The 57,671-nt window shown below is 58.2% G+C and carries 52 protein-coding genes (2 of these 52 cut by a window edge); 18 read left to right on the forward strand and 34 right to left on the reverse strand.

Annotation, left to right across the window (positions count from 1 at the left end):
• From AC13EY_RS13555 to AC13EY_RS13570, 4 genes are all read left to right on the forward strand, one after another.
• Positions 1-39, forward strand: the 3' portion of a protein-coding gene (locus AC13EY_RS13555) for an EAL domain-containing protein (protein WP_474121259.1). It extends 732 nt beyond the left edge of the window; only the last 39 of its 771 coding nucleotides appear in the window; its start codon lies off the left edge, out of view; its stop codon occupies positions 37-39.
• Positions 32-1,483: a polyphosphate:AMP phosphotransferase gene (gene pap / locus AC13EY_RS13560; RefSeq protein WP_482877401.1), complete on the forward strand. Its 1,452-nt coding sequence runs from the start codon at positions 32-34 to the stop codon at positions 1,481-1,483. The genes AC13EY_RS13555 and pap overlap by 8 nt, the downstream gene beginning before the upstream one ends.
• A gap of 68 nt (positions 1,484-1,551) precedes the next feature.
• On the forward strand, positions 1,552-1,962 hold the full coding sequence (gene mscL / locus AC13EY_RS13565; RefSeq protein WP_482877402.1) for a large-conductance mechanosensitive channel protein MscL: 411 nt from the start codon (positions 1,552-1,554) through the stop codon (positions 1,960-1,962).
• Between the two features lie 79 nt (positions 1,963-2,041).
• On the forward strand, positions 2,042-3,166 hold the full coding sequence (locus AC13EY_RS13570) for a methyltransferase (RefSeq protein WP_482877404.1): 1,125 nt from the start codon (positions 2,042-2,044) through the stop codon (positions 3,164-3,166).
• 6 nt (positions 3,167-3,172) lie between these two features.
• Here AC13EY_RS13570 and AC13EY_RS13575 read toward each other — a convergent pair whose 3' ends face one another.
• The 8 genes from AC13EY_RS13575 to AC13EY_RS13610 all read right to left on the reverse strand — a co-directional run bounded on the left by AC13EY_RS13575 (position 3,173) and on the right by AC13EY_RS13610 (position 12,983).
• Complete coding sequence (locus tag AC13EY_RS13575; RefSeq protein ID WP_088277840.1) at positions 3,173-3,307, reverse strand: DUF2256 domain-containing protein; 135 nt, start codon at positions 3,305-3,307, stop codon at positions 3,173-3,175.
• Complete coding sequence (locus AC13EY_RS13580) at positions 3,307-4,845, reverse strand: cryptochrome/photolyase family protein (RefSeq protein ID WP_482877406.1); 1,539 nt, start codon at positions 4,843-4,845, stop codon at positions 3,307-3,309. The genes AC13EY_RS13575 and AC13EY_RS13580 overlap by 1 nt, the downstream gene beginning before the upstream one ends.
• 9 nt (positions 4,846-4,854) lie before the next feature.
• A complete protein-coding gene (locus AC13EY_RS13585) occupies positions 4,855-5,169 on the reverse strand; it encodes a DUF6482 family protein (RefSeq protein ID WP_269687909.1) in 315 nt (104 codons plus the stop codon).
• A gap of 69 nt (positions 5,170-5,238) precedes the next feature.
• On the reverse strand, positions 5,239-5,739 hold the full coding sequence (locus tag AC13EY_RS13590; RefSeq protein ID WP_233049105.1) for a TIGR00645 family protein: 501 nt from the start codon (positions 5,737-5,739) through the stop codon (positions 5,239-5,241).
• 387 nt (positions 5,740-6,126) lie between these two features.
• Complete coding sequence (locus tag AC13EY_RS13595) at positions 6,127-8,550, reverse strand: Lon protease family protein (protein WP_482877408.1); 2,424 nt, start codon at positions 8,548-8,550, stop codon at positions 6,127-6,129.
• A gap of 156 nt (positions 8,551-8,706) precedes the next feature.
• On the reverse strand, positions 8,707-9,543 hold the full coding sequence (locus AC13EY_RS13600; protein ID WP_482877410.1) for a uroporphyrinogen-III synthase: 837 nt from the start codon (positions 9,541-9,543) through the stop codon (positions 8,707-8,709).
• Between the two features lie 316 nt (positions 9,544-9,859).
• Positions 9,860-11,317 (reverse strand): DUF3336 domain-containing protein, encoded by a 1,458-nt coding sequence (locus tag AC13EY_RS13605; RefSeq protein WP_482877412.1) that lies wholly within the window; start codon positions 11,315-11,317, stop codon positions 9,860-9,862.
• Positions 11,318-11,369: 52 nt separating this feature from the next.
• A complete protein-coding gene (locus tag AC13EY_RS13610) occupies positions 11,370-12,983 on the reverse strand; it encodes a wax ester/triacylglycerol synthase family O-acyltransferase (protein WP_482877414.1) in 1,614 nt (537 codons plus the stop codon).
• Between the two features lie 434 nt (positions 12,984-13,417).
• On the opposite strand from AC13EY_RS13610, the gene AC13EY_RS13615 reads away from it, so the two are divergent.
• Entirely contained in the window at positions 13,418-14,557 is a 1,140-nt protein-coding gene (locus tag AC13EY_RS13615; RefSeq protein WP_482877416.1) for a DUF2855 family protein, read from the forward strand.
• 242 nt (positions 14,558-14,799) lie between these two features.
• On the opposite strand, the gene AC13EY_RS13620 is transcribed toward AC13EY_RS13615, so the two are convergent.
• Positions 14,800-16,050, reverse strand: a complete 1,251-nt coding sequence (locus AC13EY_RS13620) for an RNA-guided endonuclease InsQ/TnpB family protein (protein ID WP_228245826.1) — start codon at positions 16,048-16,050, stop codon at positions 14,800-14,802.
• A gap of 84 nt (positions 16,051-16,134) precedes the next feature.
• Between AC13EY_RS13620 and AC13EY_RS13625 the strand changes: the two genes are divergently transcribed.
• Positions 16,135-16,740, forward strand: a complete 606-nt coding sequence (locus AC13EY_RS13625; protein WP_482877418.1) for a class II glutamine amidotransferase — start codon at positions 16,135-16,137, stop codon at positions 16,738-16,740.
• A 209-nt stretch (positions 16,741-16,949) separates the two neighbouring features.
• Here the strand turns inward: AC13EY_RS13625 and AC13EY_RS13630 are convergent, their stop codons facing one another.
• The 3 genes from AC13EY_RS13630 to AC13EY_RS13640 form a co-directional block, all read right to left on the reverse strand.
• Complete coding sequence (locus AC13EY_RS13630; protein ID WP_482877420.1) at positions 16,950-18,500, reverse strand: O-antigen ligase family protein; 1,551 nt, start codon at positions 18,498-18,500, stop codon at positions 16,950-16,952.
• On the reverse strand, positions 18,490-20,331 hold the full coding sequence (locus AC13EY_RS13635; RefSeq protein ID WP_482877422.1) for a sulfatase-like hydrolase/transferase: 1,842 nt from the start codon (positions 20,329-20,331) through the stop codon (positions 18,490-18,492). Before AC13EY_RS13635 ends, AC13EY_RS13630 begins: the two co-directional genes overlap by 11 nt.
• A 74-nt stretch (positions 20,332-20,405) precedes the next feature.
• Entirely contained in the window at positions 20,406-20,801 is a 396-nt protein-coding gene (locus tag AC13EY_RS13640) for a pilin (protein ID WP_482877424.1), read from the reverse strand.
• A 294-nt stretch (positions 20,802-21,095) separates the two neighbouring features.
• On the opposite strand from AC13EY_RS13640, the gene pilB reads away from it, so the two are divergent.
• The 6 genes from pilB to AC13EY_RS13670 are packed head-to-tail and all read left to right on the forward strand — an operon-like array spanning position 21,096 to position 26,708.
• Positions 21,096-22,796, forward strand: a complete 1,701-nt coding sequence (pilB, locus tag AC13EY_RS13645; RefSeq protein ID WP_482877426.1) for a type IV-A pilus assembly ATPase PilB — start codon at positions 21,096-21,098, stop codon at positions 22,794-22,796.
• 3 nt (positions 22,797-22,799) lie between these two features.
• Positions 22,800-24,056: a type II secretion system F family protein gene (locus AC13EY_RS13650; protein WP_482877427.1), complete on the forward strand. Its 1,257-nt coding sequence runs from the start codon at positions 22,800-22,802 to the stop codon at positions 24,054-24,056.
• Positions 24,057-24,059: 3 nt separating this feature from the next.
• Positions 24,060-24,932: a prepilin peptidase gene (locus AC13EY_RS13655; protein WP_482877429.1), complete on the forward strand. Its 873-nt coding sequence runs from the start codon at positions 24,060-24,062 to the stop codon at positions 24,930-24,932.
• Between the two features lie 35 nt (positions 24,933-24,967).
• Complete coding sequence (coaE, locus tag AC13EY_RS13660) at positions 24,968-25,570, forward strand: dephospho-CoA kinase (RefSeq protein ID WP_482877431.1); 603 nt, start codon at positions 24,968-24,970, stop codon at positions 25,568-25,570.
• The gene (yacG, locus tag AC13EY_RS13665) at positions 25,567-25,758 is read left to right on the forward strand and encodes a DNA gyrase inhibitor YacG (protein WP_088277640.1); all 192 of its coding nucleotides are present in this window, start codon (positions 25,567-25,569) and stop codon (positions 25,756-25,758) included. Before coaE ends, yacG begins: the two co-directional genes overlap by 4 nt.
• 2 nt (positions 25,759-25,760) lie before the next feature.
• Positions 25,761-26,708: a Nudix family hydrolase gene (locus tag AC13EY_RS13670; protein ID WP_482877433.1), complete on the forward strand. Its 948-nt coding sequence runs from the start codon at positions 25,761-25,763 to the stop codon at positions 26,706-26,708.
• Between the two features lie 346 nt (positions 26,709-27,054).
• Here AC13EY_RS13670 and ispH read toward each other — a convergent pair whose 3' ends face one another.
• From ispH to murJ, 6 genes are all read right to left on the reverse strand, one after another.
• Positions 27,055-27,999 (reverse strand): 4-hydroxy-3-methylbut-2-enyl diphosphate reductase, encoded by a 945-nt coding sequence (gene ispH, locus AC13EY_RS13675; protein ID WP_269687935.1) that lies wholly within the window; start codon positions 27,997-27,999, stop codon positions 27,055-27,057.
• 48 nt (positions 28,000-28,047) lie between these two features.
• On the reverse strand, positions 28,048-28,479 hold the full coding sequence (gene fkpB, locus AC13EY_RS13680) for an FKBP-type peptidyl-prolyl cis-trans isomerase (RefSeq protein WP_482877435.1): 432 nt from the start codon (positions 28,477-28,479) through the stop codon (positions 28,048-28,050).
• Between the two features lie 45 nt (positions 28,480-28,524).
• Positions 28,525-29,022: a signal peptidase II gene (gene lspA / locus AC13EY_RS13685; RefSeq protein WP_228245808.1), complete on the reverse strand. Its 498-nt coding sequence runs from the start codon at positions 29,020-29,022 to the stop codon at positions 28,525-28,527.
• Entirely contained in the window at positions 29,015-31,840 is a 2,826-nt protein-coding gene (ileS, locus tag AC13EY_RS13690; protein WP_482877438.1) for an isoleucine--tRNA ligase, read from the reverse strand. Before ileS ends, lspA begins: the two co-directional genes overlap by 8 nt.
• 23 nt (positions 31,841-31,863) lie before the next feature.
• Positions 31,864-32,790 (reverse strand): bifunctional riboflavin kinase/FAD synthetase, encoded by a 927-nt coding sequence (gene ribF, locus AC13EY_RS13695; RefSeq protein WP_233049082.1) that lies wholly within the window; start codon positions 32,788-32,790, stop codon positions 31,864-31,866.
• A gap of 70 nt (positions 32,791-32,860) precedes the next feature.
• Entirely contained in the window at positions 32,861-34,438 is a 1,578-nt protein-coding gene (murJ, locus tag AC13EY_RS13700) for a murein biosynthesis integral membrane protein MurJ (RefSeq protein ID WP_482877440.1), read from the reverse strand.
• Positions 34,439-34,655: 217 nt separating this feature from the next.
• Here murJ and rpsT point away from each other — a divergent pair, with 217 nt between their 5' ends.
• Positions 34,656-34,928 carry a 30S ribosomal protein S20 gene (gene rpsT, locus AC13EY_RS13705; protein ID WP_083725310.1) on the forward strand — a complete coding sequence of 91 codons (273 nt, stop codon included), beginning with the start codon at positions 34,656-34,658 and terminating at the stop codon, positions 34,926-34,928.
• 808 nt (positions 34,929-35,736) lie between these two features.
• Here rpsT and proB read toward each other — a convergent pair.
• From proB to rplU, 4 genes are all read right to left on the reverse strand, one after another.
• On the reverse strand, positions 35,737-36,855 hold the full coding sequence (gene proB, locus AC13EY_RS13710; protein ID WP_088274922.1) for a glutamate 5-kinase: 1,119 nt from the start codon (positions 36,853-36,855) through the stop codon (positions 35,737-35,739).
• Positions 36,856-36,941: 86 nt separating this feature from the next.
• A complete protein-coding gene (cgtA, locus tag AC13EY_RS13715) occupies positions 36,942-38,144 on the reverse strand; it encodes an Obg family GTPase CgtA (RefSeq protein WP_482877441.1) in 1,203 nt (400 codons plus the stop codon).
• 98 nt (positions 38,145-38,242) lie between these two features.
• The gene (gene rpmA, locus AC13EY_RS13720) at positions 38,243-38,500 is read right to left on the reverse strand and encodes a 50S ribosomal protein L27 (RefSeq protein ID WP_088274866.1); all 258 of its coding nucleotides are present in this window, start codon (positions 38,498-38,500) and stop codon (positions 38,243-38,245) included.
• 24 nt (positions 38,501-38,524) lie between these two features.
• Entirely contained in the window at positions 38,525-38,836 is a 312-nt protein-coding gene (gene rplU, locus AC13EY_RS13725) for a 50S ribosomal protein L21 (RefSeq protein ID WP_088274864.1), read from the reverse strand.
• A 254-nt stretch (positions 38,837-39,090) separates the two neighbouring features.
• Here rplU and ispB point away from each other — a divergent pair, with 254 nt between their 5' ends.
• On the forward strand, positions 39,091-40,059 hold the full coding sequence (gene ispB, locus AC13EY_RS13730) for an octaprenyl diphosphate synthase (RefSeq protein WP_482877444.1): 969 nt from the start codon (positions 39,091-39,093) through the stop codon (positions 40,057-40,059).
• Positions 40,060-40,335: 276 nt separating this feature from the next.
• On the opposite strand, the gene bamJ is transcribed toward ispB, so the two are convergent.
• The gene (bamJ, locus tag AC13EY_RS13735; RefSeq protein ID WP_482877446.1) at positions 40,336-40,953 is read right to left on the reverse strand and encodes a BamJ family beta-barrel-assembly machinery protein; all 618 of its coding nucleotides are present in this window, start codon (positions 40,951-40,953) and stop codon (positions 40,336-40,338) included.
• A gap of 120 nt (positions 40,954-41,073) precedes the next feature.
• Between bamJ and AC13EY_RS13740 the strand changes: the two genes are divergently transcribed.
• Both AC13EY_RS13740 and trmA read left to right on the forward strand, forming a co-directional pair.
• Positions 41,074-42,366, forward strand: a complete 1,293-nt coding sequence (locus AC13EY_RS13740; RefSeq protein ID WP_228245801.1) for an NCS2 family permease — start codon at positions 41,074-41,076, stop codon at positions 42,364-42,366.
• Positions 42,366-43,460, forward strand: a complete 1,095-nt coding sequence (gene trmA / locus AC13EY_RS13745; RefSeq protein WP_474121228.1) for a tRNA (uridine(54)-C5)-methyltransferase TrmA — start codon at positions 42,366-42,368, stop codon at positions 43,458-43,460. Before AC13EY_RS13740 ends, trmA begins: the two co-directional genes overlap by 1 nt.
• Positions 43,461-43,470: 10 nt before the next feature.
• Here the strand turns inward: trmA and AC13EY_RS13750 are convergent, their stop codons facing one another.
• From AC13EY_RS13750 to AC13EY_RS13775, 6 genes are read right to left on the reverse strand one after another with little or no spacing between them, the layout of a single operon-like run.
• Positions 43,471-43,875 carry a type IV pilin protein gene (locus AC13EY_RS13750; RefSeq protein ID WP_474121227.1) on the reverse strand — a complete coding sequence of 135 codons (405 nt, stop codon included), beginning with the start codon at positions 43,873-43,875 and terminating at the stop codon, positions 43,471-43,473.
• Entirely contained in the window at positions 43,872-47,114 is a 3,243-nt protein-coding gene (locus AC13EY_RS13755; protein WP_482877448.1) for a PilC/PilY family type IV pilus protein, read from the reverse strand. Before AC13EY_RS13755 ends, AC13EY_RS13750 begins: the two co-directional genes overlap by 4 nt.
• Positions 47,115-47,129: 15 nt before the next feature.
• Positions 47,130-47,651: a pilus assembly PilX family protein gene (locus AC13EY_RS13760; RefSeq protein ID WP_474121225.1), complete on the reverse strand. Its 522-nt coding sequence runs from the start codon at positions 47,649-47,651 to the stop codon at positions 47,130-47,132.
• Between the two features lies 1 nt (position 47,652).
• The gene (locus AC13EY_RS13765) at positions 47,653-48,447 is read right to left on the reverse strand and encodes a PilW family protein (protein WP_474121224.1); all 795 of its coding nucleotides are present in this window, start codon (positions 48,445-48,447) and stop codon (positions 47,653-47,655) included.
• Positions 48,444-48,950 carry a type IV pilus modification protein PilV gene (gene pilV / locus AC13EY_RS13770; RefSeq protein WP_228245795.1) on the reverse strand — a complete coding sequence of 169 codons (507 nt, stop codon included), beginning with the start codon at positions 48,948-48,950 and terminating at the stop codon, positions 48,444-48,446. Before pilV ends, AC13EY_RS13765 begins: the two co-directional genes overlap by 4 nt.
• Positions 48,947-49,411: a GspH/FimT family pseudopilin gene (locus AC13EY_RS13775; RefSeq protein ID WP_474121222.1), complete on the reverse strand. Its 465-nt coding sequence runs from the start codon at positions 49,409-49,411 to the stop codon at positions 48,947-48,949. Before AC13EY_RS13775 ends, pilV begins: the two co-directional genes overlap by 4 nt.
• A gap of 96 nt (positions 49,412-49,507) precedes the next feature.
• Between AC13EY_RS13775 and AC13EY_RS13780 the strand changes: the two genes are divergently transcribed.
• Positions 49,508-50,071, forward strand: a complete 564-nt coding sequence (locus tag AC13EY_RS13780; protein ID WP_474121221.1) for a GspH/FimT family pseudopilin — start codon at positions 49,508-49,510, stop codon at positions 50,069-50,071.
• A 1-nt stretch (position 50,072) separates the two neighbouring features.
• Here AC13EY_RS13780 and argJ read toward each other — a convergent pair whose 3' ends face one another.
• The 3 genes from argJ to AC13EY_RS13795 form a co-directional block, all read right to left on the reverse strand.
• Positions 50,073-51,290 carry a bifunctional glutamate N-acetyltransferase/amino-acid acetyltransferase ArgJ gene (gene argJ / locus AC13EY_RS13785; RefSeq protein WP_482877452.1) on the reverse strand — a complete coding sequence of 406 codons (1,218 nt, stop codon included), beginning with the start codon at positions 51,288-51,290 and terminating at the stop codon, positions 50,073-50,075.
• A gap of 226 nt (positions 51,291-51,516) precedes the next feature.
• Positions 51,517-54,258 carry a preprotein translocase subunit SecA gene (secA, locus tag AC13EY_RS13790; protein ID WP_482877454.1) on the reverse strand — a complete coding sequence of 914 codons (2,742 nt, stop codon included), beginning with the start codon at positions 54,256-54,258 and terminating at the stop codon, positions 51,517-51,519.
• Positions 54,259-54,427: 169 nt separating this feature from the next.
• A complete protein-coding gene (locus tag AC13EY_RS13795) occupies positions 54,428-55,393 on the reverse strand; it encodes a M23 family metallopeptidase (RefSeq protein ID WP_088274841.1) in 966 nt (321 codons plus the stop codon).
• Positions 55,394-55,468: 75 nt separating this feature from the next.
• Here AC13EY_RS13795 and AC13EY_RS13800 point away from each other — a divergent pair, with 75 nt between their 5' ends.
• A complete protein-coding gene (locus AC13EY_RS13800) occupies positions 55,469-55,930 on the forward strand; it encodes a DUF721 domain-containing protein (protein ID WP_088274839.1) in 462 nt (153 codons plus the stop codon).
• Between the two features lie 361 nt (positions 55,931-56,291).
• Here the strand turns inward: AC13EY_RS13800 and lpxC are convergent, their stop codons facing one another.
• Together lpxC and ftsZ are read right to left on the reverse strand one after the other, a co-directional pair.
• The gene (gene lpxC / locus AC13EY_RS13805; protein WP_088274837.1) at positions 56,292-57,203 is read right to left on the reverse strand and encodes a UDP-3-O-acyl-N-acetylglucosamine deacetylase; all 912 of its coding nucleotides are present in this window, start codon (positions 57,201-57,203) and stop codon (positions 56,292-56,294) included.
• Positions 57,204-57,314: 111 nt separating this feature from the next.
• Positions 57,315-57,671, reverse strand: partial view of a cell division protein FtsZ gene (ftsZ, locus tag AC13EY_RS13810; protein ID WP_228245790.1) — the final stretch only. The gene runs 819 nt beyond the window's last position; 357 of the gene's 1,176 nt are visible here — the last part of the coding sequence; its start codon lies beyond the right edge, outside the window; it ends in the stop codon at positions 57,315-57,317.

Below are 57,671 nucleotides of genomic sequence, written 5' to 3' on the forward strand. Positions count from 1 at the left end.
GTACCGGACATCAATTGGTCTGCCGTCGCGCATGGGTAACAGCAAGGACGACAGCAAGCAGCGCAAGGCCGAACGCGAAGCGCTGCGCGAGGAACTGCTGGAGACCCAGTTCGAACTGCGCTCGCTGGAACACGGCTCGGTCCTGGTTCTGATCAGCGGCAACGACTTCGCGGGCAAGGCGGAGGTCATCCACAGCTTCTACGAGTGGCTGGACAATCGCTACCTCAATACCCGCGCTTTCGGGATGCCCAAAGGGGTCGACAAGCGCATGCCCCGCATGTGGCGCTATTGGCGCACCCTGCCACCGGCCGGCGAACTGGGGTTTTATCTGGGCTCCTGGTACCACCAGCCGCTGATGAAGTTGAGTCGGGGGCAAATCAGCATCAACCGCTTTACCGCACAAATGCAGGACATCCTGCATTTCGAACGCCTGCTCAATGATGAAGGCATTATCCTGGTAAAGATCTGGCTGCACCTGACCGACGATGAACGCGGGACGCGCCAGCGGGTGGAGCCCAGCCTGCTGAAACAGACCGTAGCCATGCGCGAATGGGGTGACTTCAGCGCCGCCGACTACGAGAAGGTGCGCGAGGGCGCGCGCCTGATGACCGAGCTGACCTCCACCAACGAGTCCCCCTGGATTCGGGTGCCGGCAACAGACCCTCACCTGCGCGACCAGCGCATCGGCCAGATCGTGCTGGAAGCCATGCGCCAGCGTATCAACACACCGCCGGTGCCGCGCCCGGTCTACGGCTGGCAACCCGCCCAGCGCGACTACCTCGCCCAGCTGGATTACAGCCAGAAGCTGCCAAAGGACGAGTACCAACAACAGCTGCTGCATTGGCAGAACAGACTGCGCGACCTGATGCAGCATCCGCGCTTCGCCCGTCGCAGCCTGATGCTGGTGTTCGAGGGCAGTGATGCCGCCGGCAAGGGCGGTACCATCCGCCGCATCACCCAATGCCTCGATCCGCGTATCCTGCGGGTTCACGGCACCCGCGCGCCGAGTGACGAGGAGCGCCGGATGCCCTATCTGTGGCGTTTCTGGCGACGCATACCAGCCCCGGGCAATGTCGTGGTCTTCGACCGCAGTTACTACGGCCGCGTGCTGGTCGAGCGGGTTGAAGGCTTCTGCGCCGAATCCGAATGGCAACGCGCCTATGCCGAGATCAATGATTTTGAGCAACAGCTGACCGAGAACGGTACGTTGCTGATCAAGTTCTGGCTGGCGATTACCGAGCAGGAGCAGCTCAAGCGCTTCAAGGAACGGGAAGCATCACCAGTCAAACGCTACAAGCTGACCGAGGAAGACTGGCGTAACCGCAAGCGCTGGCCCGACTACGTTGAGGCGCTCAATGACATGGTTGAGCACACGTCGACCCGCTCAGCACCGTGGCACCTGATTCCCGCTGAAGACAAGCGTCATGCCCGCATCCAGACGTTGCGCATCCTCTGCGAGGCACTTGAGGAAGCACTTGAGTAGTTGGTAAAACGTGCTTGCTTGGCTATGATCAGCTCTCGCCAAGTCGGCGCTTCTCAAGGAAATAGGCAATGAAACTACTGGATGAATTCAAGGCTTTTGCCATGCGCGGCAACGTTGTCGACATGGCCGTGGGTATTATCATCGGCGCCGCGTTTGGCAAGGTCGTTTCCTCGTTCGTCAACAACGTCGTCATGCCGCCGCTGGGTGTACTGATCGGCGGCGTCAACTTCACCGATCTGGCCATTGTTCTGAAACAGGCAGAAGGTGACGCAGCCGAGGTGGCCATCGGCTATGGAATGTTTATCCAGAGCGTCGTGGACTTCCTGATCATCGCCGCCGCGGTCTTCACTGCGGTCAAGGTAATGAACAGCCTCAAGAAAAAGGAAGAGACAGCACCCGCTGCGCCGCCGGCACCGTCGAAGGAAGAGGTACTGCTTGGCGAGATCCGCGATCTGCTGAAAGAGCAGAAACAGGGATAAGCCCCCAGCGGTGCCCGGTACCGATCCGGGCACCGCGTAATGCTATACTGCGCGGCACGCCCCACTGCCCTGGCTGACCATGCAATCCTGCGATACCCCCTACGGCTCGCTGCAGCTGCAGCGCTATCCCACCTCCCGGGAAGACACACTTCAGGCCTTCGACAACGCCGATCTCTACCTGCTGCAGCGCCTGCAGGAGGAACCCGCCGACGGCGGCCCGATTCTGGTCGTCAACGACAGCTTCGGCGCACTCGCCTGTGCACTGGCAACGGCAGGTCTGGAGACACACAGCTGGGGCGATTCATGGATGAGCTGGCGCGCCCTGCAGGGCAACCTCGCAGCCAACAATCTTGATTCGGCCAGGGTTCAATTCTTCAATAGCACCCAGACACCGGACGGCTGTTATCGCCAGGTGCTGCTGCGCATCCCCAAGAGCCTGAGCCTGTTGCAGGATCAGTTACAGCGCCTGCGCCCGCACCTCACCGGCAACGCCCTGCTGCTGGCCGGCAGCATGATCAAGCACCTGCCGCCGAGTGCCGGCGACCTTCTGGCAGCCCATATTGGTCCCTATCAGGCTTCGCTTGGCTGGAAGAAGGCCCGGCTGCTGCAGTGCAGGCACGATCCGGTATTGCAGCCTCGCGCCAGCAATCTGAGCACCCACTACCCGCTGGATGGCACCCCGCTGCTGCTAAACAATCGCCCCGGCGTGTTCTCGCGCGAGAAGCTGGATATCGGCACCCGCGTGCTGCTGCCCTGCATTCCGTCAAACCTGGGCAGCGCGCGGATAGTGGACCTGGGCTGCGGCAATGGCGCCCTCGGCCTGATGGCAGCCTGCCGCAACCCCGAGGCACAGCTCACGTTTATCGACGAGTCCTGGGCAGCGGTGGCATCAGCGCAGGACAACTTCGCAGCAGCCTTCCCCGGCCGCAGCGCCCGGTTCATCGTCAGCGACGGGCTGAGTGAAGCCGAGCCAGGGTCCGCCGATCTTGTTCTGTGCAACCCGCCGTTCCACCAGCAGCAGGTGGTGGGTGATCAAATCGCCCGCCGACTGTTTGACCAAAGCCGCAAGGCGCTCGCACATGGCGGCGAGCTGTTGGTGGTCGGCAATCGCCACCTGGGCTACCACCAGACCCTCAGGCGCTACTTCACCAAGGTCGAACAGCGCGCCGCTGCACCCAAGTTCGTAGTGCTGGCAGCCAGCTGACGGCCTTCAGCCGCTGCGGGCACGGCGGCAACGCTCGGAGCAGTAGCGCACCTCATCCCAGCAGCGCGCCCACTTCCGGCGCCAGGCAAAGGGTCTGCCGCACACCGCGCAGGTTTTCTGCGGCAAATCACCCTTGCGAATCACAGCATCTCACCGGCATCCAGCCGCTCCAGCAGATGCTCGCCCCACTGCCACAGGGCCTGCTGTTTGGCTTCCGGCATGCGCTGCAGGTTGCGGTACACCATCGCCATGCGCGGGTTTGAGCCGAGCTGCTCGCGGTGGCGCATGACGAAATGCCAATACAGCGCGTTGAACGGGCATGCCCTGGCGCCGGTCTGCTCGCTGACCTTGTAGCTGCAGCCGCTGCAGTAATCCGACATCCGCTTGATGTACTGCCCGCTGCTGCAGTAGGGCTTGGAGCCGAGATACCCCCCATCGGCATGCATTACCATGCCCAGGGTATTGGGCAGCTCCACCCAGTCAAAGGCATCCATGTACACGGCCAGATACCAGTTGCAAATCTGCTTGGGTTCAATCCCCGCCAGCAGGGCAAAATTGCCGGTGACCATCAGACGCTGAATATGGTGTGCATAGGCATGTTCCAGCGTTTGGCCAATTGCCTGCTGCATGCAGCGCATCCGCGTCTTGCCGGTCCAGTAGAACGCGGGCAGATCGCGCTGATTGCCGAAGGCGTTGCGCTCGGCGTACTCCGGCATCAATAGCCAGTAGATACCGCGAACATACTCGCGCCAACCGAGAATCTGGCGAATAAAGCCCTCGGCCGCGTTCAACGGAATCAGGCCAGCCTGCCAGTCGGCCTGCACGTCCAGACACACCCGGCGCGGATCGAGCAGCCCGATATTCAGCGCCGCGGCTATGCGCGCATGAAACAGCCAGCGCTGATTCACCGCCATGGCATCCTGGTAGTCACCGAACCGGGCCAGCGCCTTCTGGCGAAAACGCTGCCACAACGCCTCGGCATCCGCGTGGGTGACCGGGTAATCAAAACCCTCAAGCTGACCGTAATGATCAGCAAACCGGGCAGCGACCAGGGCGGCTACCTCGCAGGTGATGGCGTCCATCGGAAAATGCGGCTGCTCCGGTACAGGGTGCCCTGCAGGCAGCGCCTTGCGATTATCCTGATCAAAGTTCCAGCTGCCGCCTTCCGGCTGGCCTTCCGACGTCATCAGCAGGCCGCTGCGGCGACGCATCTCGCGATAGAAGAACTCCATCCGCAACTGCTTGCGCCCGGCGGCCCAGTTGGCGAACCACTCCGCGCTGCAGAAAAACCGCTCATCCGGCAGCAAGGTCAATTCGGGCCAGTCAGCCTGACGCTGACGAAACCGATCCAGCAGTCGCCATTCCCCGGGCTCGGTCAGCAGAATGCGTTCAGGCTGCAGCCTGCTACGGGCACGCGCCAGTTCGCCATACAGCGAGCCGCTGTTGGCCGGGTCGTCCAGCTTGATGTAATCAACGTTGAAGCCACGGCCACGCAACCCCTCGGCAAAATGCCGCATGGCAGAGAGGATAAACAGAATCTTCTGCGGGTGATGGGGAACGTAACGTCCCTCCTCCTCGGCTTCCACCATGAGGATACGGTCCTGCGCGGGATCGGCGCCAGCCAGGCTGCTGATGGCCGGATCAAGCTGGTCACCCAGCAGCACAATCAGATTACGCATGTCAGCCACTCAGGGGTGCAGCGGCAGAGGCAGTCGCATCGCCGCCTGTGGACCACCCGTAACCAGGGCGTCAGGCCCCATCTCGTCACAGACATTGAGATGAACCAGATTGATGGTCTGAAAGGGCAGCTCCACCAGCGCATTGCGCGCGTCATGCAGGGAGCGGAATACCCAGGGCCGAGTATCCCCCTCGTGCTGCTTGAGCAGATGGCGCGATCCGTCGATCAGCGCCTCGACCAGATACACCGCGCCCTCGTGTGACAGCAGATCCAGGTCCTGCAAGGCCCCTCTGTCCGCTGCCTGCATCAATTGTTCCAGCGTCATGGCATCGACTCCTGCAAAGTTGTACAGGAACGATACCCTTACACAAAAACCTTTACCAGAAGTACAACATTAAATCGCCTTACCGTCGCGCCCCATGCGATCCAGCAGGCCCATGCCAAAGGAGGACACCACAAAGGTGAGGTGGATGATCACGTACCACATCAGCTTGTCATTGGGGATATTCTGCGCATTCATGAACACCTTGAGCAGGTGAATCGATGAAATCGCGACAATCGATGCCGCAACCTTCATCTTCAGCGAGCCGGAGTCCATCTTGCCAAGCCAGCTGAGCTTCTCCTTGCCGTCGTCGATGTCCAGCTGGGAGACGAAATTCTCGTAGCCGGAAATCATCACCATGACCAGCAGGCCACCCACCAGTGCCATATCCACCAGCGAGAGCACAACCAGAATGAGATCGGCTTCGGCGGTTTCGAGCAGGTGAGGCAACAGATGAAACAGTTCCTGAAAGAACTTGACCGCCAACGCCGCAAGCGCCAGAGACAGGCCCAGATAGATAGGCGCAAGAATCCAGCGCGCCGAGTACATCAGGTTTTCCAGAAGGCGTTCCATTGACTGCATTAACCTCGATTTCAGTGTGTTCGATTTTGGGGCGCGATGGTTGTTCACAGTATCTGTGGATAACTCTGTGAGCAGCGAACTGATAACTCACTGCGACCCTGTCAGTACGGGCGCTGGCGCGACTCGCACACATTTTGTTCAGTTGCAGCATCCTTGACGCAATGATCCGTTGATGTGCTGAAAAGCAGGCAGTGCGCACCTTTCAGCGGCATCAGAGCGCCGGCAGGGAGCAGATTGCCTTGCCGGCGTCAAGACCTCATTCAGGTATCCGTTGGCAATCAGTGACAACCTGTCGCAGCAAAGCCTGTGGATAACCCTGTAGACAGAACCCGTTGCGGCCCACCGCTCAAGCTCGCGGGCACGGCGAATAAAAACCGGTTACTTGTCGCCGTCACCCTCCTCCGGGTCTGACTCTTCCTCTTCACGGTCGCGCTCGGCAATCTCGGCCAAGCGGGCAACCACCCTGGCATTGATACTGCCCTCGGCGAAATCCCCTTGCTCGTTCAATTCGCCCGCCGGCTCTCCGGCCAGCAGTGCCAGCGCCTCGTCCACACAGGACACGCCGTAAACCGAGAACTGGCCGTTACGCACAGCCTGCAGGACTTCTTCATCCAGCATCAGGTTGGGTACGTTCGAGCGCGGAATGATAACGCCCTGCTCACCGGTCAGGCCACGGGCCTGACACAGGCGGAAAAAGCCTTCTATCTTCTCGTTCAACCCGCCGACCGCCTGCACCTCGCCAAACTGGTTGATCGAGCCGGTAATGGCAAAGCACTGCTTCAGAGGCGTGCGCGAGAGCGCCGAGATCAGGGTGCAGACCTCACCGAGCGACGCGCTGTCGCCATCGACATAGCCATAGGACTGCTCCAACGCGATGCTCGCGGAGATTTCCAGCGGATGCTTCTGGGCATAACGGCTGCCAAGAAAACCGGTCAGAATCATCACCCCCTTGGAGTGAATCGGCTGCCCGAGGTTCACCTCACGCTCGATATCGACAATTCCGCTGCCGCCCGGGTAGACCGTGGCACTGATACGCGCGGGCAAACCGAATACCGAATCACCCACCTCAAGTACGGTCAGCCCGTTGCACTTGCCGACCGCAGCGCCGTCGGTGTCGATCAGAATGACGCCCGACAGCATGTCTTCGTGAATGCGCGCGCTGACCCGTCCGGTGCGGGTTTCCTTGGCTCGCAGGGCACGTTCGATGTGCGCGGTATCGGTGATCGGGTCACCCGCCAGCTGGCGGGTAAAGTCGGCCTCGGCCACCAGCTGAAAAATATCGCTGATACGCGCCGAGAGCCGCTTCTGGTGCTCAGCCAGCCGGGTGCTGTAGGTCAGCACCCGGGCAACCGCCGCCGCGGTAAGCGGGGCCAGCCCCTCCTCCGAGGTACGGGTTTTCAGCAACTGGGCCATGCCTTCGATACTGTCCGGCGTGCGCGGCAGATCCTCATCGAAATCCACCAGCACGCGAAACATTTCCTGAAAGTCCGGATCCAGATCCTGCAGCGCGTAATACACCTGGCGCGAGCCGATGATCACCACCTTCACATCCAGCGGGATCACCTGGGGGGTCAGGGTTACCGTCGCCAGTCGGCCCATATCGGCCCAGGGCGACTCCATCTTCAGCTCGCGCGAATGCAGGGCACGCTTGAGGGCGTCCCAGACAAAGGGCTCGCCCAGCAGCTTCTCGGCTTCCAGCAGCAGAAAACCGCCGTTTGCCCGATGCAATGCGCCGGAGCGGATATGCCGATAACTGGTTACCAGCGCGCCCTGCTCGGGTGAGTACTCAATGCGCCCGAACAGGTTGTCGTAGGACGGATGCGGCTCGTGCACGACCGGCGCGCCGCCACTGGTGTGATGACCAACGATCAGGCTGGGGCTGTACTGTTCGACCAGCATCTGCCGCTTGTACGCGTCTGGCCGTGCCTCCAGCGCCCGCTCCTCGACCAGTTGATCAATCACCGTCTTGAGCAGGTTCTGGCGCATCGCCTGCAGGTAATCACAGACCGCCTGATTGCCGCTGTAGCGCTCCAGCAGTGGCTCAAGCAGGGGCTGCAGGGCTTCGGTGATGGTCTGCTCGTTGAGCTCGCGCAGCTGATTGCTCGACTCGCGCTTCCACTGCGGCAGGCTGGCGAGCTCTTCGTTCAGCACTTCCTCAAGCTCGGAAATATCGCTGTGGAAGCGCTCGCGCTCCTCCTCCGGCAACTGGGCAAAGTCGGCCTCGTCCAGCGCCTTGCCCTCCTTCATCGGCGTAAAGGCAATATTCTGCGAGTCACGGTACAGCGCGATGTTTTTCTCCAGCGCGCGGCGCTCTACCGAATCAATCGCCCGGTCGTAGCGCTGGTTGAAGGCACGATCAATGGCGCTTTTCTTCTGCTGATAGGCCGGGTGCTCAAACACCGCGGGGAAGGTTGCCAGCAGATTGTCGATAAAACGGTCGATCGCCTCGATCAGCTCGCCGGCAGAACCGGGTGCCAGGCTGATCACCCAGGGTTCACGGGGCTCATCGAAGTTGTTGACGTAGACACAGTCCTGCGGGGTGACCTGGCGCTTGGCCTCCGCGCGCAGATAGCGCTGCACATAGGAAAAACGGCCGGTTCCCGGGTCACCCATGACAAACACGTTGTAGCCCGGCCGGTGCATGGCCACACCGAACTGCAGGGCCTCGACTGCCCGCTCCTGGCCGAGAATGCCACGGAAAGGTTCCAGATCGTCGGTGGTCGTGAAGCCGAGGCTGTCCAGGTCGATGGGGGCGGTAAGTTGGTCCGGGGAAAGTCGTAGCGCGGTGGATTCGTTGGTCATCCAGCTTCCTTGGGCTCGCGGGGTTCAGACAAGCCTGCATTGTTGCCGCGCGGGCACCGGCTGACAAGTGCCAGCAGCCCGTTCAGCGCGGCGCATCCTGCAAAGGGAAGCCAATCAATGGCGGATGCTGCAGCCACCAGCCGGGCCCTGAAGCGGTCAGCCCAACACCTTCACCAGCTCGCGCACCAGCGGCTTCATAAAAAAGCTGCTCTCTGGCATCAGGTCCACATTGATGCCCCGCTCTCGCAGCTCATCGGCAACCACCGGCCCCACCGCCGCCACCTTGATCCGTTCCAGTGCCGACAGCAGCATTGCCTCGCCGTCATCACGACGTTTGGCAATTTGCAGCAGTCGACGCACCTGGGTTGCACTGGTGAAGGCGATGGCGTCCACTTCGATAGCCAGCAGCGCGTCGATCAGTCGATCAACCTGCGCGTCTTCAACGTCGTCGGCATAGATATAGGGCGCAACGGTTTTAACCTGGGCGCCCGCGCCGGTCAGAAAATCGACCAGGCGCGTATTGGGGTCCGTGCCGTACAACTGCACACCGATACGCACGCCCTGCAGGTTTTCGCCCTTGAGCGTCTCGATAACGCCCTCGGTGGTCGGCGCCACCGCAACGCGATCCGGCCTGAGCCCCACCTTGCGCAACGCCGCACCCGGCTTCGGCCCACGGGTGAGCTTGGGGATCGGCCCAAGCGCTGCAACAAAGGCGTCACGCAACCCGTCGCTCTGACGCTCAGCCAGCGCCAGCATGCGCCGCAAGCCCTCACCGGTCAGCAGAATCACCTGATCAAAGGGCTGCTCAATCAGCTCACGCATCCAGGCCAGCACCGGCTGCGGGTCAGGCGCATCGTGGATCGATACCAGCGGACAACGCAGCACATCAGCGCCGCGCTTGATCAGCATGTCAGCGAACAGGTCGAGCTCCCTGCTCTCGGGTACAGCAATACGGCGGCCGGCCAGCGGCTTGTCTTCGATAGTCATGGGCATTTCGGATTCCGAACGGTGCAAGGCCCACATTGTGCGCAGCCAGCCAGCGAATGAAAAGCGGTCGGCTCACACCAAAATCCCACCGGCATGTGGTCGAAGCATGTTGCAGCTCCGACGCAAGGCAAAGGCAGTTAAACCGGCGCACAGGGCAATCGCCCGTGAGCAACGCCAAGTACGGGCACCACGGCGGAGACGCTGCGCTTACTCCGCCCTACGGGCTGACGCTGTAATGTAGGGCGGAGTAAGCCAACGGCGTCTCCGCCAAGGCGGCTCAAGCCAACACCAGCCGCCCCCTCAGCCACAGCGCGATGTAACCCTATTTTTCCCAACCGCGTGTGTGCAGGATGGTATCCAGCGTCCGGCTGACGGCGGTGCAGTTGCGGACCATTTCGATTTTCTCCCAGGTGGAACGCTCGCCTTCATGGATCAGGCGATGCATCGCTTCGCGGCTTGGTGGTGCCAGCAGCCGCAGCGGGTGATCCCAGCGGTTGCGCAGGAAGATATTGATATCTGCCGTATATTCCTGTGCCAGCACGCCGTAGGTCAGATGCTGCATCAGACTGAGCACCGGCGACTTGATTCGGACGTTATCGCGGCTGAAGCGCATGGCTTCGGCGGCACCGATTTTCAGGAAGCGCGCCTGAAAATGAGCCAGATTGCGCAGCCGGTTGCGCGGCGCATCCGGGTCGGGCGTGATGGCAAGCGCCGCCGGGTTGGTCATGCTGGAGATGAAGTGATTGACGCCGTAAAGGCGTGCTAGACGCTTGGCGGGCAGATCATCGGCAAAGGAGCCGTCGATCCATTTCATACCCGGCAGGTAGGGAACCGTCTCGCCCGCTGCGTTGCGGCACATCAGCGTTACCGGCGGGTAGATGCCGTAGATCGCACATGAGGCTGTAACCGCAGAGCGAATCAGCACGTTGGGCGAGGTAATGGCGTTAAGCAGACGCGGGGCCTGCTGGGTCGACAACCCGGTAACAGTGATATTGAGCTTGCGACCGGTCAGCTCAAACGCTTCCTGAAAGGTCAGGTCCGGGATGATCTTGGCCAGGTAGTCGCGCAGGTTGTCGGCATCCATCGCCCGACCGCCACCAAATAGGCTGAGAGACGGCCGAATCGCGCTGGTTTGCTCTACTTCATGATGCAGGTTGTCGAGGCTCAGCCGCTCGCGCAGCTCCTCATCAACGTGGGTACAGGCGGTGGCGGCAAGGATGGAACCGGCGCTGCTGCCGGAGATGATTTCGGGCAGCAGCCCCTGATCGAACAGCGCCTTGAGCACACCGGCGTGGAAGAAGCCAAGTACGGCGCCGCCACTCAGCATCAGCGCGGTCCGCCCGTTACAGTGACTAGCACGCAGGAAGAAATCCTGCTTTTCTGCCAACGAGATGATCTTGTCATCCACCTCGTTCAGGTCGTTAAGCGCGCCGCACAGTTCGTCGATGTAGCGGGTAATGAGATTCTTGGTCCCAAGCCGGGCCTTGTTATACAGCGACGGCTTGCCCATACCACCGAGGTTGCCATGAACGCCCTCGTTAAGCACAAACAGCAATTGGTGGTAATCCTTGCGAAAACGCAGATCGCGAAGAACATCCAGGCGCTGACGAATCGAACGGTAGTCATAGCTCTCGCACGCGTCATCCTGCTTCCAGTCGTCCAGTCCCTCCTCGTGATCCCAGGCAGCAGCCAGCTCACTCCATTGCTCATAGCTTTCTGCCTTTTCCATCGACTGCAACAGCGCCTTGCCCGTGCCACGCTGAAAGAGATTGACCACCATATTCCACTCCCATGGCGCCCGCAGGCGCCTCACCAATAGTTACCTTGCAGCGTCAGGCCGCGCCTGCCGACTTGGCGCCCTTCGTTTCGGAGACCGTCGACTCGGACGCCCTGGCAGCAGCCTTCGCCCGGCCTGCCGCAGCCAGCTTGGGTTTTTTCTCCGCATCCGGCTCGGCCTCCTCCTGTTCATTGGTTGCCGGTTTCGGCGCTTCGACCCGCGCGGGCATGGAGGCCGCTGTGGTTTTTTCCAGCTCGGCCAGCAACGCGCGGTATTCCTCTGTCGACGCCTGGATGCAGCTCATGTAGAAATCCATATCCGAGACGATATTGCGGTCTGCCAGAACCCCGACATTAAGATCATCGTAGATACCGGTCAGGCAGTGGCTGATGCCCATTCCGTCGCTGACCGGTGCCAGCGGAAACACGTTGACGATGCGCGCACCGGCAAAATAGCGCGGCACCAGACCGGGAATCCCGGGCACGTTGGTGATCAGGGTATTGACCAGCGGCACCGTGCTTGCCAGCCGCGACTTGTTCTGCAGCCAGGCACCCAGGGCGCGCACATAGGGCGGCATCATGTCGCCGACGGCGTTATTGAGGTCGCACAGCACATCGCGCGCCAGCGGCACCCCGCGCGCCGTGCGACGGCGCACCGCAGACAAACGCTCAAGGGGCTCGCCAATGTCGGTTCCGATGCCGATAAACATCGCCGAAATCAGATTGCCGCAATCCTTCATCGCCTCAGTTGGCCGGACCGAAACCGGACACATGGCCACCAGCGATTCGCTGGCGGGCAACTGGTTGTGATGCGAGAGATAACGGCGCATGCCCCCGGCGATGATGGAGATAACCACATCATTCAGCGTGGCGCCCGGGCACAACTGCCGCATGCGTTTAAGCTCGGGAATATTCCAGGTCAGCGCACCATAGGAGCGGTGGGGTGATATCTGTACGTTGAAGATGGTACGCGGAACCCGACGCTGTTCCGGCTTGGCCTCGGAGCGCAAGCGGCGGGCCAGCTCGATACTCTTGCGTCCGGCGGTCAGCCCGGCGCGCATGCTGCGCCACGCCTGCCCCATCATCCGCGGCGTCGTGCGCGACCACATTTCCAGCCGGGTCGGCGCCCGCTCGGCCACTTCAACCCGGTCACGCCGGCCATACTCGTGATCTGCGGTTTCTTCCATCATTGCGGTTGTCAGTTCAAGGCTGGCCTTGCCATCCACATAGGCGTGATGGAACCGAATCAGCACCGCAAAGCTGTTCGGCGGAACGCCCTCCACGTTGTTGACCCCTTCAATGATGTAGATCTCCCAGGGCGCACGCTCCATATCTACGCTGCGCGACATGGTCCGCGCGGTGAAGATGCAGAGTTGCCGCCAGTCACCCGGCTGCGGCAGGCCAACATGGCGCACGTGATACTCCAGATCGAAATTCTCGTCATCCAGCCAATACGGGTCATCAAGCTGAAAGGGCGCCTTCTCAAGTCGGCGACGAAAGTACGAAGTCGTGTTCAAACGATCGGAAACGTACTGCAGGATGTCCTTGTGACGCACCAGGCCACCAGGGGCAGTGCTCTGATCGCACAGCCACAGGCTCCCAATCATCATGGGTTGGTTGGGCGCCTCAAAATAGAAAAAGTGGGAGTCCATCGGGGTCAGCTGCTTCATGGTAGAGATCCTCATACCGATTGGGTGTATGCGCCACGTACTACACAGATCAGGCTTTGAACACGGATACCAACAAAACGAATCAAAATTGAAAAACGCACCACCTTTATAAACAAACAGCGAACGCTTTTAGTTGATCCAAAACAGGATAATGCAATTTTGTGACCAATAAGTCACAGAAAAATACGACCGTTTATAGGACGCTAAACACCCTTATTCTTGTGACCCTCATGCCAGACGCATTCCGTTGAAAAGCGAAAAAATCAGAATGGATATCGAGTCAAAACGTAAAAGTGATCATTGCAGTGCAGGACATCGATGAGCACCCCAATCGTGCCCTCTTATCAGGCGGCATTTGAACGATGATTGAACGCTGACCGTGCAGCGCTATCGCGGCAAGCTAGGGTCTGACATCACAGCCCACGGACCAGACCATGACCACCACTTGCACCCGCCTGCTGGTTAACAAAGGCAACATCCACGAGTGCACCCTGCAGGAGGTGCCCAGACTGCAAGAGCAAGACCTGCAGGACGGCGAGGTGCTGCTGGACATTGACCACTTCGCCTTCACAGCAAACAACATCACCTACGCAACGCTGGGCGACCGATTCGGCTACTGGGACTTCTTCCCGGCCGAAGCCCCCTGGGGCCAGGTGCCGGTGTGGGGGTTTGCCGATGTCAGCGCCAGCCGCCACCCGGACATTGCAGTTGGCACGCGGGTCTATGGATACCTGCCGATGGCCGGACAGCTGCGCGTGCGCCCAGGCAACCTCACCGCCAGCAGCTTCACCGACACAGCAGACCACCGCAGTCACCTGGCGCTGGCCTATAACCAGTACCAGATCACCGCCACCGATCCGGCCTATCGCCCGGAGCTGGAAGCGCTGCAGATGCTGCTGCGCCCGTTGCTGCTGACCTCATTCCTGCTGGATGATTTTCTGCAGGAAAATGACTGCTTCGGCGCTGAGCAAATCATCCTGACCAGCGCCTCCAGCAAGACCGCGCTGGGTCTGGCATTCATGCTTCAGCACCAGCGCGCCAGCAGAGGCGGCAAGCCCCAACGCATCGTCGCCCTGACCTCCGCCGGCAACGTCAGCTTTGTCGCCGGGCTCGGCTACTACGATCAGACCATCGCCTACGACCAGCTCGACCAGCTCGACCAGCTCGATGTATCGATCCCGAGCGTACTTGTCGACTTCGCCGGCAACGGGGGACTGTTGGCAGATGTCCACACCCACCTGGGTGACAACCTGACCTTCAGCTCGCTGGTTGGAGCCGCGCACTGGGATCAGCGCAAAACGGAAAAGAACCTGCCCGGCGCCAAGCCCGAAGTCTTCTTTGCCCCCGGTTACTGGGCACAGCGCAGCAAGGCACTGGGCCCGGCCGAGCTAATGCAGCGGTTTGCCAGTCTGTGGATGCCGCTGACCCGATCGGTTGGCAGCTGGATGGAAATCAGAACAGCGGCAGGTGGGGAGGCTATCCGACAAGGCTATCTCGATACCCTTAATGGGCTGATCAGGCCGGAAACAGGAATGATAATGAAAATCGGGGGCGAGCATGACGATAGCCGATAACGCTGAGCAACGACCTCGAAAATAGCGCGCACCAGAAGGCTGACAGGCTTCTGCCAATACTCCTTAAAGCGGCCACAGGGCGCCTTCTATGAGGGCAAGGGTCTGCGCTGCTTTCACGACGCCAACCCTTGCCACAGCTCCGCCATCGCCAGTCTGATCGAGCAATACCCGTTGACATCCTCCCCCACCTCACCTTGTTAGGCGCCGGTTTTCGCCGGAAAGGAAGGGGATTCCCTACTGCGTCAGTCGACGTGAGTCGGCTGCTCGCTTCGATGGGTTCCTGCTGCTGGCGGCATTACCACACCACTCACTTCACAGGCGATCCGGCCAATTGTCCTGACCTTTGGGCTATTCAATCCACGCCCTCGGATATTCTTCGAAGCCACCAAATCCGCATTCTCGGTATGGCCGCAGGCTACGCAGATGAACACGCTCTGGGACTTTCTGTTTTCTGCGCTAATGTGGCCACAGGCCGGGCACTCGCGACTGGTATTGGCCGGTGGCACCGCCACCAGCCAGCCGCCTTTCCAGTCGGTTTTGTAGTCGAGCTGGCGACCAAATTCGCCCCAGCCCTGATCCAGGATCGACTTGTTCAGACCAGACTTGGCTCTGACGTTACGACCTGGCTCAGCCGGACTCCCGCTGGCCGAGCGACTCATGTTTTTGACCTGCAGATCCTCGATAACGATCATCGCGTGGCTTTTGCTGATGGCGTTCGAGGTCTTGTGCAGGAAGTCGTTGCGGGTATTGGCAATCTGGGCATGAATCCGCTGGACACGAGCCTTGGCGCGCTTCCAGTTGTTGCTGAATTTGGTTTTGCGGCACATCTGGCGCTGAGCCTTGGCCAGGCGAACTTCGTGTCGCTTGAAGCTCGACAGCGGCCAGATAACCGTTTCTTTCTGGCCGTCCCACAGGGTTGCGAAACGAACTACACCCAGGTCGATCCCAACCACTGTCGCGGCAGGGTGGCAGGGCTCTGCCACCTTGCGCTCAGTCTGGATTGAAACGTACCAGTGGCCAGATTTTTGGCTGACAGTGACGCTTTTGACCAGGCCCTGAACCTTTCGGCTTCGGCGGTAATCCAGCCAGCCCAACTTCGGAAGAAAGATCTTCTCCTGTTGCTGATCCAGCTTGATTTGCTTGCCGTCAGGGAATCTAAAGCTGTCGCTGCGCCCGCGTTTCTTGAAGGTCGGGAATGAAGCCCTCTTCTCGAAAAAATTCTTGTAGGCGCGGTCGAGGTGCTTGAGCGCGTGCTGCAATGGATGAACAGGGGCATCTTTCAGCCACGGGGTTTCATCTCCGTTGCGCCAGGCGGTCAAAAGCTTGGCCATCGGCACGTACTGAATGTACTTCCCGCCAGCCTCATGATTCTCCTTTTGGATTGCCAAAGCTTTGTTAAAAACGAAGCGCGTCATGCCGGCGAATTGCTGCAGCTTGCGCCGCTGCTCGCCGGTTGGCTCGATTCGGAACTTGTACGCCTGGCGTCTGATCATGATTTAACTGTATATACAACCAGCATTTAAAACAAGGCCGGTTACACCGGCCCCGCTATCCTTCCCCTACCTGAAGGAAGGGGTTTGTCGCGATTTTTGATCAAATCCGAGAACGTCATCTGCCATATCCGCCAGGCCAATGTCGGCGGCGTCAGCCTGGCCAACACCCACCCGTTCACCCGCGAGCTCTGGGGCCAATACTGGGCCTTTGCCCACAACGGCCAGTTGACCGACTTCACTCCGTCAACCGAGCCCTACACCGCCGTCGGCGACACCGACAGCGAACGCCTCTTCTGTCACCTGCTCAACACCCTGGCAAGCCGCTACACCGCACCGCCTGCGCTCGAAGACCTGACTCGAACACTCAGCGACTGCTGCGCCCCACTGCTCAAGCTTGGCGTCTGCAACCTGATGCTCAGCAACGGCGACTGGCTGTTCACCCTGTGCACCAGCAAACTCCACTGGATCACCCGCCGCGCACCGTTCGGCCCGGCACAGCTCAGCGACCTGGAACTGGAAGTCGACTTCAAACAGCACACCACCGCCAACGACGTCGTCTCCGTCATTGCCACCGAACCGCTGACCAGCAACGAACACTGGCAGGCCTATGAGCCGGGGGAATGGATGTTGTGGCGTAAGGGAAAAGTCGTTCGAAAAAACCAACTGAAGACAACATACGCAGCAACCTAGTTAATACCGGGACGCTGGCTTTCTAAACATGCCTAAACGACAACACTCGGCCTAGCGAAAGCATAGCGATGCCGGCGAGAATTACTTTAAAGCTGCAATACTGGCAAGGGTTAGAAGCGCCTAACTACATTTGTTTTATCTTCAACAGCACAGACCGCCACCAGATTACTTCTTGAACTCAGAGAAACTGCTTAGGTAGAAGCTATAAATTAAGACTTAGCTGAAAAGTCAGAACAACGCTCCAGCCTACTAATGGAAACACCAGCAGACAATAAAGCCAACCCCAGCGCAAGACTAGTACCAGGCGCACCATAGTAAAAAACACCATCAAACATTGAAAGAGTAAGCATAGACACACTAACACTTAAACCAACGACTAAATAGGTCCTCGCCTCACCCCGCGCAAGAGGCACGGCTTTAATACCTTTAAGTAGCAAAACCCCAATAAAGATAGTTATAGCGCAGGCAACCAGGACCCCCCACTCAATTAAGAGCTGGAAAAATCCGTTATGAGCCTGAACCAGATTTGAGCTTCTCCATACGCTGGCAAAACCATCCCCCCCCCAGCCCAACCAAATTCTTTCTTTAATATATGGAATCATGTAAGACCATATTTCAAGCCTACCGGAACTGAGAGCATCCATAGAGTCAGCACCCTTAACCCTAACGATCCAGTTCAACCATCCAACACCTGGGGAGTTAACATAAAAAAGAGCGGATGCTAATAGAGAAGCCAACACGGCGACCAAGAACACAAAAATTCTACTAAATGGAAATCCGGCGAAAAAAGCGACAAGAGCTGAACCAATAAAAACAGACAAAACAGCACCTCGACCACCATTCCAAAAAAGCAAGGAAAAACTTAAAAAACACATAAGAAACGAAAAAAACAAATTAACTCTAAACCAAAAAAGAGAACACACAAAAAAGACAGTAGAAAAGCAGAGGAAATACCCCATATGCCTTATATTACCAAACAATGGCGACTCACCTACCCAGTTGTAATCCCGAGGAAACTCTAGAGAAAACCATAAAGATAAAACTGAAAACAGACACACCAGCAACGAAAGACAAACCGGAGGGAAAAATAAAAAAATATCCCAGCGAAACGTACGAAGTACTCCATAGACAGAAAAGGCAAACATAAAATGCCCAAGCATGTAAAGAACCCTGAGTCCAGAAGCGCGCACTCCATCAACTGCCGAGGCCATGCAATTAGAAAATAGCATGACAAAAAAAACAAATAAAACAAATGCAAAAAACGGAAGAGAGTCGCAAGCAGCGTCACGCAAAAACAAAAAAGAAACAGACACAAAAACAAACTGAATAATAAATATCTGAAGCTCAGAAATATGCAAAGACTGATAATTTAGTAACGGAATAAAAAGGATCGCAGCGGTCATAAAAAAAACCAACCCGCGAGATTCTGCTTTTCCAACCGCCAAACGACTGGAAAAATATAAAAATGCAAACACCGAAAGAAAATGGACAGAGCGCGACCAAGAGAGAAAACTCTCTCCTTCCAAGCATGAAAAAAAGTGCATCAACAAAAAAATAAATGTAAAAAACATAAAAATAACAAGATTCACCCTTCCGGGAGCACATTCAAATAACAAAAAAAGCACCAGAAGGACACCTGCCAAAATCAATGCATAAGTCAACCAACCTGTTCCATAGAAACAAACTGTAGCCAACCCCAACAAAAAACAGGCGATTATCACAGATAAGAAATCAAAGACTTTATCTCTATCAACGGTCATGCATACCGCTCTCAGCTATTTTCAGATAATTTTGACGATAGGAACGTACCAATCCCTCTTCTTGCGGAGTTACTTTGCTGGGCCCCAATACCTCCCCTACATCCGAAAGGTCAACGCCATAAACCCGATCCTTCTCATAAGAGTACCAAACCAACTTATGAGCACATCTATATCCGACATCCTTTTTTGCAAGCTGCCTATTTACAGCCGAATCTTTCAAAACCAAAATCCCGGAACGCTGCCGGTACAACTCCTCTGCCTCCCTTGCAACAGTAATCTGATTAAGATTTTCGTAATTACGAGCACTTTCCATCCGCAGCCCTGTCTCGACAAAGAAGCATGGATGAGCAGCCTCGCTAACGCTTACTTGGCCGCTAGCCAAATAGCGTTCAACCATCGATCGAACATCTTGCAATGAAACGTGATCCATTCGCGCTTCTTGGTCAACAACCATTTGCCCATCAATATATGTAGCAAAAGATAACGGAATTCTATTTTGATGATCACTTAACAAGTCCGTACCATGACCGTAGCTCTGAACCAGAAACACATCCTCACCAAAGCTAACACTACCTTCATATTCCCCCATTGCCTCGCCGTGATCAGAAAGAAATACCACAAGCGCATTATCCAGATACCCTCGATTCTTTAACTGGGTCAACAACATACCCACTTGGACATCTACACTAGACAGCGCCGCAGTATATTTGTCAGCCATAGATCGAACTACATGACTGTTGTCACGAACATTAAATGGAAAGTGTGCTGACTCGAAGTGCACCGCCAAGAAGACAGGTTTTTCGCCACCAGGCAACGCAGCGACAACCTCGTCCACAAATTTTTCTGGCCTATATCCGGAGTGAGCAGCCACATTCATCCAGCTCCAAGGTAAAACCCACTTACTTCCTCTCCACTGCAAGAGCAAATTAGCTAACGGGTTGTCTACAAGAGCTTGAACAACAAAGTCGGGCGCACCAAATTTAGGACCGACCACGACATCAAAACCGAACTCTTCCCCCATATTATTAAAACGCCTTTCATCTATACCCAAAACACTGTAGTAGCCTTCGCGCCTTAGACTCACAAGAATACTATCAGCATTAGCCGACCATTCTCTGTCACTCAAATTGAAATACGCTCTGTGGCTTTGTATTCCTGCGCCAGTGAGAAGCGTGACCCAAGCGGGGTAAGTTCTACCAATATTCGTATAGGCTCGCCGAAAGGATACTCCTTCCATCCACAGCTTTGTCATATTTGGCAGCAACGACTGGCCATCTTCCAATGCATGCGCAGACAAAGAGTCCACGCCAATTAATATAACATTCTTGCGCTCTTGAGCCTTCTGACCTCCACCATCATGCACAAACAAATATGGAACAAAAAAAGCAACCACAACAAAAACCAACAAAACAATATTTTTAACTGACAACAACAGCCAATAAAAAACAAGAAACAAACCCAAAACTGAGCCGACAATAAAAATCAGGTCAGGACGACTTACATATCCGATAGCGCCACTAAAAAACGAACCAGGAAAAACAAAGATGCTAACAGCGTGTATATATATAACAAAGACAAGTGAAGCTAACACCTCAAAGGAGCGGATAGCCGCTACCCTGCCAAATAAGGAAAGCAGTACCATCCTATAAAAAAAATACGCCCCCAAATATAAAAACAGCACAACAAAAACATACCAGCCAAACGCAAAAAACACATAGGGAGAAGCCGATCGCTCCACCAAACTAACCGCCTCACCCCAATAGCTACGCGAGAACCATAAATCACACAATACAGGGAGAAACATAAAAATCAGATATATTACAACCCCCATACAAACCCTCTTATATTCTCCCAAAAAAAAGGCAGGCCGATAAAGGCCTGCCTTAGACTAAACAACGTCTCAGATTAGCGACAAGTACTCGGCGCCCAATTTTGATTACCAAGAGCCACGGTGCATTCCCATTTTTGAATAAAGCCACTAGAAATAGTCGGCGCCAGTTGGATATTGAAGCCTGCCATATCCCCCTGACCGGTAGCCAGAATGATGCCGGAGGCATTTACGGTTACGGTAGCAACATATTGACTATTTGGGGATGAGTCACAGGTAGAATAGGTGGTTTCGCCCGACTGGACCATTTCACTCACACAAGTGCGAGCGCTACTGGCAGCAAGAACGACTTCAGACGCCTTGGCGCGGTTGGTGTAATCCTGATACGCCGGCAGTGCAATAGCAGCCAAAATACCGATGATTGCAACTACGATCATCAGTTCGATAAGGGTGAAACCCTTTTGTGCTTTCATGTGTTTACTCCTTTAAGTGAAATAGCCATGCGGCTACCAAGATCAAAGCAAGAACCGGACCAACAGGAAAAGCGCCGTATTGCGGCCCGTGCACCGCAACATACCAATCTTCTGGACGTCTCCGACAAGACAGCGCACGACAGAAAGTGACATTTTTTGTCACTTCACTTCACCCGACGCAGGTCGCTTACTGATAACCCACGCACAGCAGGCCCACCCGGACAGTTCAATCCCGGCGGTGTCTGTACTATAGTCTGCAGCATTGACGTTTTTGAAATTCAGGACTATTGCCACATGGAAACCCCCGCTCTTTCAGGGCTCGCACGGCGCATCGTGCAGGAAGGCCTTATTCAGGCCGACGTGGCCGCAAAAGCCTGCCAGCAGGCTAGTCAGGACAAGATTCCGCTGATTACCCATCTGGTGCAGAAGAAGCTGGCAGATGCCCGCTCGCTGGCAATGACCTGCGCTGAAGAGTTCGGCTACCCCTACTTCGACCTCAGCGCGCTGGACAAGGAAGCTCAGCCCAAGGAGCTGGTCAGCGAGAAGCTGGTGCGTCAGCACAATGTGATGCCGCTGTTCAAGCGCGGCTCACGCCTGTATCTGGCCATTTCTGATCCAACAAATCAGCAGGCCCTCAGTGATGTGCAGTTCCACACCGGCCTGATGACCGACGCTGTGATCGTCGAAGATGACAAGCTGCTGAGCGCGATCGAAAAATACCTCGACAGCCCAACCGGTGGTTTGGGCGATATTGGCGATGCAGATCTGGACGAGCTGGACGTTCAATCGGTCAAGGATGAAGACCGTGCGGACGGAGGCACTGACGCCGACGACGCGCCCATAGTTCGCTTCGTCAACAAGATGCTGCTCGATGCCGTGCGCATGGGTTCATCTGACCTGCACTTTGAGCCCTACGAAAAGATGTACCGTGTGCGTTTCCGCACCGACGGCGTGCTGCACGAGGTTGCCAAGCCTCCCGTGCAGCTGGGCGTGCGCATTGCTGCGCGCCTGAAGGTGATGTCGTCCATGGACCTGGCCGAGCGCCGCAAGCCGCAAGATGGCCGCATCAAGCTGAAGATTTCCAAAAGCAAGGCCATCGACTTCCGGGTTAATACCCTGCCAACGCTGTGGGGCGAGAAGGTGGTGCTGCGTATTCTCGACTCCGAAAGCGCCAAGATGGGTATCGACGCGCTGGGTTATGAAGACGATCAGAAGCAGATGTATATGGCGGCCCTTGCCAGGCCGCAGGGCATGATTCTGGTTACCGGCCCGACCGGCTCGGGCAAAACCGTATCGCTGTATACCGGCCTGAACATCCTCAATACCATGGAGCGCAACATCTCCACCGCCGAGGATCCGGTCGAAATCAACCTGGAAGGCGTCAACCAGGTCAACGTGAACCCCAAGCAGGGTCTGGATTTTGCCCAGGCGCTGCGCGCCTTCCTGCGTCAGGACCCGGACATCATCATGGTGGGCGAGATCCGCGACCTTGAGACCGCCGAAATCGCGATCAAGGCCGCCCAGACCGGGCACTTGGTAATGTCCACCCTGCACACCAACAGCGCCGCCGAGACGCTGACCCGTCTGCGCAACATGGGTGTGCCCTCGTTCAACATCGCCACCTCGGTCAACCTGATCATAGCCCAGCGCTTGGCAAGAAGGCTTTGCAAGTCCTGCAAGGTGCCCATGGACGTGCCCCGTGAGGTGCTGCTGGAAGAAGGTTTCACGCCGGAAAAAATTGATGCAGGCATAACAATTTACGGCCCTGTGGGTTGCGAAAACTGTAAAGACGGTTATAAAGGTCGTGTTGGTATCTATGAGGTCGTCAAGATCACTCCTGCGATGCAGCGCATCATCATGGAGGACGGCAACTCCATTCAGATTTCCGACGTAGCCCAGAGTGAGGGTTTCCGAAACTTGCGCCAATCCGCGCTGATGAAGGCGGAAGAAGGTGTGACCAGCCTGGCGGAAGTCAACCGAGTGACCAAGGATTAAGTCATGGCGCAACAAGCCACACTGAGAAAGAAACCCGCCGCCAGGAAGGCCAAGGAAGAAAAACTCTACCCCTTCAAGTGGGAGGGCAAGGATCGCAAGGGCACCCGGATCGACGGCGTGCTTCAGGGCGAGAACGCTGCACTGGTTAAAACCCAGCTGCGCAAGCAGGGCATTCTGGTCACAAAAATCAAGCGCGAATCAACCTTGTTCGGCAAGCGGCCAAAACCGATCAAGCCGCTGGATATTGCGTTTTTCACCCGCCAGCTGGCAACCATGATGGAGTCTGGTGTCCCCATCATTCAGGCGTTTGAGATCATTGCCGAAGGTGCAGAGAACCCAAGCGTTGGCAAACTGGTCACGCAGATCAAGACAGACGTTGCCGCCGGTAACACACTGGCAGACTCCCTGCGCCAGCACCCCAAGTATTTTGACGATCTGTTTTGCAACCTGGTTGAGTCGGGCGAACAATCTGGCCGACTGGAGTCCCTGCTTGATCGCATCGCGACCTACAAGGAAAAGACCGAGGCACTCAAGGCCAAGATCAAGAAGGCCATGACCTACCCGATCGCGGTGATTGTGGTGGCGGTGATCGTAACGGCGGTCATGCTGCTGAAGGTTGTGCCAGCATTTCAGGAAGTGTTCGCCAACTTTGGCGCCGAACTGCCGGCCTTTACCCTGTTTGTGATCGGACTATCCGAGTGGCTGCAGTCATGGTGGTTTGTCGCCTTGGTGCTGATAATTGCTATCGGTTACGCCTACTCACAAGCCCATCAACGATCAAAGGCCTTCCGTGATTTCGAGGACCGCACCCTGCTGAAGGCGCCTATCGTCGGCGATATCGTCTATCAGGCGGCAGTGGCACGTTATGCACGCACTCTGGCCACCACCTTCGCTGCCGGTGTGCCGCTTGTGGATGCGCTGGACTCGGTCGCAGGGGCATCCGGTAACGTGGTGTTCTACAACGCGGTGATGAAAATCAAGGAAGACGTGTCTGCTGGCTCCCAGCTCAACTTCTCGATGCGCGCGACCAAGGTGTTTCCGTCGCTCGCAACTCAGATGACCGGCATTGGTGAAGAGTCCGGTAACCTTGATGGCATGCTGGAGAAGGTGGCCGACTACTACGAGGCCGAGGTCGACAACAAGGTCGACAACCTGACCACCCTGCTCGAGCCGCTGATCATGTCGGTGCTGGGTATTCTGGTCGGCGGCCTGATCGTCGCCATGTACCTGCCGATCTTCCAGCTGGGTAACGTTGTCTGACCCATGCCGCTCCTTAACTATCTGGCCAGCCACGCGCTGGCCTTTGTTTTGCTCGCCGGGCTGATTGGCCTGATCGTTGGCAGCTTCCTCAACGTGGTGATTCACCGTCTGCCGCGCATGATGGAGCGCGAGTGGCAGCAACAGGCGCTAGAGCTGCTCGAACCCAACAAAAAGCACCCTGCCGCAGACACCTACAACCTGCTGCTGCCCCACTCCCATTGCCCGCACTGCAAGACTGAAATAAAGGCCTGGCAGAACCTGCCGGTAATCAGCTACCTGTTGCTGCGCGGCCGCTGCGGCCAATGCAGGGCGCCAATCAGCCCCCGCTACCCGCTGGTCGAGATTCTGACGGCGGCGCTGTCGATGGTAGTAGCCTGGCACTACGGTTTTGGCTGGGCGGCCGGCGGCATGCTGCTGCTGACCTGGGGCCTGATCAGCCTGAGCATGATCGACGCCGACACCCAGTTACTGCCCGATGACCTTGTGCTGCCGTTGCTGTGGCTGGGCCTGATCGCCAACAGCATCGGCCTTTACACCGACCTTAATACCGCCTTGTGGGGCGCCATTGCCGGCTACCTCAGCCTGTGGTCGGTGTATTGGCTGTTCAAGCTGATCACCGGCAAGGAAGGCATGGGCTACGGCGACTTCAAGCTGCTCGCCATGCTTGGCGCCTGGGGTGGCTGGCAGATTCTGCCGCTGACCATCCTGCTGTCATCGCTGGTGGGTGCCATTCTCGGCATCATCATTCTCAAGACACGTGGTGCAGCCAACAGCACACCACTGCCCTTCGGGCCCTATCTGGCCATTGCCGGCTGGATAGCGCTGATATGGGGTGAGACAATCACCAGCCAGTATCTGCAGTTCGCCGGTTTCTGACAGCAGCCGGCATCCATCCCGAGGATCCGTAACCGATGATCATAGGCCTGACTGGCGGCATTGGCAGTGGCAAGAGCGCTGCGGCCAATCGCTTTGCTGCCGAACATGGCATCCACGTTGTGGACGCCGACCTCAAGTCCCGTGTTGTGGTTGAGCCGGGCAAGCCGGCCCTGAGCCATATTGTCGACCGCTTTGGCGATGCCATCCTGCTGGAGGACGGCAACCTGAATCGTGCGGCCCTGCGCGAGCGGGTATTCGCTGAACCGCAGGAGCGCCAGTGGCTGGAGCAGTTGCTGCACCCGCTGATTCGCGAAGAGATCATGACCGATCTGCAGTCCGCCCGCTCGCCTTACGCACTGCTGGTCTCACCACTGCTGGTCGAATCAGGCCAGAACACCCTGACCAAGCGCATCATCGTGGTCGACGTGCCTGAAGCCATGCAGCTCGCACGCACGGTTCAGCGCGATGCGGTGCCCGAGGCACAGGTGCGCGCCATCATGCAGGCCCAGGCCCAGCGGGAAGAACGTCTGCGCCATGCCCACGACGTCCTCACCAACGACAGCGACCTGGCAGCACTACACGCTCAGGTCGACGCGCTGCACCAGCGCTATCTCAAACTGCTGGAGTCCCAAGCATGACGCTGACGGTCAACTGCCCCACCTGCAAGGCACCGGTCACCTGGGACGACAGCTTCCCTGAACGGCCCTTCTGCAGCCATCGCTGCCGCCTGATTGATCTGGGCGCCTGGGCGGCTGAAGAGCACGTGATTGAAGGCCGTCAGGACGACGAGCAGGATATCTTTTCCGACGACTTGCCGGAGCGCTGAGCATGCGCCGCATTCACGTGATGGCGGCGGTCATTCGTGACCCCCAGCGCCGGATCTTGATCGCCAGGCGCCCGGACAACGCACATCAGGGCGGGTTATGGGAATTTCCCGGCGGCAAGCTGGAAGCAGACGAGACCCGCCTCGATGGGCTGCGCAGGGAACTGAAGGAAGAGCTGGGGATAACCGTGATCAGCGCGCGCCCGTTGATCGATTTGCAGCATGACTACACAGACAAACAGATTCGTCTGGATGTGTGGGAAGTCAGCAGTTTCAGCGGCGACGCACATGGCGCCGAGGGGCAGCCGGTGCGCTGGGTAACCGAACAACAGCTGAACGACTTCAGCTTTCCGGCGGCCAATCAGCCAATTGTGACCGCCGCGCAATTGCCTGACCGCTATCTGGTGACTCCGGATATGGACGAACCCGACCTGCTGGACGGGATTGGCCGAGCCGTTGCGGCAGGCATGCGACTGATACAACTGCGCCAGACACAGCTGGACGACGCGCGCTACCGGGCGCTGTGCGAGCAGGTGATGGCCCACTGGGGTGACCAGGCCATATTTATGCTGAAGGGTGATCAGGCGCCAGTGATGGAAGGCGCCGGCTGGCACCTGACGGCTGCACAGCTGCGTAACTTTGCCCGACAGCCGACGCCAGTTCGTCCGCTGTCAGAGCACCGCTGGCTGGCAGCTTCCTGCCACAACGCAGAGGAGCTGCAGATGGCGGAAGCGCTGGGAGTGGATTTTGTAACGCTGTCGCCGGTTCTGCCCACACAAACCCATCCCGACGCTCTGCCCCTCGGCTGGGAGCAGGCCCACGCCCTGCTGACACGCTGCCGCCTGCCCGCCTACCTGCTGGGTGGACTGACGCTGGCCGAGCTGAATACCGCCCACCATGCAGGCGCACAGGGCATTGCGGCCATCAGGGGGCTGTGGAAGGGCAGCCAGTAAGTGCCCGGTCAACGACAGCGCAACGCCTGCGGGCGCGGCATGCCGCGCCCCTACAATATATCGCCGCGGTGTTTCATATTTCGTGATTTTGCAGGGCTACGACATGTCGTGGCCGCCCCACGCGCACATCAACCACCAGGTGTGCCTACAACCAACAGCGCCGGCACACGGCCACAGCATGCTGTGGCCCTACAACAAAAACAGAAAACACGGTGGCAATACCGCCTCAGGCTGCGCTGCGATACCCGTAGGGCCACGACATGTCGTGGCCGCAAGGTAGATGCGCAGGCTGTTGGCGCACCCGGCGCTTTGCCTGCACGGTATTCGCGGGCGGCAGGCCGCGCCCCTACAGCTGTACCACCCGCAGTTCTTTCGGCATGCTGAAGACGATGTTTTCTTCCTTACCCGCCAGCTCCTCTGCGCCGGTGGCCCCCTGGGCGTGCAGGTGGGCGATAACCTGGCGCACCAGCACATCCGGTGCCGAGGCGCCTGCGGTGACGCCGACATTCTGCGCGCCCTCCAGCCAGGCTGATTGAATCTCTTCGGCACCATCAATCAGGTAGGCAGGCGTGCCCATACGCTCGGATAGCTCGCGCAGGCGATTGGAGTTGGAGCTGTTGGGACTGCCGACCACCAGCACCACATCGCAGGACGCGGCCAGTTGCTTGACGGCATCCTGGCGGTTCTGGGTGGCGTAGCAGATGTCATCCTTGCGTGGCCCGTCAATCGACGGGAAACGCGCACGCAACGCGTCGATCACCCGCGCGGTGTCATCCATCGACAGGGTGGTCTGGGTGACAAACGCCAGGCGCTCAGGGTCTTGAACCTGCAAGCGCTCGACATCTGCCTCGTCCTCAACCAGATAGATTGCCCCGCCGTTACTGGCGTCGTACTGCCCCATGGTGCCTTCGACTTCAGGGTGACCCGCGTGGCCGATCAGGATGCATTCGCGCCCTTCGCGGCTATAGCGGGTTACTTCCATATGCACCTTGGTCACCAGCGGGCAGGTGGCGTCAAACACCTTGAGACCGCGATCCGCCGCCTCCTGACGCACAGCCTGGGACACGCCGTGGGCGCTGAAGATAACGATCACGTCATCCGGCACCTGATCGATTTCTTCGACAAACACCGCGCCACGATTGCGCAGATCCTCGACCACAAACTTGTTATGGACGACCTCGTGACGCACGTAGATCGGCGGACCGAACACTTCCAGCGCGCGATTGACGATCTCGATGGCTCGGTCGACACCGGCGCAGAAGCCGCGGGGGTTGGCCAGTTTGATCTGCATGAAAAGCCTCGCTGGAGTATCGAAAGAATGGGCCGAGAGCTGACGCGATCAGCGTACGCCGACGATCTCGACGTCAAAGGTGATGACCTTGCCGGCCAGCGGATGATTGAAGTCAACCTCGACTACCGAATCATGCACCTGCTTGACCACGCCCGGCAACTCGCCGCCGGCGGCGTCGGCAAAGATCACCAGCAGCCCCGGCTCCAGCTCCATCTCGTCAAACTGATCGCGAGCAATGGTCTGAATATTCTGCTCGTTACCCGGACCGAAGCCGCGCTCGGGCTCGATCTCGAAACTGCGGCAGTCGCCGACCTTGAGACCGAACAGCACCTGTTCAAAACCGGGCAGCAGGCTGCCGTCGCCCACCTTGAAGGTGGCCGGCTGCTTGTCGGTGGTGGTATCGACCACATCGCCGTTGGGCAGCTTGAGGGTAAAGTGCAGGGTTACTTCGGACGCGTGACCAATTCGTGTATCTGTCATGGGAATCTCGCCTGGAAAGCCGGGCCCGCGTGTGCGGGCCATCGGTCAGTTTTGCTCCGGCTTCCTGCCGAAAAACATGTCGAACAGCAGCAATGCCGCACCGACGGTAATCGCACTGTCGGCAATATTGAAGGCCGGGAAGAACCAGCTCTGCTGCCAGTGCACCAGAATGAAGTCGGTCACCTTGCCGTGAATCACCCGGTCATACAGGTTGCCGATGGCGCCACCCAGAATCAGTGCCAACGCGATGGCTTCAAGCTTTTTGCTGCGATCCAGACGCGCCAGCCAGACGCACAGCACTATGCTCACAACGACTGCGATGACGGCAAACAGCCAGCGCTGCCAGCCACTGGCGTCGGCCAGAAAGCTGAACGCGGCACCGGTGTTGTAGGCCAGGGTGAAGCTGAACAGGTCATCGATGATCGGCACCTGCTGATACAGCTGCAGCTCCGACACAGCCACCCATTTGGTCAACTGATCGAGCACAATGACCAGCGCCGACAGCACCAGCCAGATCAGACTGCCCTTGCGGACATCAGGCATGCTTGCGTACCTCACCGGCGCCTTCGATGTTCTCGACGCAGCGGCCACAGATGTCCGGGTGAGCGGCGTGGCTGCCGACGTCGGCGCGCAGGTGCCAGCAGCGTGCACACTTGGCTGCGTCTGACTTGACGATCTGCAGCTTCAGGCCTGGAACCTCGGTTTCTACCGCCTGCTCGCCCGCCTCGGCCAGCGGTGCCAGGGTAGCCTGCGAGGTAATCAGCACAAAGCGCAGCTCATCGCCCAGCTGGGCCAGCGCGGCGCGCAGGCTGTCATCGGCGTAGAGGGTGACTTCGGCTTCCAGGTTGCCACGCAGTACCTTGGCATTGCGCAGGTTTTCCATTTCCTTGTTGACCGCCTCCTTCACGCCCATGATCTGGGCCCAGAAGTCGCGACCCAGCGCCTGCCCTTCCGGCAGCGCCTCAAGCCCTTCGTACCAGGTGGTGAGCATGACCGACTCGCTGCGCTCGCCCGGCAGGTACTGCCAAAGCTCCTCGGCGGTGAAACACAGGATTGGCGCAACCCAGCGCACCAGCGCCTCGGCGATGTGATACAGCGCAGTCTGACAGGAGCGACGCGCGACACTGTTCGCCTGGGTGGTGTACTGACGGTCCTTGATGATATCGAGATAGAAGCCGCCCAGCTCCTGCACGCAGAAGTTGTGCACCTTCTGGTAGACGTTCCAGAAGCGATAGGTTTCATAGGCCTCGACAATCTCCTGCTGCAGCAGCAGGGCACGGTCAACAGCCCAACGGTCCAGATCCAGCATCTGCTCGGCCGGCAGGGCGTCGGTCGCCGGATCAAAGCCGCTCAAGTTGGACAGCAGGAAGCGCGCGGTATTGCGAATACGGCGGTAGGCATCAGCGCTGCGCTGCAGGATCTGATCGGACACAGCGATTTCAGCGGTGTAATCGGTCGAGGACACCCACAGACGCAGAATGTCGGCACCCAGGGTGTCGTTGACCTTCTGCGGCGCGATGGTGTTACCCAGCGACTTGGACATCTTGCGGCCCTTCTCGTCGACCGTGAAACCGTGCGTCAGCAGGCCACGATAAGGCGCATGACCGTCGATCGCACAACCGGTCAGCAGCGACGAGTGGAACCAGCCGCGATGCTGGTCGGAGCCTTCCAGATACAGATCGGCGCGCGGCCCCTGATCGTGGCCCATCGGGTGCGAGCCGCGCATCACATGCCAGTGGGTCGTTCCGGAGTCGAACCAGACATCCAGGGTATCGCTGATCTTTTCGTACTGGGCTGCTTCGTCGCCCAGCAGTTCGGCCGCATCCAGGTTGAACCAGGCATCGATCCCCTGCTGCTCCACGCGCTGGGCAACCTGCTCGATCAGCTCGACGGTGCGCGGATGCAGTTCGCCAGATTCGCGATGCAGGAAGAACGGGATCGGCACGCCCCAGTTACGCTGACGGGAGATACACCAATCCGGGCGGCCGGCAATCATGTTGTGCAGGCGCTGCTTGCCCCAGGCGGGAACAAAGTCGGTCTCTTCAATGGCCTTGAGCGCGCGCTCGCGCAGGGTCTCGCCACCGGCGACCGGCACATCCATGCCGACAAACCACTGGGCGGTAGCACGGTAGATCAGCGGCGTCTTGTGGCGCCAGCAGTGCATGTAGCTGTGCTGAATGCTCTGATGCTTGAGCAGCGCGCCCACTTCGTCCAGCTTGGCGACGATGGCCGGGTTGGCCTTCCAGATAAACTGGCCGCCGAAGAATGGTAGATCCTGAACATAGACACCGTTGCTCTGCACCGGGCTGAGAATGTCATCGTTGTGCATGCCGTACTGCTTGCAGGTACGGAAGTCGTCTTCACCATAGGCCGGAGCCGAGTGAACGATACCGGTACCGGCGTCCAGCTCGACATAGTCAGCCAAGTAAACCGGCGACAGGCGGTCATACAGCGGGTGACGGAAGTTGATCAGTTCAAGCGACGCACCGGCGGTGGTAGCGAGCACCAGGCCTTCCAGGCCATAGCGCGCCAGACAATCGGCAACCAGATCCTCGGCCAGCACCAGCAGGCGCTCACCGGTATCAACCAGCGCGTAATTGAATTCGGGGTGGGCATTCAGCGCCTGGTTGGCAGGAATGGTCCAGGGTGTTGTGGTCCAGATGACCATGGCGGCCGGCTTGGGCAGCGCATCCAGACCGAAGGCCGCCGCCAGCTTGTCGGCATCCTCGACCGGGAAGGCAACATCAATGGCTTCGGACTTCTTGTCCTGATACTCGACCTCGGCCTCGGCCAGCGCCGAGCCACAGTCAAAGCACCAGTTGACCGGTTTGAGGCCCTTGAACACTACGCCCTGCTCAACCATACGGCCCAGCGCGCGAATCTCGCCCGCCTCGTTGGCGTAGTTCATGGTCAGGTAGGGATTGTCCCAGTCACCCAGCACGCCCAGTCGGATGAAGTCGGCCTTCTGCAGCGCAACCTGCTCGCCGGCATATTCGCGGCACAGCGCGCGCACCTGATCGGCCGGCAGATGCTTGCCGTGGGTCGTTTCCACCTTGTGCTCGATCGGCAGACCGTGACAGTCCCAACCCGGGACGTAGGGCGCATCGAAGCCCGACAGGGTCTTGGAACGGACGATCATGTCCTTGATGATCTTGTTGAGTGCATGACCGATATGAATAACGCCGTTGGCGTACGGGGGGCCATCGTGCAGGACAAACTGCGGACGCCCCTGGCTGACTTCCCGAATCCGCTGGTACAGGCCGTCCAGACGCTTGAGCGTCTCAGGTTCGCGGTTCGGCAGCCCGGCCTTCATCGGAAAATCCGTGGCGGGCAGATTCAATGTCGCTTTGTAGTCGGTCATTTTCTATCAGGCTCTCGAAAAATTTACAGACCCCACTGGGCCCTGGCGGCAGCAAAATCGGCCTTGATCGCCGCCTGCAATGCGTCCAGCGAGTCGAAACGCTTTTCGTCCCGCAACTTCTGGTGAAAAACGACGGTCAGCCGGCGACCATACAGATCGCCGGAAAAATCAAACAGGTGCACCTCCAGGTGCGCCTTGCCATCCCCACTGACCGAAGGGCGCTTGCCGATATTGGCCACGCCCTTGAGCACCACACCATCCAGCTCAACGCTGACGCGGTATACGCCGTGCAGCGGCGGATTGACCCGCTTGAGCTGAACATTGGCGGTCGGCGCACCTATGGTACGTCCCAGCTGTTGCCCGTAAACCACACGCCCGGTAATGCTGAACGGGCGCCCCAACAACAGCGAGGCGAGAATAAAATCGCCCTCGGCCAATACCTGGCGCAGACGGCTGCTGCTGATCCGCTCGCCGCTCTCGGCAACCGTATTGGCTGCCTCAACAGTAAACCCGTGCGCAATCCCGCTTTGTTGCAGGAAGGCAAAATCGCCGGAACGGTCACAGCCAAACCGGAAGTCGTCGCCAACTTCAAGGTGGCGAACCCCCAGACCATCAATCAGTACCTGTTGCACAAACTGCTCGGCACTGAGCTCGCGCAGCCTGCGATTGAACGCCAGGCACAGCACACGGTCCACCCCGTTGTGCTGCAGCAGAGTCAGCTTCTCGCGCAAGCGGGTCAGCCGCGGCGGTGCAGCATCAGGCGCGAAGAACTCGCGCGGCTGCGGCTCGAAAATCACGACACAGCCGGGCAGCCCGAGACGTTCGGAGTGCGCACGCAGGCGCGCCAGAATGGCCTGATGTCCAACATGTACACCATCGAAATTGCCGATAGTGGCGACGCAGCCCCGGTGCCGGGGCCGCAGGTTATGTAAACCGCGGACCAGTTCCATAATGCTCGTCAGTGGTGGGTCAATCGAAACGCCGCAGTATACAGGCTTGCGGGGTTGCGCGTCATGCCGTTCAACCCCGTGCCCCGCGCAGGTCACGCATACGCAGGCCCAGCGCAAACAGTATGCCGAGGTAGACCACCATGCCGCCCACCACCAGCAACGTCATCTCCCAGGCCTTGCGCTGCCAGCCCCACGCCAGCCAATCAGCCGTTGCAGGCACCATCCACAATAGCAGCGCCGCCATCGCGGCGGTTGCCGCAAACAGTCTGAGGGCGAAGCGCGTCCAACCCGGCTGCGCGTGGTAGACACCATCCCGGCGCAACCCCCACCAGAGCAGCCCGGCATTGAGCAGCGCCGACAGCGATGTGGCAAGCGCAAGGCCCACGTGCTGCAGCGGCCAGATCAGCAGCAGGTTGAGCCCCATATTGGAGACCATGCAGATAATGGCGATGCGCACCGGCGTTTTCGTGTCCTGGCGGGCAAAGTAGCCAGGGGCCAGGACCTTGATCAGCATGAAGGTCATCACACCAACGGAATAGGCTCGCAGTGCAGCGGCCGACTGGCTGACGTCATCGCCGGTCATCGCACCATAATGAAACAGCGTGGCAATCAGCGGCTCGGCCAGCAACAGCAGCGCCAGCGCAGCGGGCACACCGACCAGCAGCACCATGCGTACCGCCCAGTCCAGCGTGCGACCGAATGCCTTGAGGTCCTCACCGGCATGCTGGCGCGACAGTGCCGGCAGAATGACCGTACCGATGGCAATACCGAATGCACCCAGCGGCAGCTCCGACAGCCGATCGGCGTAATACAGCCAGGAAATGCTGCCGGTCTGCAGAAAGGACGCCAGCACGGTATCCAGCAACAGGTTGATCTGGCTGACCGACACGCCGAACAGCGCCGGCACCATCAGCGTCATGATGCGCTTTACGCCCGGATCACGGCGATTGGGCCGCGGCACCGGCAGCAACTTGATCTGCGCCAGAAACGGCAACTGAAACAGCAGCTGGGCAACACCCGCGATAAACACGCCCCAGGCCAGCGCCATGATCGGCTGCGCAAAATACGGTGTAAGGAACAGGGTCGCGCCGATCATGCAGACGTTCAGCAGTACCGGCGTAAACGCCGGAACCGCGAACCGACCATAACTGTTGAGGATCGACCCACACAGCGCTGTCAGCGAAATCAGAAACAGATAGGGAAAGGTGATGCGCAGCATGTCGGTCGCCAGCGCCAGCTTGGCGTCATCACCATGAAAACCAGGCGCAAACAGGGTGATGATGACGGGCGCGCCGGCAACCCCGAGCGCCGTGATCCCGGCCAGCGTCAGACCGAGGGTCCCGGCCACGCGGTCAACCAGTTGCCTGACCTCGAAAAGGGTGAACTTGGTGCGATACTCCGACAGCACCGGCACGAAGGCCTGGGCAAAGGCTCCCTCGGCAAACAGGCGACGCAGAAAATTGGGAATCTTGAATGCAATAAAGAACGCATCCGCTTCGGACTGCGAACCGAAATAGGCGGCGACCACGATGTCTCGCACCATGCCCAGCACCCGCGACAGCAGCGTCATGACGCTGACCACAAGGCCGGATCTAAGCAGGCTTGGTGCCTTGGGTGCAGCAGGTTCAGGAGCAGCAGGTTGAGACATGAAATATGGCACCAAAATAAAAGCGCCATCATAGCGGCGCGCACTTGCCCTTGTCAGGCCGCACGTGTGTAAAATGCTGCCCCATCGGCCACTGTGACCACCGGTCAACACAGCCGTTCAAGCAAGCCCATACAGGCTTGACAATCGGCAAGACCGGCGGCATAGTACGCGGCCTTGTTTGTACCTAATTCATCCAGATTTTCTGAGGAGCAAGACGGTGGCCAACTCACCTCAAGCCAAGAAACGCGCCAAGCAGGCCGAGAAGCGCCGCAACCACAATGCAAGCCTGCGCTCCATGGTCCGTACCTACATCAAAAACGTCGTCAAGGCGATTGATGCCAAGGACCTCGACAAAGCCAAGGCAGCCTACACCGCTGCTGTTCCGGTCATCGACCGCATGGCTGACAAAGGCATCATCAACAAGAACAAGGCCGCTCGCCACAAGAGCCGCCTGAACGCGCACATCAAGGCCATGGCTGAAGCCGCCTGATACCGCTGTTCTTGCTGAATGAAAAAACCGGCCTTGGCCGGTTTTTTTTGTGCCCGCAGAAAATACGCAATATTGCGGACGCGACATGTCGCGTCCCTACGACCGCCCAACGCCCCACCACGCCGTCATCCTCGCGCAGACGAGGATACATACCCGCCCTGACGCATCACTGGATGCCTGCCTGCGCAGGAATGACGGACTATTGGTGCACTGTTGGTTGGTTGGTTGGTGCGGGTGCGGCCACGACATGTCGCGCCCCTACGACTGCCCAACGCCCTACCACCCCGTCATCCTCGCGCAGGCGAGGATCCATACGCACTCTGACGCAGCACTGGATTCCTGCCTGCGCAGGAATGACGGACTATAGGTGCACTGTTGGTTGGTGCAAGCGCAGGTGCAGGTGCAAGTGCAGGTCCGTGCGCGAGTGCCGCCGCGACATGTCGCGCCCCTACGACCGCCCAACGCCCTACCACCCCGTCATCCTCGCGCAGGCGAGGATCCATACGCTCTCTGACGCATCACCGGATTCCTGCCTGCGCAGGAATGACGGGTGGTGGGTAATAGCCGTGCAGAGCCACGGCATGCCGCGGCCGCGTGGCGGCACCCCTGGTTATTGGTGCACTGCTGGTTGGTGCGTGCGCGGATGCAGCCACGGCATGTCGCGACCTTGCGACCGCCCCACCCCGTCATCCTCGCGCAGGCGAGGATCCATGCGCGCTCCGACGCATCACTGGATTCCTGCCTGCGCAGGAATGACGAGTGGTGGGTAATAGCCATGCAGAGCCACGGCATGCCGTGGCCGCACCGGTCACACCAGGACCAGATTGTCCTTGTGCACCATCTCCGGATCGTCGATGTAACCGAGGATGCCGGCGATCTCATCGGTCGACTTACCGGCGATACGCGCCGCATCCTGCGCCGCGTAATTGGCCAGCCCGCGCGCCACCTCGCGCCCGTCAGGCCCCACGCAGACCACCATCTCACCACGGCGGAAACCACCCTCAACTGCGGTCACACCGACTGGCAAGAGACTGGTTCTGCCGGAACGCAACGCCCTGACCGCCCCCGCATCCAGCAACAGGCGACCACGCGTCTGCAAATGCCCGGCCAGCCACTGCTTGCGCGCTGCAAGCATGCCTTTCTCCGACAGCAGCAACGTGCCGAGCGATTCTCCCGCATGCAGACGATCAATCACCCGCTCAATGCGTCCGCCAACAATTACAGTCGCAGCGCCGGAACGAGCCGCCAGGCGCGCAGCTCGCAGCTTGGTCGCCATACCGCCCCGACCAAGCGCACCGGAACTGCCACCCGCCATCGCATCCAGCGCCGGATCGTCAGCCATCGCCGACGACACCAGCTCGGCACTCGGATTGCTGCGCGGATCAGCAGTGAACAGGCCGTCGCGATCCGTCAGGATAACCAGCAGGTCCGCCTCGACCAGGTTGGTTACCAGCGCACCCAAAGTGTCGTTATCGCCGAAGCGGATCTCGTCAGTGATCACCGTGTCGTTTTCGTTGATAACCGGAATAACGCCCAGGTCCAGCAACGCACGCAAGGTGCTGCGCGCATTCAGGTAACGCTTGCGATCAGATAAATCGTCATGGGTCAGCAGAATCTGGGCAGTCGACAGCCCGTGACGCTGAAAGCTCGACTCCCAGGCCTGCACCAGCCCCATCTGACCGATGGCAGCAGCCGCCTGCAGGTCATGAGTCGTCTTCGGTCGCTCGGACCAACCAAGACGGCTCATACCGGCCGCCACCGCACCGGAAGACACCAATACCACTTGCGCACCGGAGGCACGCAATGCCGCCAATTGCTCAACCCATACCGCCATCGCCGCCTGATCGAGACCACGTCCATCGCCGGTCAGCAGCGCACTGCCAATCTTGACCACCCAGCGACGGGCCCCGGTTACCTTTTCACGCATGCTGATCCCATCAACAAAATGCCAAAGACAAACCGCGGCAGCAGCGGCGGCCGCCACGGAACTCTTCACCTGACAACTCGAAGCAATCAGTGGACGTAGAAGATCTCCGGACCGTCCTCGTCATCCTCGTCGTCGTCATCCAGATCATCCGCCGAAATACCCTGCTTGCGCAGCGCGCGACGATCATCCAGATCCTGGATGTGGGCACGCGCCTCATCCTCGATACGCTGATCCAGCTCAGCCATCTCGGCAGCGTATTCCTCATCCTCGACCAGACGATGCTCACGCTCATCGAGCCAGTTCATTACATCCTTGGCCAACTCCGCAGTACCCAGACGCTCGGAGGCGGAAATAACGTAAACCGGATCTTCCCACTCCAGACGCTCGACCACATCATCCAGGATCGCCTGCTGCTCGTCTTCCAGCAGTTGATCGCACTTGTTCAGCACCAGCCAGCGCTCACGCAGGGTCAGCGATGGACTGAACTTGCCCAGCTCGTGAATAATGGTTTCGACCGCTTCCACCGGATCGGACTGATCCAGCGGCGCCATATCGACCAGATGCAGCAACAGACGCGTGCGCGACAAGTGCTTGAGGAAACGCGTCCCCAAACCCGCACCATCAGCAGCACCGGCAATAACACCCGGAATGTCCGCGATCACAAAGCTGCGCAACTGCCCAACATCGACCACACCCAGATTCGGCACCATGGTGGTAAACGGATAATCAGCCACCTTCGGCTTGGCCGCAGAAACCGAGCGAATAAAGGTACTCTTGCCCGCGTTCGGCAGACCCAGCAAACCCACGTCCGCCAGCACCTTGAGCTCCAGCTTCAGATCACGCAGCTCGCCCAGCGAACCCTGCGTAGTCTGACGCGGCGCCCGATTCACGCTGGACTTGAACCGGGTATTACCCAGACCATGGAAACCACCCTGCGCTACCAGCAGACGCTGTCCAGCCTCGGTCAGGTCACCAATGATTTCCTGGGTCCCCGCATCAATCACGGTAGTACCAACCGGCACAGGGAGAACCATGTCCTCACCCTTGGCGCCAGTACAGTCACTGCCGCGACCATTCTCGCCACGCTGCGCATTGAAGCGGCGCGTATAGCGGTAGTCGACCAGCGTATTCAGATTGGGATCAGCCTCAAGGTAGATAGAGCCGCCGTCACCGCCGTCTCCACCATCCGGACCACCCTTGGGAATGAACTTCTCGCGACGGAAGCTCATGCAGCCATTACCACCATCACCGGCCTTGACCGTAATGGCTACCTCATCAACAAATTTCATTTATCTCCCCTTCCCAGGCGGGACGGGCTATTGGAAAAGATACGCTACAAACAAAAAAGCCCCGTCGCAAGACAGGGCTTTTCAGAAGCTGGGGCTTATCAGGCGGTTACGACACTGACGTAACGACGACCGAACTTGCCTTTGACTTCAAACTTGACCACACCTTCGACCTTGGCGAACAGAGTGTGATCCTTGCCCATGCCGACGTTCTTGCCGGGATGGAACTCGGTGCCACGCTGGCGAACAATGATGTTGCCCGGAACGATGGCCTGGCCACCGTACATTTTCACACCAAGTCGTTTGGATTCTGAATCGCGGCCGTTACGCGTGGAACCGCCTGCTTTTTTGTGTGCCATGAGTCTTTACTCTCCTGAATCAGCTTAGGCAGAGATGCCGGTGATCTTGATTTCGGTGTACCACTGACGGTGGCCCTGACGCTTCATGTGGTGCTTGCGGCGACGGAACTTGATGATGCGAACTTTATCGCCACGACCGTGCGCGCTGACTTCTGCAGTCACCTTGGCACCCTCAACAACCGGGGCTCCGATCTTGACGTCGTCGCCGTTTGCAACCAGCAGAACCTTGTCAAACTCGATGGTGGCGCCGGTTTCAGCGTCCAGTTTCTCTACTTTCAGGAACTCGCCTTCAGCGACCTTGTATTGCTTGCCGCCGGTAACAATGACTGCGTACATGTTGCTTTCTCCGTAATCCTGCTCACCCAGCGCTTTAGAGGAATGGTTATTGGCTGGCATGGCTGCAAGTGACTTCGCCTATCGAAGTCGACCTTGCCATTGTCAAAACAGGGATGCTTTATCTCAGGGCGCGGATTTTACTCAACCGTCCGACATTAAGCAAGTACCACAATGCGCGCAAAACCCGCGTTCCTTGACAGCTTGGGGCCCGCAACCTAGCATGCCGCGGAACCTTTTCTGGAATTCTGCAATCAATGAGCACGTTGCCTTTCTACGAGCCGGTCGCCGGAGACTTTGCTGCGGTCAACCAGCTGATCCTGGACCAACTGCACTCCCGGGTACCCCTCGTGGAAAAGATCGGCCATTACATCATCAGCGCCGGCGGCAAACGTCTGCGCCCCCTGGTGGTGTTGCTCAGCGCCAGAGCCTGCGATGCGCACGGTCCGGACCAGCACAAGCTGGCTGCCATCATTGAATTCCTGCATACCGCCACCCTGCTGCATGACGACGTGGTGGACACCTCCGACATGCGCCGCGGACGCTCCACCGCCAATGCCCTCTGGGGCAACGCGCCGAGCGTACTGGTCGGCGACTTCCTCTATTCGCGAGCCTTCGAGATGATGGTTGCCCTCGGCGAGCTGGACGTCATGCGCATCCTTGCCAACGCGACCAACGTGATTGCCGAAGGCGAGGTGCTGCAGCTTTCCAAGGTGCGTGACGCCAATACCGACGAAGCCACCTACATGGAAGTCATTCGCAGCAAGACGGCCATGCTGTTTGAAGCCGCGTGCCACAGCGCCGCCATTCTCAGCAAGGCAAGCAGCGAACAGACCGAAGCCTTGCGCCTGTATGGCGACGCCCTCGGCATCGCATTCCAGCTGACGGACGACCTGCTGGATTACAGCGGTGACGCCGCCGAAATGGGCAAAAACGTTGGCGACGATCTGGCTGAAGGCAAGCCCACGCTGCCCCTGATCTATACGATGCGCAACGGCAGCGCCGAACAGGCCGCGCTGGTACGGAGCGCCATTCAAAAGGGTGGTACGGACGATATCGCACCGATCCGTGCAGCAGTCACCGACTGTGGCGCCCTGGATTACACCGCACGCCTGGCAAACGAGCACGCCGATCGCGCCGTCGCACTGCTGTCTGCACTGCCGCAGTCGACCTACCGCGACTCACTGGAGCAGCTCGCACGCTTTGCGGTAAAACGCAGCTTCTAAGCGATCGTAGGCCCTCGCCGTGCAGAGGGCGCCACACCTGAAACCCTGCGCGTTCGCACGGCCACGGCATGCCGTGGCCCTACAACGGTATGTGTGCATCGATCATTCGTAGGGACGCGACATGTCGCGCCCGCAAACCGGCCGCATATAAACCAACAGATGTACCGACACCCACGGCTACCACCCTACGGTCACGGCATGCCGTGACCCTGCGCAGGGATCGGGGTTAGGCGCACGCCCGGCAATGGGTTGGACGCGGAACCGCGTCCAGACCGATCAGAGAACCTTAATCAGCTCGATCTCGAAAATCAGCGCGCTGTGCGGCGGAATGCTGTTACCCGCACCACGAGCGCCGTAAGCCAGCTCGGACGGGATATACAGACGCCACTTGGCACCTTCCTGCATCAGTTGCAGGGCTTCGGTCCAACCAGCGATCACACCGCCAACCGGGAATTCGGCCGGCTGGCCGCGCTTGTAGGAGCTGTCGAAGACCTCACCGGAAATCAGCGTGCCTTCGTAGTGAGTACGAACAGTTGAGCTGGCGTCCGGCGTTGCACCCGTACCGGCGGTAACAACCTCGTACTGCAGACCGGATTCCAGGGTAATGACACCCTCACGCTTGGCATTCTCGGCCAGGAAATCAACGCCGGCCTGTGCAGCTTGCGCCGCAGCGGCTTCAGCAGCGGCCTGCATCTTGCCCTGCAGCACCTGGAACGCCGCCTGCAGCTCTGCCTCAGGCACCTGGCTGGGCTGCTGCTGGAAGGCGTCCTTCAGGCCGGCCGCAACCAGCTCCAGCGCCAGATCGGGAATGTTGCTGGCCAGCAGTTGCTCGCCCATCTGACGGCCGATGCCGTAGCTGACGCGTTTCTCGTCGGTATCAATCATGTTGCTCATGGGGAGCCTCCGCAAAAAATGGCCGACAAGCCTGACACATTGTCGGCAAAAATTCACCCGGTGCTGCGAATCAGCTACAATGCGTCGCTTTCTGCCCTCCTGACCGGAAAGCCGCCTCTCATGCTGGAAAAACTGTTCAAACTGCGCGAAAACGGTAGCAACGTACGCACCGAAGTACTTGCCGGCGTCACTACCTTCCTGACCATGGCTTACATCATCTTCGTCAATCCGATGATGATGGCCGACGCCGGCATTGATCCCGGTGCTGCCTTTGTGGCGACCTGCCTGGCTGCAGCCATCGGCTCCCTGGTCATGGGGCTCTGGGCCAACTACCCGATTGCACTGGCCCCCGGCATGGGCCTGAATGCCTTTTTCAGCTATACCGTTGTCGGCTCGATGGGCTACAGCTGGCAGGTAGCGCTGGGCGCCGTCTTTCTCTCCGGTTTTCTGTTTTTCCTGCTCAGCCTGTTCCGCATCCGCGAGTGGATCATCAACAGCATCCCGCTGCCACTGCGCTCGGCGATTGCCGCCGGTATCGGACTGTTTTTGGCACTGATCGCGCTGAAAAGTGCGGGCCTGGTCGTTGATCACCCGGCAACCCTGGTAGCTCTGGGCGATCTGAGCAAACCCGAACCGCTGCTCGCTGCTGCAGGCTTTGCAGTAATTGTGGCCCTTGCCTATCGCAAGGTCACCGGGGCCGTGATGATCGGCATTCTGCTGATCACGGCCATCAGCTTCATCATCGGCCTGAGCCACATTAACGGCATCGTCTCCGCGCCACCCAGCCTGAAACCCACCTTCCTTGAACTGGACATCAAGGGCGCCCTGGAAGTCGGCTTGCTGAGCGTGATCTTCGCCTTCCTGTTCGTTGACCTGTTTGACACTTCCGGCACCCTGATCGGTGTCGCGCAGAAGGCCAACCTGGTAGAGCCGGACGGCAAGATGCCGCGCCTGGGCCGCGCACTGATGGCCGACAGCACCGCCACCATGGCCGGCGCCGCGCTTGGCACATCCACCACCACCAGCTACATCGAATCTACTGCCGGTATCAGCGCAGGCGGCCGCACCGGCCTGACCGCATGCGTGGTCGCCCTGCTGTTTCTGCTCAGCATGTTCTTCTCGCCACTGGCCACCGCGGTACCGGGCTACGCGACTGCACCAGCGCTGCTGTTCGTCGCCGTGCTGATGACCCACGGCCTGGTGCAGATCAACTGGGATGACCTGACCGAGGCGGCCCCAGTCGTGGTAACCGCACTGGCCATGCCGCTGACCTTCTCGATCGCCAACGGTATCGCCCTGGGCTTTATCAGCTGGACGCTGATCAAGGTCCTGGCCGGACGCTGGCGTGACCTGAACCCCAGCCTGTATATCCTGGCGGGGCTGTTCGTGATCAAACTGGCGCTGTTTAACTGATGAGCACCGCATTCCAGCCCGAGCAGTACGACGCGCAACTCAACGAAAAGCGTGAGCGCCTCAAGGCATTGCTCGCGTCCTTCAGCGCCCCTGAGCCTGACGTGTTTGAGTCGGCACGGGAGCACTTCCGCCTGCGCGCCGAGTTTCGTCTCTGGTACGAAGCCGGGGTGCCGTATTACGCCATGTTCGCGCAGGGAGACAAGCGCAGCCCGATCCTGATCGAGCAACTGCCTATCGCCAGCCGCCGCATCAACGCGTTAATGATGCCGCTGCTCGACGCCTGCAAGGCTGATCCCGTGCTCGGCCGCAAGCTGTTTCAGATCGAGTTTCTGACCACCCTGTCTGACCAGGCACTGATTACCCTTTGTTACCACCGCCCGCTGGATGACAGCTGGGACGCACCAGCCAGGGCACTGGCCGAGCAACTGGGAGTGCAGCTGATCGGCCGCAGCCGCGGACAGAAGCGCGTACTGCAGACGGATCATGTGACGGAAACATTGGAGGTGGCCGGTCGCCAGTGGCATTACCAGCAAATCGAAGGGGGCTTCACCCAGCCCAACGGCGAAGTGAACCAGCACATGCTGAGCTGGGCCCTGGATGCCGCAGGTGAAAACGACGACGATCTGCTCGAACTGTACTGCGGCAACGGCAACTTCACATTGCCGCTGTCCACCCGCTTCCGCCGAGTACTGGCGACCGAACTGGCAAAAAGCTCGGTTCGTGCGGCTCAGGAAAACCTGCAGATCAATGCTGTGGAAAACGTCACACTGGTCCGCCTGGCCAGCGAAGAGGTCACCCAGGCCCTGACCGGCGTGCGCCCATTCCGCCGCCTTCAGGGCATCGACCTGAGCGGTTTCGAGTTCGGCACCGTATTCGTCGACCCGCCGCGCGCCGGCCTTGACCCGGCCACGCTCGAACTGGTGAAAGGCTACCGCCGCATCCTGTACATTTCCTGCAACCCTGAAACGCTTGCCGAAAACCTGCAGGAACTTACAAAAACGCACCGCGTAGTGCGGTGCGCCCTGTTCGATCAATTCCCTTATACCCATCACATGGAATCAGGGGTGTTGCTGGAGTCAATCCAAAAGGCTTAATCAGCGCACCTCAATCATCCCATTGAGCGCCACCGTTGAGCGTTTCAAACTTAAGCGTCTGCTCACCCACCATAACCCCTTTCGGCGTGGCGGTTATGGTGAAGGCGTGAGGGCTCACACGATTGTATACCGGCGTATAATAACCGCCGTCATACAACCCGCCGGGCGCCATCGTTTTTGCGGTGGACTCGTCAGCCGGGTATGCAAAATTCTTCGACCTGAACGCTTCAAGCGAACTGGCGTACTCCATTATCAACCCCTTTGCCTCAGCCTCCCGAGTGCTGCGAACGTACTCCTGATACGAGGGGTAGGCGACCGCAGCAAGAATGCCCACGATCACCACCACAATCATCAACTCGATCAGTGTGAACCCGGCACTGCGGGCAAACCCTTTCACACTAAGCTTCGCATTCACAGTCCGTCGTCCCCCTCTTCCTCGTCCACGGGCAACTTGATGGCCCCGGCATCATCCGGTGAAAGCTGCATCCAGCGTCCATGACGCAGATCACGGAAGGTGCCACCACCGCCACCACCGCCGCCAACTGGGCCACCATTACCCTCCGGCTTGACCACCTCAGTACCGATTACGATAGCTGTGTCGCCGTTTTCACCAAACAACACAGTCACACCCGGTGGCAAACCAGGCTGCACCAGAGAGTATCGTTCGCCTTCACCGGTTTTCAGGTTTACACGATGCAGGTATGACTGCCCGTAGTTCACCGAGCATGGATCACGCTGATCATCCGAAGGTGTACTCGGCGAGTAGGTGGTAAAAAGTATCTCGTAGTTGAGAACAGCCGGAGATGACAACGACTTCTCGCCTTCCTCTTTATCCAATTTCAAATACCAACCGCGCTTTGTGGTGTCTACCGTCGCGCCAGTTGTCACGTCAGAAAAATCAGACACAGTAGCAGCCGGCTTGGCGCCTCCCCCGAACGGCTGACGATCACGCAAGACAAACAAAGCGTCCTGCGTCTCGACATCCAACGGATGGGCGCGATAACCCGATGCCAATGACACAAAGTAGCTGGAATAAGCGCCATCACGAACATATGACACTGTGGGCTGCTCGTAGAACCGACGATGATTTTCTCCAGAGCCGCCCAAGCTTGCGAGCAAGGTAACGCTGTGCGCCTTGGCTTCAGACTCGTCAATATCCGCACGGAACAGATGACCGCCCAAGTCCGCGAAATACAGGTGATCAGCAACAGCATCAGAGTCAGAATCTACAACCGCAATGCTCCCCGGTATTGAGTGCGTCATACTCGATACAGCCGTGACAACGTTTGCGGTTCGACTCCCTGCCGACCATACAAGCTCACCCGTTTCAGCATGGACAACGTAAATCGCATTGCCTTTTGCATCGGTGCTGCGTCTGGATTGATGATCATCGTGATCCGCAGGGCTGTAGCCCCCGCCGAAGATCACAACCGGAATACTGCCACCATCACCATCCGGGAAACGGGACACTTTCGGTGTTGACCATGTCTGCCCCAAATCAACGAAGTCACCGGCACCGCCAGTAATTTGCCACGCAAGCTCAGGCGAAGTTACATCAGTTACGTTCAATGCGAAGTAACTATTGCCACCGCGACGCATGCCGCCATAAATCATGACTTTGGAAGGCGCATCTTCCAACGTAGCCCCCGACTGCCGCCATGCAGTCCAGGTCCCGTCCAGCCCATAGGTTTGGCGCTTATTGCCCCCTGCCAGAGACGGCCTATCAACCGTATACCTGGATGCCTTCGAGATGAACTCATAGGGCATAAAGGCAAATTTCTCATCGCCGTTACTGGTATCTATTGCGTGCAACATACCCGCATTGGTAGACACAAACACGATGTTGTCTTCAACGAATTCATCACCAACGTAAGTGCCACCATAATTGACCATAATCGGACGGCTATGCAGCGGATCACCCCACATATTCAGCAGTTCACGTTCCACGTTACCGCGAATAGCATCCGTTGCATTGTCAGGCAAAAACAACTCTGCGTTGGTGAAATCATCCAAATCAAATCGTTGTAGGTCAGCACCCAGCGAAGGTGAGTAAAACAGTCTACGCGCCGTCGTATCCAGGCGATCACGAGCGCCGCCCAGCATCACATCCGATCCATCAGCAGTGCGGCTCCACCAGCTACGCGCGGTGCTGGCAAAAGACGTCCCGGCCATCGCGTCATTCCCGGCTGCGTCATAAAAAGCAGCTTCACCATCTTCTACTTCAACCCGATAACGCTTGAGGTTTCCGTTCCAGAAACTGCTTTGCATTGGCTTGAACAGGGAAAAGTACATCTCATCCAGGTGCTGAAAACGCTGGCTCTGGCTGACTGCAACACCGGGAGAGACCATGGTATTGGCTTCATCGGCGATCAGGTCGAGCGTGGACTGAAACGCCAGAAGCAAACTTTCTGCGTTATCGGAGTTATAAGTACTACCTCCACCGGCAGCGGACACGCTTTGCATATTAGCCAGCGTATCAGACCCCATATACAGTCCGATATTGTGTGTCTTGATCTCGCGTCCTACCGAATTATTCTCACGATTCAAATGACGGGCGATGCGCACTTGACAGTCGTAAGACCCATTCCTGCATGAAACAAGATCAACACTACCCGGACTATCACCAGAAGGCGCGCCGTCGGTAAACAAAATAATATGATTCGACTCGCATTGGTTCGCCTCAACAATGGGAGACTGATAATTCTGCCCATTAGTAATCTGAACATATTCAGCACAGTCACCTGTGGGCACCATCTCGCAGTAAGTAACCTCGCTTAAAACCTCGCTTTCGGTGTAGACGACTTCTCGCTGCTGATAAAGACCTTTCCGGTACGCGCGATAAAAAAAGCCGCTAAAGTATTCACATACAGCCGCATCGGAAGGACAGTCTGGGCGAGACCGCCACCAATCATACTCAATACGGTCACTCCAGCTAATCTGACACAAGTCACCAACAGTGCAGCTTTGGTTAGCAGGCAGAGTTCTCCAACCACCATAAGAGGCGGAGCATGTTGGCTCGCTTACATCACAAAAGTCTACTGGCTGACCGTCAGTGTACTGGTACTCAGTAGTACACTGCTCTTCATATTCATCTTTAATGCAATAACGGCCGCCACTAGTTCCGTAATTTTCATTCCGACTACCACCCAGCATATACTGGGCCATTTCTTCATACGCCTGAGATGTGGGAGTTCCACCGCTCGGCATGCCGCCATCTGGATAACGAACATTTCGACTGGGGTTAATCGAGTTCAATGCAGAGTCAAAATATGGACGAGTTTTTTCAGTGACAGGCATTACCGGCAACATGATATAGCCACCATCACTATCGTTATTAAAACGACCAAGACCGATTCTTACATTCTCATCCGCGTCATCAAGAATCGTCTCCACTGCATCGTGCAACAGGTTGATTCTTCGCTCACGCCAATCACTGTTGGTACACCAGTTGGACCCAGATCCAGTCTCACAATTACGCATGGAGCCTGAGGTATCCAGCATAATCATGACGTTGGCAATATTCTTGTTCACCGAGTCGTCAGACAACACCTCAGAATAGTAAACCTCAATATCCTCAGCCCACAGCTTGGCAGGGCAGAGCACCGCCAGTGCAGCAAAAAAAGCAACAGGCGTATAACGATTGACCAGTTTCATGTTGCCTCCCAAGCGCTAGTACTGAATACAGTCGAGGCCTACTTTCAAGGCCTCCTGCAGATGATTATTTTCTATCTCGTACGACTGCATATTGCTTTGACCAAGCACATCGATCACATAATCGCGATAGAGTTCTACATCACTACCCGAGACCATCCGGCAGTTGTTTTTCAAATGCACGATATAAGTACCAGCTTGCAAAAGCTCTCGGGAGTCCATGCGATCAGACTCGCCGCAGGCTCCGTCCTTCAGAGACCCATCCGGCAGCAAGCAATTCTGCAAAGACGCTCCATTCAGCACTGCCTTTGAAAGCTCGGCTTCGGTAAACCCACGCAACTGCCTCAAGCTTCTGGCAACAGCAGATTCGGCTGCATCAAACGTCATGGTATCGGCCTGAATACCGGTAGCGACCTTTGATGAAAAAATGCTGGTACGCATCGCCGAAATACCCAGTACCGAGACCATCAGGAGAATAATCAGCGCAACGATCAAGGCAGACCCTTGCTGGCTCCCGTGCCCTCTATTCGTCAGGCGCATATCAAATCCCATCCCAGTAAACATTACGGACCTGCGCTGTTGTGGAAAAAACACGATGCAGGCCACGATCTTCCAGAGTCTCGACCTCCTGATCCAGCACAAAAAATGTCTGCACTCCCTCAGGAACCGGCAGCCGGTTATCACTACTACGCAGAAGAATGGCCAGTCTGATCGCCACAATCGCATCACTCGCTGCCAAATCGGTCGCTGTTACATACTTGGTGGCACCGATGGCGTTATCGATATTGGTATCCACGCCATAAAGAACCTGGAAGCTCTCCACACCAGAGATCAGGTCGACAGCACCAGGAGATAGCGCCTGATATGCACCAGAGGCCAGTCGACGCAGGCTGGAACAGCGCAATACCTCATTAACGACGTAATATCGATTAACGACGATCTCCCCTTCGGGATTGGCTCCACCGCTGGTCAGGTCCGCGCCCTGGCAAGCACCCTGTGCCAGATAACTAACTACCAGCTCGTCATTGCCGCCATCCCCTCCGTCTGAAGACTCGAAGGCCACAGAATTCCCCTCCGAGTCTTCTATATCGAGTTGAAGGACCACTGGCTGCACAAACCCTTCGATCTGACTTCCCCGCCCGGCATTGCGAACGTCCGAAGCGATATAGCGCAGCACCATCTGACCGTCTTCGTTAACCGACGTGACTGCATCCTGCAGGGAGAACACCCGCTGATTAGTCATCAATAGCTGGATTGCCGCGAGGCTCAACAACAAGCCAAGCAGCAAGGCGATCATAAGCTCTATAAGGGTAAAGCCCCGTTCGGCGTATTTCATCGACTGAACTCCAAAACCAGGCAGTTGGCATCTTCAGACAGGTTTATCCCATCGTCATTCATGCAATCGTCAATTCCATTTCCGCCTGCCGCGCGCCCTCCCCAATTAACCACAACACAGGTCAGACCGTTAAACTCGCAGTCATCTATTTTTATCTGCCCGTTAGGCAAACCTCTACTCGCAGCCCAGGCAAGCTGGGAAAGATCCAGCGCACTGATATCGCAATCGTTGGAGCAGGTTTGGTCAGGAACGTCTTCGGGGGTTTCAACAGGATCATCACTGAGGTAATCCGCGAGCTCGGAAGGGTTTGCCTGAATGCGCTCTACCGCATCCTGTGCGATCAGCATGGCAGTGCTTCGATAGTTCGCGTCTTCGGACTTCTGCATGGCTACCATCTGCACCCCTGCAAAACCCAGAGCACCAACAGCCAACACCAACAAGGCGATGAGCACCTCCAGCATACCCACGCCACGCTGCAAACCGATTTTTCGCAAGTCCATCATGAGCCGCACCCTCCAGCTATCTGGTCTACCGTCACGCGGCCCAGAAAGGACAGGGTGATTCTCCGGCCTGCGATACTGGTATCTTCGTGGCAAATGGTAATACTGCTGCCTGCAACGGTAAGCCCACCTTCTGGCCGGAATACGATTGACGCTATATCGCTGCTGATGCGTACCTTGGCAGAGGGTTCGTAGGTTTCATCGCTTTCTACCGAGGATTGGTGCACCACAGACCAACCATTGTCCCAGTCTCCCCCTTGGGGAGTTATGGTTACCCGCGTACGGGAGCTCATCGATTGAGCGCGAGCAGCGTTCAAAGCCGACACCAGATCGCTAGTGGTGGACCTGACAGTGTTTGTAGCAATAGCCCGCTGAAAAGATGGAACTGCAAGGCCGAGAATGACCGCAGCCACGACCAAGGTCACCATCAACTCAATCAAGGTGAAACCCTTCACACATTTCATCCAAAGAACCCTCCTAGTACGACCTGCACTATAAAAAGGGCGAAGGTCAACGTCGCGACCCGGACGATGGCCGGTCAAATAACCGGGATGACAGGTATGGAAACCAATACAAAAGTAACCCGCGGCGCCAGACGGAGGCGCAACAGCGGCCTGAGTCTGATCGAGCTGCTGGTCGCAATCGCACTCCTCGGCCTGTTTATAAGCCTGGGCACGCCATCACTTGGCCGGCTGATTGAGCAACGTCGGCTCGATGGCGCGGCCGACCGGCTGACCACCAGTATTCGTCTGGCACGTGAGGCGGCGATCTCGGGCAATGTGGCGGTGGTGATGGCGCCGACGGACGGCGACTGGAACGCCGGCTGGCGGGTATACGTAGATGAGAACCGCAACGGTCTGCCTGATACCGAAGAACAGCTTCTGCAGGAGGATCATGCCGCCGGTCTGGCGGAGATCAGTGCTACCGGAGAGCTGGCCCGTTACCTGCGCTACAACCCGCTGGGAGAATCGGAACGGCTGGATGGCGGTTTTCTTGCCGGCACGCTGCACCTGTGCCCGGCAGATCTGACCCGACCCGGTCGACGACTGGTCATCAACCGGGTAGGCAGATTACGCAGCGAGTCGGCGTACCTGACAGCCGACACCTGCGCGGGAGACGATTAGCTCAGGTGCGGTACTCGGCGTTGATCCGCACGTATTCGTGGGACAGATCCGTGGTCCAAAGCGTCTCGCTGACGTCTCCACGACCGAGCTCGATACGTATGGTGATTTCTTCCTGCGCCATGACGCGGGCACCTTGCTCTTCAACGTACTCTGGCGCGCGGCCACCCTGACGGGTAATGCAGACATCATCCAGGTAGACGTCTATTTTCTCGACATCCAGTTCCGGTACGCCGGCATAGCCTACAGCCGCCAGAATACGCCCCCAGTTCGGGTCAGAGGCAAACAGCGCAGTCTTGATCAAGGGCGAGTGGGCGACAGCGTAGGCGACATCCAGGCACTCGTTGCGATTGCCGCCGCCGTTGACCTGAACAGTGACAAACTTGGTTGCGCCCTCACCATCACGAACGATGGCCTGGGCCAGCACCAGCAGCACGTCCTTGATCGCTGCGGCCAGCTCGGCGTAACCCGCCGCCTCAGTGCTGTCGATCGGCGCAATGGCGGCCTTGCCGGTCGCAATCAGCATGCAGGAGTCGTTGGTGCTGGTGTCGCCGTCAATGGTGATACGGTTGAACGACAGATCTGCGGCTTCACGCAGCAGCTCCTGCAGTACCGGCTGGGCAACCGGCGCATCGGTAGCAACATACCCCAGCATGGTAGCCATGTTTGGACGAATCATCCCGGCGCCTTTGGAGATACCGGTGATGGTCACGGTCTGACCGCCGATCTGAATCTGCCGGCTGCAACCTTTTGGCTGGGTATCGGTTGTCATGATGCCTTCGGCAGCGACCGCCCAGTTATCTTCGGACAGGTTTTCGAGGGCTGCCGGCAGCACAGGAATAATTTTGTCGGCGGGCAGCAGCTCGCCAATCACGCCGGTGCTGAACGGCAAAACCTGCTCGGGCGAAACGCCAGCCAGACCGGCCAGTGCCTCACAGGTGCGCTCGGCTGCCGCCATGCCGGGCTTGCCGGTTCCGGCATTGGCGTTGCCGGTGTTGACCAGCAGATACCGCGGAGCATTGCCCATGCGCTGACGGCAGAGGGTGACCGGTGCGGCGCAAAATGCGTTGAGCGTGAACACGCCGGCAATCGCAGAGCCTTCTGCCGCCTCCATGACGACCACGTCCTTGCGACCGGCCCGCTTGATGCCCGCAGAAGCAATACCAAGACGAAAACCGGGAACAGGGTACAGCACAGGCAACGGGCCAAGACCGACAGGCATGATCAACAACTCCAGAAAAGAGATAAATAGAAGCTGCAAGCTGCAAGCTGCAAGGCGGATGGCCGCCCCCTACAAGCTGCAAGCAATGGTAGGCCGGGCGGCGCGGCCGTCAAGCACTCTTGCAAACTCTGCCGCTATTAATTGGCTCAAACACCGCGCGGTTCGATAACGCGCGGGTTTTGCTTGTAGCTTGCCGCTTAAGGCTTGAAGCTGCTGAGCCAAAGGCTCAGCTAATTTGTCCGTGGCAATGTTTGTACTTCTTGCCGGAGCCACATGGGCAGGCATCGTTGCGGCCTACCTTGGGGCCTTCACGGGTAACGGGCGCGGCGGTACCTGCCTGCTCCGGTTCACCAGTCTGATCCCCGGCAGCATCGGCAACGGCGTTCACTTCCTCGTGCTTGAACTGCATGCGACGCTGGAGTTCTTCAGCCTGACGGCGCAGCCGCGCCTCTTCCTCGGCCGGGTCTTCGCGACGAACCTGGACGTGACTGAGGACGCGGATAGTGTCGCGCTTGAGCGTTTCCAGCATTTCCTGGAACAGATTGAAGGCTTCGCGCTTGTACTCCTGCCTGGGGTTCTTCTGCGCATAGCCACGCAGGTGAATACCCTGACGCAGGTGATCCATGGTTGCCAGGTGTTCTTTCCACAGGTCGTCCAGTACGCGCAGCAGCATCTGCTTCTCGAAGGTACGCAGCGCTTCGGCACCAGCCAGTTCTTCCTTCTCGCGGTAAGCGGCAACCAGCGCTTCCAGTACCCGCTCGGCAACACCCTGCTCGCTCAGGCGCTCATCCTCATCCAGCCACTGCTGAATAGTCAGGTGCAGCCCCAGATCGGAAGCGATACTCTGCTCCAGCCCCGCAACATCCCACTGTTCCGGCAGGGTGCCGGGCGGCATGTGTGCACTGACCAGATCATTGACCACATCCTGGCGAATCGCGTTGATAGTCTCTTCGACACTTTCGCTGGCCAGAATGGAGTTACGCTGACCGTAAATCACCTTGCGCTGCTCATTGGCAACGTCGTCGTACTCAAGCAGCTGTTTGCGAATGTCGAAGTTGCGGCCTTCGACCTTGCGCTGCGCCTTTTCGATGGCATTGGTAACCATGCGATGCTCGATCGCCTCGCCCTTCTCCATCCCAAGTGCTTTCATAAAGTTCTTCACCCGGTCAGAGGCGAAGATGCGCATCAGGTTATCTTCCAGTGAGAGGTAGAAACGGCTCGACCCCGGGTCACCCTGACGGCCCGCACGACCACGCAGCTGGTTATCGATACGGCGTGACTCGTGACGCTCACAGGCAATAATGTGCAGACCGCCGGCCTCAAGTACCTGCTGGTGACGCAGCTGCCACTCGTCCTTGATCTGGGCGATCTGCTGCTCGGTCGGATTCTCCAGTGCAGCCACTTCCGCTTCCCAGTTGCCACCCAGGATGATGTCGGTACCCCGACCAGCCATATTGGTAGCAATGGTCACGGCACCGGGACGGCCAGCCTGAGCAACGATTTCCGCTTCCTTCTCGTGGAACTTGGCGTTCAGAACCTTGTGCGGCACCTTCTCGCGGGTCAGCAGGTTGGCTACGACCTCGGACGACTCAATGGATGCCGTACCCACCAGCACCGGGCGACCTTGCTCCATGCAGTGCTTGATGTCGGTAACGATGGCGGCAAACTTTTCCTCGATGCTGAGATAGACGAGATCGTTGTAGTCCTTGCGCACCATCGGCTTGTTGGTCGGGATAACAAGCACGTCGAGACCATAGATCTGACGAAATTCGAACGCTTCGGTGTCAGCGGTACCGGTCATACCAGACAGCTTGGGATACAGCCGGAAGTAGTTCTGGAAGGTAGTGGAAGCCAGAGTCTGGCTTTCGGCCTGGATCTGCAGCCCTTCCTTTGCTTCGATAGCCTGGTGCAGACCCTCGGACAGACGGCGGCCGGGCATGGTGCGGCCGGTGTGTTCATCAACCAGCAGAACCTGATTGTTCTGCACGATGTACTCAACGTTGCGATGGAACAGGGTATGCGCACGCAGGCCCGAATGAACGTGATGCAGCAGGCCGAGGTTCTGGGCCGCATACAGACTGTCACCCTCGTTGAGCATGCCTTCACGTGCCAGCAGCTCCTCAACAAACTGGTGACCTTCTTCTGTCAGTTCAACCTGACGAGCCTTTTCATCAATCAGGTAGTGACCTTCAACGCCCTCTTCCCCTTCCTCCGGCAACTTGCCGCGCTTGAGCAGGGGAATCAGTTTATTGATGGTGGCATACATGCGCGAGCTGTCTTCGGCCGGGCCGGAAATGATCAGCGGCGTGCGCGCCTCGTCGATCAGGATGGAGTCGACCTCGTCCACCACTGCGAAGAACGGCTCACGCTGGAATTTGTCTTCCAGCCGGAACGCCATGTTGTCGCGCAGGTAATCGAAGCCCAGCTCGTTGTTGGTGCTGTAGGTAATATCACAGCGATAGGCAGCGCGCTTGTGCTCCGGGTCCTGCATCGGTACGACCACGCCCACGGTCATGCCCAGGAACTCGTACAAAGGACGCATGGTGTTGGCGTCACGGTTGGCCAGGTAATCGTTCACCGTCACTACATGAACGCCCTTGCCGGCCAGCGCATTGAGATAAACCGGCAAGGTGGCAACAAGGGTCTTGCCCTCACCGGTTTTCATCTCGGCAATCTTGCCTTCGTGCAGTGCCATACCACCGATCAGCTGGACATCAAAGTGGCGCATGCCCATCACACGTTTACCAGCCTCACGCACGACGGCGAAGGCTTCCGGCAACAGCGCATCCAGCGTCTCGCCAGCGGCCAGGCGCTGCTTGAACTCGTCTGTTTTCGCCTTCAGCTGTTCATCACTCAGTGCATTCAAGCTTTCTTCGAGGGCGTTGATCGCAGCGACAACCTTACCCATTCGCTTCAATTCACGGTCGTTCTTGCTTCCAAACAGCTTTTTCATTAACGGCGCAAACATAATCGACTTAGATATCCATGTGATGAGTGGCGTGTCCAGTCCCATGCTGCCGGACCAGCCCGAAAACGGCATTCTACTCTGATTTCTGCCGCACATTAAACCGCGCGGCGGAGGCGGCCGCCAGTCGAAAATGCCTTCGACAGGCAACCTATAAGAGGGTCAGGGGAGGTTATTTCAACGCCAGGAAGCGGGCAGGATTGACCGCCATGCCGTTGCGATAGACTTCGAGATGAAGATGCGGACCGGTAGACCTGCCAGTGGTACCCACCCCGGCGATCTCCTGCCCCTTCTGTACCAGATCACCCTTGCTGACCTTCAGCACAGAGGCATGCGCGTAGCGGCTCTTCAAACCGCCGCCATGATTGATTTCGACCATATTGCCGTAAGCGCCATTACGCCCGGCAAAGGTCACAACACCGGCGCCCAGCGCATGAATCGGCGTCCCGCGCGGCGCTGCAAAGTCGAGTCCGTTATGCATTGAAAGGCGCCCGGTAATCGGATCGGTACGCCGCCCGAAGGTCGATGATACATGACCAACGCTGACCGGAACGAAATCGAGGATGGCATCCACATCGGTCTGCCGGCTGACCATCAGGTCTTCCAGCAGCTGCAACTGCTGGGTCCTGTCGTCAACCCGGGCCGACAACTGCTCGATCAGCCCCTGCAGATCGGATGGCGCCTCGAAGGAGAGATCGTCATCGCGCAGTTCCGGACCACCCATACCGGTCCCCGGATCCAGACCGATGCCGAATTCGAACTCGGATTCCGAACCAAAATCGAACTCGCCATCATTGAAATCAGCCAACTCGGTCAGTCGCTCACCCAGCGCATCCAGACGGGTCAGGCGCATTTGCAGACGGGCAAGCTGCTGACTCATGCGTTCGATCTGCGCCTGAGTGCCGTCATCTTCGACCAGCGGGTCTGTGTCATAGTCCTGCAGAACCTGCTGCCACTGCGGAATCTGGTTTTCAGCAGCAGCCAACTCAGGCGATCCACCCGCCATCAACTGCCAGGTTATCAGCGACGCAACCAGTGGCAACGCCAGCAACAGGGACACGCCAGCAAACACCCAGGGCGCTCCCAGGGTCAGCGTGCGCGATGCGCCATTGCGCCCGGTAAGAATAATGATGTTCAAATAACTACCCCAAACATTCCTGACGGCGGTTCTGATAGGATGACCGCTCCATCACTCCTGACTGATAGCGACCCCATGGCATTCCATCCTCTGGACGCACGTCGACCAACCGACCTGTTAAGAACCAGCAGCACGCTCCGCGCGCTGCTGGAGAAGTCCCGTCAACTCGAACGCCTGCAAGCCCTATTTCAGTCGCGCCTCGAACCCGCCGCTCGCGAACAGTGCCGCGTTGCCTCGTTCGAGACCGGCGTGCTGAAGCTGGTAGTGACCAGCAGTCAATGGGCTACGCGGATGCGCTATCAGCAAAAAAGGCTGATCAGGGACCTGCAGACTTTCAACGAATTCGCCACCTTAACGAAAATTCATTGCAAGGTACAACCACCTCTGGTCAAGAAATCACCACCTGTTCGCACTATCAGGCGCTCAAAGGTAGCCAGTCACAGCCTGCAAGAGACTGCCGAGCATGTCTGCGACCCGGCACTCAAAGCGGCGCTCAATCGCCTGGCGCGGCACCACGGCGAATCGGAAAGCCACTGATTGGGCGCGCAGGGACAGGCTCGAGGCCCAAGCTGCAAGCTGCAAGCTGCAAGCTGCAAGCCAGAAGCTTGAGTGGAAGCATCGGACTTTGGAAGAGCCCTACTCCCTGACAGCTAGCTGGCGAGACTCATGGCTGATTTGCTGATTGCGCCACACGCCTTCCAAAAATCCAGACTGTTATAAAACCTTATGACCCAACACACGGGCTTTGGGCTTTGGGCTTTGGGCTTTGGGTTGGAACTTGAAGCTTGCGGCTTGCGGCTTGCAGCTCGTCACTTGCGGCGCGATGCCCCAATAAAAACGGCCGCCCGAAGGCGGCCGAAAGATAAAACGAAACGAGTAGTGTCGCCGATGTCTGTTGTCAGACAGCAGCGGCAGGACGCATATAGGAGATTGGAGCGGTACCTGCGTCATCGAAGGTAACCAGTTCCCACGCGTCCTTGTTTGCCAGCAGCGCACGCAAAAGCTTGTTGTTCAGCGCGTGTCCGGACTTGTAGCCACGGAACTCACCAACCAAACTTTTGCCCAGCAGGTACAAATCACCGATTGCGTCGAGAATCTTGTGTTTGACGAACTCGTCTTCGTAGCGAAGACCGTCTTCGTTCAACACCCGATACTCATCCACCACAATGGCGTTATCGACACTGCCACCGAGCGCCAGATTCTGCGAACGCAGATACTCGATGTCACGCATAAACCCGAACGTACGGGCGCGACTGACTTCCTTCACAAACGAGGTGCTGGAAAAGTCGACGCAGGCGTGCTGGCTGCGGCCACGGAAAACCGGGTGATCGAAGTCGATACCAAACGACACCTTGAAGCCCTCAAAGGGGACAAAGGTGGCTGTTTTGCCATCTTCTTCTACCGTAACTTCACGCTTGATCCGAATAAACTGCTTGGCGGCATCCTGTTCTGCAATGCCGGCCGACTGAATCAGAAAGACAAAGGGACCTGCGCTGCCGTCCATGATCGGCACTTCGGCCGCGCTCAGCTCGACGTAGGCATTATCAATACCCAGACCCGCCATTGCCGACAACAGGTGTTCGACCGTGTCTACCTTGGCGCCATCCTTTACCAGGGTCGTGGACATGGTCGTCTCACCGACACATTCGGCACGCGCCGGGATCTCGACCACGGGGTCAAGATCAACCCGGCGAAACACGATACCCGTGTCCACCGGTGCCGGCTTCAGTGTGAGGTAGACCTTCTCACCCGAATGCAGGCCCACACCAGTGGCCCGGATGACGTTTTTCAATGTGCGTTGTCTGATCATGCTTGCCTGCTTCCGCGCTGATTGCGAAAAACTCTCAGTAAACTGGCGTGCATCATAGCAAAGTCAGCTTTTGATGAATACCAATTACCCCTATGCCTTCAATTGACCAGTTCAATCAGCCTGACGACGCAGGAATGCCGGAATATCCAGATAATCCAGATCATCCGCCGGCTGAGTCAGACGAGACGCGGCAGCAGCGCCGGCTGGAGCCTGATTGCGCATGACGGTCGGGCGTTCCAGATCGCGGTAGTTCGGTGCACCGGCTTCCGGACGCTGGACGCTCTGAGCAGGCGCTGCGGCAGTATTGTCGATGACCTTCACCGGCTTTTCACGCGCACCCAGACCGGTTGCAACTACGGTAACCCGCAGCTCGTCACGCAGCTCCGGATCGATAACGGTACCGACCACAACAGTCGCGGTTTCAGAGGCAAACTCTTCGACAGTGCTGCCGACTTCGGAGAACTCGCC

The sequence above is a fragment of the Halopseudomonas sp. L-58 genome (assembly GCF_056859475.1).

Bases quoted from the DNA above. Each gene is read 5' to 3' on its own strand.
- AC13EY_RS13630 (WP_482877420.1), bottom strand. From the start codon at position 18,500: ATGACCGTTGATAGAGATAAAGTCTTTGATTTCTTATCTGTGATAATC.
- AC13EY_RS13780 (WP_474121221.1), top strand. From the start codon at position 49,508: ATGGAAACCAATACAAAAGTAACCCGCGGCGCCAGACGGAGGCGCAAC.
- argJ (WP_482877452.1), bottom strand. From the start codon at position 51,290: ATGCCTGTCGGTCTTGGCCCGTTGCCTGTGCTGTACCCTGTTCCCGGT.
- coaE (WP_482877431.1), top strand. From the start codon at position 24,968: ATGATCATAGGCCTGACTGGCGGCATTGGCAGTGGCAAGAGCGCTGCG.
- lspA (WP_228245808.1), bottom strand. From the start codon at position 29,022: ATGCCTGATGTCCGCAAGGGCAGTCTGATCTGGCTGGTGCTGTCGGCG.
- murJ (WP_482877440.1), bottom strand. From the start codon at position 34,438: ATGTCTCAACCTGCTGCTCCTGAACCTGCTGCACCCAAGGCACCAAGC.
- secA (WP_482877454.1), bottom strand. From the start codon at position 54,258: ATGTTTGCGCCGTTAATGAAAAAGCTGTTTGGAAGCAAGAACGACCGT.
- AC13EY_RS13655 (WP_482877429.1), top strand. From the start codon at position 24,060: ATGCCGCTCCTTAACTATCTGGCCAGCCACGCGCTGGCCTTTGTTTTG.
- ispB (WP_482877444.1), top strand. From the start codon at position 39,091: ATGAGCACGTTGCCTTTCTACGAGCCGGTCGCCGGAGACTTTGCTGCG.
- AC13EY_RS13610 (WP_482877414.1), bottom strand. From the start codon at position 12,983: ATGAAGCAGCTGACCCCGATGGACTCCCACTTTTTCTATTTTGAGGCG.
- AC13EY_RS13755 (WP_482877448.1), bottom strand. From the start codon at position 47,114: ATGAAACTGGTCAATCGTTATACGCCTGTTGCTTTTTTTGCTGCACTG.
- AC13EY_RS13600 (WP_482877410.1), bottom strand. From the start codon at position 9,543: ATGCCCATGACTATCGAAGACAAGCCGCTGGCCGGCCGCCGTATTGCT.
- AC13EY_RS13775 (WP_474121222.1), bottom strand. From the start codon at position 49,411: ATGAAATGTGTGAAGGGTTTCACCTTGATTGAGTTGATGGTGACCTTG.
- AC13EY_RS13640 (WP_482877424.1), bottom strand. From the start codon at position 20,801: ATGAAAGCACAAAAGGGTTTCACCCTTATCGAACTGATGATCGTAGTT.
- AC13EY_RS13670 (WP_482877433.1), top strand. From the start codon at position 25,761: ATGCGCCGCATTCACGTGATGGCGGCGGTCATTCGTGACCCCCAGCGC.
- proB (WP_088274922.1), bottom strand. From the start codon at position 36,855: ATGCGTGAAAAGGTAACCGGGGCCCGTCGCTGGGTGGTCAAGATTGGC.
- AC13EY_RS13740 (WP_228245801.1), top strand. From the start codon at position 41,074: ATGCTGGAAAAACTGTTCAAACTGCGCGAAAACGGTAGCAACGTACGC.
- bamJ (WP_482877446.1), bottom strand. From the start codon at position 40,953: ATGAGCAACATGATTGATACCGACGAGAAACGCGTCAGCTACGGCATC.
- cgtA (WP_482877441.1), bottom strand. From the start codon at position 38,144: ATGAAATTTGTTGATGAGGTAGCCATTACGGTCAAGGCCGGTGATGGT.
- ileS (WP_482877438.1), bottom strand. From the start codon at position 31,840: ATGACCGACTACAAAGCGACATTGAATCTGCCCGCCACGGATTTTCCG.
- mscL (WP_482877402.1), top strand. From the start codon at position 1,552: ATGAAACTACTGGATGAATTCAAGGCTTTTGCCATGCGCGGCAACGTT.
- rpmA (WP_088274866.1), bottom strand. From the start codon at position 38,500: ATGGCACACAAAAAAGCAGGCGGTTCCACGCGTAACGGCCGCGATTCA.
- AC13EY_RS13580 (WP_482877406.1), bottom strand. From the start codon at position 4,845: ATGCGTAATCTGATTGTGCTGCTGGGTGACCAGCTTGATCCGGCCATC.
- AC13EY_RS13585 (WP_269687909.1), bottom strand. From the start codon at position 5,169: ATGACGCTGGAACAATTGATGCAGGCAGCGGACAGAGGGGCCTTGCAG.
- pilB (WP_482877426.1), top strand. From the start codon at position 21,096: ATGGAAACCCCCGCTCTTTCAGGGCTCGCACGGCGCATCGTGCAGGAA.
- ispH (WP_269687935.1), bottom strand. From the start codon at position 27,999: ATGCAGATCAAACTGGCCAACCCCCGCGGCTTCTGCGCCGGTGTCGAC.
- AC13EY_RS13620 (WP_228245826.1), bottom strand. From the start codon at position 16,050: ATGATCAGACGCCAGGCGTACAAGTTCCGAATCGAGCCAACCGGCGAG.
- AC13EY_RS13765 (WP_474121224.1), bottom strand. From the start codon at position 48,447: ATGAAATACGCCGAACGGGGCTTTACCCTTATAGAGCTTATGATCGCC.
- yacG (WP_088277640.1), top strand. From the start codon at position 25,567: ATGACGCTGACGGTCAACTGCCCCACCTGCAAGGCACCGGTCACCTGG.
- AC13EY_RS13605 (WP_482877412.1), bottom strand. From the start codon at position 11,317: ATGGTGGTCAATCTCTTTCAGCGTGGCACGGGCAAGGCGCTGTTGCAG.
- trmA (WP_474121228.1), top strand. From the start codon at position 42,366: ATGAGCACCGCATTCCAGCCCGAGCAGTACGACGCGCAACTCAACGAA.
- AC13EY_RS13615 (WP_482877416.1), top strand. From the start codon at position 13,418: ATGACCACCACTTGCACCCGCCTGCTGGTTAACAAAGGCAACATCCAC.
- AC13EY_RS13760 (WP_474121225.1), bottom strand. From the start codon at position 47,651: ATGCGCCTGACGAATAGAGGGCACGGGAGCCAGCAAGGGTCTGCCTTG.
- lpxC (WP_088274837.1), bottom strand. From the start codon at position 57,203: ATGATCAGACAACGCACATTGAAAAACGTCATCCGGGCCACTGGTGTG.
- AC13EY_RS13570 (WP_482877404.1), top strand. From the start codon at position 2,042: ATGCAATCCTGCGATACCCCCTACGGCTCGCTGCAGCTGCAGCGCTAT.
- pilV (WP_228245795.1), bottom strand. From the start codon at position 48,950: ATGATGGACTTGCGAAAAATCGGTTTGCAGCGTGGCGTGGGTATGCTG.
- rplU (WP_088274864.1), bottom strand. From the start codon at position 38,836: ATGTACGCAGTCATTGTTACCGGCGGCAAGCAATACAAGGTCGCTGAA.
- AC13EY_RS13595 (WP_482877408.1), bottom strand. From the start codon at position 8,550: ATGACCAACGAATCCACCGCGCTACGACTTTCCCCGGACCAACTTACC.
- AC13EY_RS13800 (WP_088274839.1), top strand. From the start codon at position 55,469: ATGGCATTCCATCCTCTGGACGCACGTCGACCAACCGACCTGTTAAGA.
- pap (WP_482877401.1), top strand. From the start codon at position 32: ATGGGTAACAGCAAGGACGACAGCAAGCAGCGCAAGGCCGAACGCGAA.
- AC13EY_RS13635 (WP_482877422.1), bottom strand. From the start codon at position 20,331: ATGGGGGTTGTAATATATCTGATTTTTATGTTTCTCCCTGTATTGTGT.
- AC13EY_RS13590 (WP_233049105.1), bottom strand. From the start codon at position 5,739: ATGGAACGCCTTCTGGAAAACCTGATGTACTCGGCGCGCTGGATTCTT.
- AC13EY_RS13650 (WP_482877427.1), top strand. From the start codon at position 22,800: ATGGCGCAACAAGCCACACTGAGAAAGAAACCCGCCGCCAGGAAGGCC.
- ribF (WP_233049082.1), bottom strand. From the start codon at position 32,790: ATGGAACTGGTCCGCGGTTTACATAACCTGCGGCCCCGGCACCGGGGC.
- fkpB (WP_482877435.1), bottom strand. From the start codon at position 28,479: ATGACAGATACACGAATTGGTCACGCGTCCGAAGTAACCCTGCACTTT.